The 57,671-nt window shown below is 68.0% G+C and carries 47 protein-coding genes, 1 tRNA gene and 1 pseudogene (1 of these 49 only partly in view); 23 read left to right on the top strand and 26 right to left on the bottom strand.

Annotated elements, in window-relative coordinates:
• Both DVK44_RS18845 and DVK44_RS18850 read left to right on the top strand, forming a co-directional pair.
• Positions 1 to 29: transfer RNA gene (locus DVK44_RS18845), tRNA-Thr, on the top strand (it extends 45 nt beyond the left edge of the window).
• Between the two features lie 254 nt (positions 30 to 283).
• Complete coding sequence (locus DVK44_RS18850; protein ID WP_114660701.1) at positions 284 to 922, top strand: hypothetical protein; 639 nt, start codon at positions 284 to 286, stop codon at positions 920 to 922.
• 167 nt (positions 923 to 1,089) lie between these two features.
• Here DVK44_RS18850 and DVK44_RS18855 read toward each other — a convergent pair whose 3' ends face one another.
• Positions 1,090 to 2,730, bottom strand: a complete 1,641-nt coding sequence (locus DVK44_RS18855; protein ID WP_114660702.1) for a site-specific integrase — start codon at positions 2,728 to 2,730, stop codon at positions 1,090 to 1,092.
• Positions 2,727 to 3,371: a helix-turn-helix transcriptional regulator gene (locus DVK44_RS18860; RefSeq protein ID WP_114660703.1), complete on the bottom strand. Its 645-nt coding sequence runs from the start codon at positions 3,369 to 3,371 to the stop codon at positions 2,727 to 2,729. Before DVK44_RS18860 ends, DVK44_RS18855 begins: the two co-directional genes overlap by 4 nt.
• 90 nt (positions 3,372 to 3,461) lie before the next feature.
• Here DVK44_RS18860 and DVK44_RS18865 point away from each other — a divergent pair, with 90 nt between their 5' ends.
• Complete coding sequence (locus DVK44_RS18865) at positions 3,462 to 3,722, top strand: integrase (protein WP_114665265.1); 261 nt, start codon at positions 3,462 to 3,464, stop codon at positions 3,720 to 3,722.
• A gap of 192 nt (positions 3,723 to 3,914) precedes the next feature.
• Here the strand turns inward: DVK44_RS18865 and DVK44_RS18870 are convergent, their stop codons facing one another.
• From DVK44_RS18870 to DVK44_RS18885, 4 genes are all read right to left on the bottom strand, one after another.
• A complete protein-coding gene (locus DVK44_RS18870) occupies positions 3,915 to 4,793 on the bottom strand; it encodes an aminoglycoside phosphotransferase family protein (protein ID WP_114660704.1) in 879 nt (292 codons plus the stop codon).
• Entirely contained in the window at positions 4,790 to 6,043 is a 1,254-nt protein-coding gene (locus DVK44_RS18875; RefSeq protein WP_228447247.1) for a helix-turn-helix domain-containing protein, read from the bottom strand. Before DVK44_RS18875 ends, DVK44_RS18870 begins: the two co-directional genes overlap by 4 nt.
• A 399-nt stretch (positions 6,044 to 6,442) precedes the next feature.
• Positions 6,443 to 7,639, bottom strand: coding sequence for a helix-turn-helix domain-containing protein (locus tag DVK44_RS18880; RefSeq protein ID WP_228447248.1), 1,197 nt, complete (start codon positions 7,637 to 7,639; stop codon positions 6,443 to 6,445).
• Between the two features lie 6 nt (positions 7,640 to 7,645).
• Positions 7,646 to 8,083 (bottom strand): NUDIX hydrolase, encoded by a 438-nt coding sequence (locus DVK44_RS18885; protein WP_114660706.1) that lies wholly within the window; start codon positions 8,081 to 8,083, stop codon positions 7,646 to 7,648.
• 168 nt (positions 8,084 to 8,251) lie between these two features.
• On the opposite strand from DVK44_RS18885, the gene DVK44_RS18890 reads away from it, so the two are divergent.
• The 10 genes from DVK44_RS18890 to DVK44_RS18930 all read left to right on the top strand — a co-directional run bounded on the left by DVK44_RS18890 (position 8,252) and on the right by DVK44_RS18930 (position 16,867).
• A complete protein-coding gene (locus DVK44_RS18890; RefSeq protein WP_114660707.1) occupies positions 8,252 to 9,061 on the top strand; it encodes a TauD/TfdA family dioxygenase in 810 nt (269 codons plus the stop codon).
• Positions 9,061 to 9,507, top strand: a complete 447-nt coding sequence (locus DVK44_RS37185) for an ATP-binding protein (protein WP_114660708.1) — start codon at positions 9,061 to 9,063, stop codon at positions 9,505 to 9,507. The genes DVK44_RS18890 and DVK44_RS37185 overlap by 1 nt, the downstream gene beginning before the upstream one ends.
• 13 nt (positions 9,508 to 9,520) lie before the next feature.
• On the top strand, positions 9,521 to 10,030 hold the full coding sequence (locus tag DVK44_RS36455) for a helix-turn-helix transcriptional regulator (protein ID WP_228447249.1): 510 nt from the start codon (positions 9,521 to 9,523) through the stop codon (positions 10,028 to 10,030).
• A gap of 5 nt (positions 10,031 to 10,035) precedes the next feature.
• Positions 10,036 to 10,707 (top strand): HAD family hydrolase, encoded by a 672-nt coding sequence (locus DVK44_RS18905; RefSeq protein WP_114665267.1) that lies wholly within the window; start codon positions 10,036 to 10,038, stop codon positions 10,705 to 10,707.
• Positions 10,704 to 12,578: a glycosyltransferase family protein gene (locus tag DVK44_RS18910; RefSeq protein ID WP_114660709.1), complete on the top strand. Its 1,875-nt coding sequence runs from the start codon at positions 10,704 to 10,706 to the stop codon at positions 12,576 to 12,578. The genes DVK44_RS18905 and DVK44_RS18910 overlap by 4 nt, the downstream gene beginning before the upstream one ends.
• A complete protein-coding gene (locus DVK44_RS18915) occupies positions 12,575 to 13,546 on the top strand; it encodes a thymidylate synthase (RefSeq protein ID WP_114660710.1) in 972 nt (323 codons plus the stop codon). The genes DVK44_RS18910 and DVK44_RS18915 overlap by 4 nt, the downstream gene beginning before the upstream one ends.
• 8 nt (positions 13,547 to 13,554) lie before the next feature.
• The gene (locus DVK44_RS37190; protein ID WP_228447250.1) at positions 13,555 to 13,890 is read left to right on the top strand and encodes a carbamoyltransferase N-terminal domain-containing protein; all 336 of its coding nucleotides are present in this window, start codon (positions 13,555 to 13,557) and stop codon (positions 13,888 to 13,890) included.
• Positions 13,887 to 15,197 (top strand): carbamoyltransferase family protein, encoded by a 1,311-nt coding sequence (locus tag DVK44_RS18920; RefSeq protein WP_231717291.1) that lies wholly within the window; start codon positions 13,887 to 13,889, stop codon positions 15,195 to 15,197. The genes DVK44_RS37190 and DVK44_RS18920 overlap by 4 nt, the downstream gene beginning before the upstream one ends.
• Positions 15,194 to 16,258 (top strand): glycosyltransferase family protein, encoded by a 1,065-nt coding sequence (locus tag DVK44_RS18925; RefSeq protein WP_181957487.1) that lies wholly within the window; start codon positions 15,194 to 15,196, stop codon positions 16,256 to 16,258. Before DVK44_RS18920 ends, DVK44_RS18925 begins: the two co-directional genes overlap by 4 nt.
• Positions 16,259 to 16,354: 96 nt before the next feature.
• Positions 16,355 to 16,867 (top strand): P-loop NTPase family protein, encoded by a 513-nt coding sequence (locus DVK44_RS18930; RefSeq protein ID WP_114660712.1) that lies wholly within the window; start codon positions 16,355 to 16,357, stop codon positions 16,865 to 16,867.
• A 109-nt stretch (positions 16,868 to 16,976) separates the two neighbouring features.
• Here the strand turns inward: DVK44_RS18930 and DVK44_RS37195 are convergent, their stop codons facing one another.
• Positions 16,977 to 17,417 carry a hypothetical protein gene (locus DVK44_RS37195; protein WP_228447252.1) on the bottom strand — a complete coding sequence of 147 codons (441 nt, stop codon included), beginning with the start codon at positions 17,415 to 17,417 and terminating at the stop codon, positions 16,977 to 16,979.
• A gap of 864 nt (positions 17,418 to 18,281) precedes the next feature.
• On the opposite strand from DVK44_RS37195, the gene dcm reads away from it, so the two are divergent.
• Positions 18,282 to 20,264: a DNA (cytosine-5-)-methyltransferase gene (gene dcm / locus DVK44_RS18940; RefSeq protein ID WP_114665268.1), complete on the top strand. Its 1,983-nt coding sequence runs from the start codon at positions 18,282 to 18,284 to the stop codon at positions 20,262 to 20,264.
• Here dcm and DVK44_RS18945 read toward each other — a convergent pair.
• Positions 20,179 to 20,673: a very short patch repair endonuclease gene (locus tag DVK44_RS18945; protein WP_114665269.1), complete on the bottom strand. Its 495-nt coding sequence runs from the start codon at positions 20,671 to 20,673 to the stop codon at positions 20,179 to 20,181. The genes dcm and DVK44_RS18945 overlap by 86 nt on opposite strands.
• Before the next feature lie 54 nt (positions 20,674 to 20,727).
• On the opposite strand from DVK44_RS18945, the gene DVK44_RS18950 reads away from it, so the two are divergent.
• Positions 20,728 to 20,916: a hypothetical protein gene (locus DVK44_RS18950; RefSeq protein ID WP_114660713.1), complete on the top strand. Its 189-nt coding sequence runs from the start codon at positions 20,728 to 20,730 to the stop codon at positions 20,914 to 20,916.
• A gap of 20 nt (positions 20,917 to 20,936) precedes the next feature.
• Here DVK44_RS18950 and DVK44_RS18955 read toward each other — a convergent pair whose 3' ends face one another.
• From DVK44_RS18955 to DVK44_RS18985, 7 genes are all read right to left on the bottom strand, one after another.
• Positions 20,937 to 22,946, bottom strand: a complete 2,010-nt coding sequence (locus DVK44_RS18955; protein WP_114660714.1) for an AIPR family protein — start codon at positions 22,944 to 22,946, stop codon at positions 20,937 to 20,939.
• Entirely contained in the window at positions 22,939 to 23,949 is a 1,011-nt protein-coding gene (locus tag DVK44_RS18960) for a PD-(D/E)XK motif protein (protein ID WP_114660715.1), read from the bottom strand. The genes DVK44_RS18955 and DVK44_RS18960 overlap by 8 nt, the downstream gene beginning before the upstream one ends.
• The gene (locus DVK44_RS18965; RefSeq protein ID WP_114660716.1) at positions 23,946 to 26,729 is read right to left on the bottom strand and encodes a Z1 domain-containing protein; all 2,784 of its coding nucleotides are present in this window, start codon (positions 26,727 to 26,729) and stop codon (positions 23,946 to 23,948) included. The genes DVK44_RS18960 and DVK44_RS18965 overlap by 4 nt, the downstream gene beginning before the upstream one ends.
• Positions 26,730 to 26,792: 63 nt before the next feature.
• Positions 26,793 to 28,268, bottom strand: coding sequence for an ATP-binding protein (locus DVK44_RS18970; protein WP_114660717.1), 1,476 nt, complete (start codon positions 28,266 to 28,268; stop codon positions 26,793 to 26,795).
• Between the two features lie 186 nt (positions 28,269 to 28,454).
• Positions 28,455 to 29,999 (bottom strand): hypothetical protein, encoded by a 1,545-nt coding sequence (locus DVK44_RS18975; protein WP_114660718.1) that lies wholly within the window; start codon positions 29,997 to 29,999, stop codon positions 28,455 to 28,457.
• Positions 30,000 to 30,098: 99 nt separating this feature from the next.
• On the bottom strand, positions 30,099 to 31,997 hold the full coding sequence (locus tag DVK44_RS18980; protein WP_114660719.1) for a hypothetical protein: 1,899 nt from the start codon (positions 31,995 to 31,997) through the stop codon (positions 30,099 to 30,101).
• Complete coding sequence (locus tag DVK44_RS18985) at positions 31,997 to 35,452, bottom strand: helicase-related protein (protein WP_114660720.1); 3,456 nt, start codon at positions 35,450 to 35,452, stop codon at positions 31,997 to 31,999. The genes DVK44_RS18980 and DVK44_RS18985 overlap by 1 nt, the downstream gene beginning before the upstream one ends.
• A 1,160-nt stretch (positions 35,453 to 36,612) precedes the next feature.
• Between DVK44_RS18985 and ltrA the strand changes: the two genes are divergently transcribed.
• The 3 genes from ltrA (at position 36,613) to DVK44_RS37645 (ending at position 38,637) form a co-directional block, all read left to right on the top strand.
• On the top strand, positions 36,613 to 37,875 hold the full coding sequence (ltrA, locus tag DVK44_RS18990) for a group II intron reverse transcriptase/maturase (protein WP_114660721.1): 1,263 nt from the start codon (positions 36,613 to 36,615) through the stop codon (positions 37,873 to 37,875).
• Between the two features lie 145 nt (positions 37,876 to 38,020).
• A complete protein-coding gene (locus DVK44_RS18995) occupies positions 38,021 to 38,332 on the top strand; it encodes a transposase (protein ID WP_162793952.1) in 312 nt (103 codons plus the stop codon).
• Between the two features lie 131 nt (positions 38,333 to 38,463).
• Positions 38,464 to 38,637, top strand: a complete 174-nt coding sequence (locus tag DVK44_RS37645; RefSeq protein ID WP_269439643.1) for an IS3 family transposase — start codon at positions 38,464 to 38,466, stop codon at positions 38,635 to 38,637.
• Between the two features lie 28 nt (positions 38,638 to 38,665).
• Here DVK44_RS37645 and DVK44_RS19005 read toward each other — a convergent pair whose 3' ends face one another.
• From DVK44_RS19005 to DVK44_RS19015, 3 genes are read right to left on the bottom strand one after another with little or no spacing between them, the layout of a single operon-like run.
• Positions 38,666 to 42,262 (bottom strand): CHAT domain-containing tetratricopeptide repeat protein, encoded by a 3,597-nt coding sequence (locus DVK44_RS19005; RefSeq protein ID WP_114660723.1) that lies wholly within the window; start codon positions 42,260 to 42,262, stop codon positions 38,666 to 38,668.
• Entirely contained in the window at positions 42,234 to 42,989 is a 756-nt protein-coding gene (locus DVK44_RS19010) for a hypothetical protein (RefSeq protein WP_114660724.1), read from the bottom strand. The genes DVK44_RS19005 and DVK44_RS19010 overlap by 29 nt, the downstream gene beginning before the upstream one ends.
• Positions 42,986 to 43,171 carry a hypothetical protein gene (locus DVK44_RS19015; RefSeq protein WP_114660725.1) on the bottom strand — a complete coding sequence of 62 codons (186 nt, stop codon included), beginning with the start codon at positions 43,169 to 43,171 and terminating at the stop codon, positions 42,986 to 42,988. The genes DVK44_RS19010 and DVK44_RS19015 overlap by 4 nt, the downstream gene beginning before the upstream one ends.
• Positions 43,172 to 43,286: 115 nt before the next feature.
• On the opposite strand from DVK44_RS19015, the gene DVK44_RS19020 reads away from it, so the two are divergent.
• Positions 43,287 to 43,721: a hypothetical protein gene (locus tag DVK44_RS19020; RefSeq protein WP_114660726.1), complete on the top strand. Its 435-nt coding sequence runs from the start codon at positions 43,287 to 43,289 to the stop codon at positions 43,719 to 43,721.
• Positions 43,722 to 44,241: 520 nt separating this feature from the next.
• Positions 44,242 to 44,649, top strand: a complete 408-nt coding sequence (locus DVK44_RS19025) for a pyridoxamine 5'-phosphate oxidase family protein (protein WP_114660727.1) — start codon at positions 44,242 to 44,244, stop codon at positions 44,647 to 44,649.
• A 406-nt stretch (positions 44,650 to 45,055) separates the two neighbouring features.
• Here DVK44_RS19025 and DVK44_RS19030 read toward each other — a convergent pair whose 3' ends face one another.
• The 6 genes and pseudogenes from DVK44_RS19030 to DVK44_RS19055 all read right to left on the bottom strand — a co-directional run.
• Positions 45,056 to 46,522, bottom strand: coding sequence for a non-reducing end alpha-L-arabinofuranosidase family hydrolase (locus tag DVK44_RS19030; protein ID WP_114660728.1), 1,467 nt, complete (start codon positions 46,520 to 46,522; stop codon positions 45,056 to 45,058).
• Between the two features lie 404 nt (positions 46,523 to 46,926).
• On the bottom strand, positions 46,927 to 47,538 hold the full coding sequence (locus tag DVK44_RS19035) for a hypothetical protein (RefSeq protein ID WP_114660729.1): 612 nt from the start codon (positions 47,536 to 47,538) through the stop codon (positions 46,927 to 46,929).
• 137 nt (positions 47,539 to 47,675) lie between these two features.
• Positions 47,676 to 49,349, bottom strand: coding sequence for an ABC transporter permease (locus tag DVK44_RS19040; protein ID WP_181957488.1), 1,674 nt, complete (start codon positions 49,347 to 49,349; stop codon positions 47,676 to 47,678).
• The gene (locus DVK44_RS19045; RefSeq protein ID WP_114660730.1) at positions 49,346 to 50,221 is read right to left on the bottom strand and encodes an ABC transporter ATP-binding protein; all 876 of its coding nucleotides are present in this window, start codon (positions 50,219 to 50,221) and stop codon (positions 49,346 to 49,348) included. Before DVK44_RS19045 ends, DVK44_RS19040 begins: the two co-directional genes overlap by 4 nt.
• Complete coding sequence (locus tag DVK44_RS19050) at positions 50,218 to 51,105, bottom strand: zf-HC2 domain-containing protein (protein ID WP_114660731.1); 888 nt, start codon at positions 51,103 to 51,105, stop codon at positions 50,218 to 50,220. Before DVK44_RS19050 ends, DVK44_RS19045 begins: the two co-directional genes overlap by 4 nt.
• A 77-nt stretch (positions 51,106 to 51,182) precedes the next feature.
• A pseudogene (locus DVK44_RS19055) lies at positions 51,183 to 51,728 on the bottom strand (RNA polymerase sigma factor); the annotation flags it as partial.
• Between the two features lie 552 nt (positions 51,729 to 52,280).
• Here DVK44_RS19055 and DVK44_RS19060 point away from each other — a divergent pair.
• Both DVK44_RS19060 and aroQ read left to right on the top strand, forming a co-directional pair.
• Positions 52,281 to 52,589, top strand: a complete 309-nt coding sequence (locus DVK44_RS19060; protein ID WP_162793956.1) for a hypothetical protein — start codon at positions 52,281 to 52,283, stop codon at positions 52,587 to 52,589.
• 454 nt (positions 52,590 to 53,043) lie between these two features.
• The gene (aroQ, locus tag DVK44_RS19065; protein ID WP_114660733.1) at positions 53,044 to 53,562 is read left to right on the top strand and encodes a type II 3-dehydroquinate dehydratase; all 519 of its coding nucleotides are present in this window, start codon (positions 53,044 to 53,046) and stop codon (positions 53,560 to 53,562) included.
• A 38-nt stretch (positions 53,563 to 53,600) separates the two neighbouring features.
• Here aroQ and DVK44_RS19070 read toward each other — a convergent pair whose 3' ends face one another.
• Positions 53,601 to 54,233, bottom strand: a complete 633-nt coding sequence (locus tag DVK44_RS19070) for a rhomboid-like protein (RefSeq protein ID WP_114660734.1) — start codon at positions 54,231 to 54,233, stop codon at positions 53,601 to 53,603.
• Positions 54,234 to 54,372: 139 nt separating this feature from the next.
• Here DVK44_RS19070 and DVK44_RS19075 point away from each other — a divergent pair, with 139 nt between their 5' ends.
• Positions 54,373 to 54,849, top strand: coding sequence for a GNAT family N-acetyltransferase (locus DVK44_RS19075; RefSeq protein WP_114665273.1), 477 nt, complete (start codon positions 54,373 to 54,375; stop codon positions 54,847 to 54,849).
• A 984-nt stretch (positions 54,850 to 55,833) separates the two neighbouring features.
• On the opposite strand, the gene DVK44_RS19080 is transcribed toward DVK44_RS19075, so the two are convergent.
• Positions 55,834 to 56,925, bottom strand: coding sequence for a LuxR family transcriptional regulator (locus DVK44_RS19080; protein WP_228447254.1), 1,092 nt, complete (start codon positions 56,923 to 56,925; stop codon positions 55,834 to 55,836).
• Positions 56,926 to 57,671 lie beyond the last annotated feature (746 nt).

Here is a 57,671-nt window from a genome sequence, read left to right on the forward strand (position 1 = left end):
GGTCGTCGGTTCGAATCCGACAGGGGGCTCTGGTGGAAGCCAGGTCAGGTGCCCTCTGACCTGGCTTTTCTCGTACTGCGGGGCGATGTCGGGGGCGGTGTCGACGCCCTGGGTCGTGCCGTCCCGTCCAGGGGGTGCGCGAGGGGAGCGCATCAGCGCAGGGCGGGTGCACGGGGGTGCGCGTGGGCGGGCGCGAGAGATCGCGGTGCGGAGAAAGGCTGTTTCCTTGTGGAAAAGTCGATTTTGTGGAAACGCTCCAACGCCGCCTCGTAGGCTGAGCGCTGTGGCAAAGCTGATGGACACCGTCCCGTTCAAGACACTGGTGACGCAGGCGGGTGCCGTCCTGCTGACCCACGGCAAAGAGGTGGCGCCGACGGCGGTGCGAGGCGTGGCCGCCCACTTGGTTGAGGGCGTGGCCCGGCGAGTCAATATGGACGAAGAGGAAGCCGTTCACCTGGTGACCCCGGAGGCCGTCGCCGAGATCATCATGAGGGCGGCCACCGATGATGACCAGGGAGCCGCCGGCCCCCACGCGGTGCGCCCGGTGCGGGTGGATGATCGAGTGATCGCCGCGCCCGTCGAGTCGCTGGGCCACTTGGTGACGGCGGCAGCGCAGGCCGGCAAGTACGCCTGCGTCAATAACGACGGCGCGGCAACGGCGCACCTCCTCGACCTCGCCACCGAGATTGGCGCCGCCCTTGTGAAGCGCTACGCGCATGGGGCAGCGGAGATCCCGGTGGGAGTGCTTGACGAGCTGGCCGGGGTGGTGGACGCGGTGGCCGACCGAGTCGACAGCGACGGGTGGAGCATCTGCCCCTGCGGCGAGGACCACGGCCAGGCCGAGGTGGACGTCGGCATCGTGAGGGTCATGCGCTACCACGCTGCGCTGGCCCGGGGGCTCCGTGAACAACCTGCCGGATAGCCGCACTGAACCGGGTGGGCGGTTGAGTCTGTTTCCCGGACTGGATCGACATCTCCCTCAGCCGGGCAGGGCGGGTGCGGCGAGCATCGGGCCAGCTGGGACGGGGCGCCGGTGGCTCTGCCCGCCTTGGCGGAAAGAGCCACCGGAGAAGGTTTTGATCGGCTCCGTTATGCCGTGTGTACTTCCTGCTGGGTGGCGCCGCAGGTGCATTCGCAGCTGCATCGGGGTGAGTTGCCGACCGGAGTGGCGGACCGTGTGGCGCGCTGTTCGATCAATGAGCGGATCGCGCTGGGAGCGCGAGGCACGAGTTTGACCACGGCCTCTGCTGCCGCGCGGGCGAGGTCGTCGAGGACGGACTGATAGATGTCACGGGTGATGCGGGTGTCGCTGTGCCCGAGGGTTTCGGAGACGACCTTGATGTCGATATCGGCGGCCAGCATGAGGGTTGCGGCGCCGTGGCGGAGGTCATGCAGGCGGATGGGCGGGAGACCTGCCTCGGTAACTAGGCGCTGGAAAAGGTCGGAGATCTTTCCGGGGTGGAGCAGGGAGCCGTCCTCCTCGGTGAAGATGCGGCCGGTGTTCTTCCACGCCGCACCCCATTTGAGCTTCTCTCGCTGCTGGACGAGCCGGTGTGCTTCGGTGAGTTCGATCGTTTCGGCGTCGAGAGCGATGGTCCGGATGCCGCTGCTGGTCTTCGGGAGTCCTTCGAGGATCTCCCAGCCGTCCTGGACGAGCTGGGTGGCGATCTCCAGTGAACGGGTCTTCTTGGAGTAGTCAGTCCAGCGCGGACCGCAGCCTTCACCCCGGCGCAGGCCACGGAAGGCGATCAGGCGCCACATCACCTCCAGCCGGTGCCCGACGATGTGGTCCAGGAACGTACCGGTCTGTTCCGGTGTCCAGACCATGACAGGGGAAGGCTTCTCGCCGGTCGCGCGCCAGCGGGCCACCCGCTCGTCGGTCCAGACGCATGCTTTGGGTTTGGTGCCGGGCAGCAACTCGACGTGTTCGGCCGCGTTGTAGTTCGGGATGATGCGCTGAGCGATTGCGACGTTGAGCGCCGCCCGCAGGGTCGCCCTGATGTGGTGCTGGGTGTTGACGCTGGTGGTGCGGCGGAAGGCCGGCATCTCGGCGATCGCGGCCTTGAGCCACTTACGACGGGCGCGGTTTTCGAGGCCCTTCCAGGGGATGGTGTTCAGTTCCTCGATCGCGGAACGGCGTTGGGTGTTCTGCTCCTGTATCTCGATGTTCGCCTCGTTGATGGCGTCGAACATGCGGTTCAGGTGCGGCACGTTGAGTTTGTCGAGACGTATCTCGCCCAGATGGGGCTTGAGGTGCACGCGTATGTCGCATTCGTAGCGCCTGTAGTCGCTTACGCGCAGACGCTTCTTGCCGCTCAGCCAGAGGTCGAGCCACTCGGCCAGCGTCATCTTGGGGTTGAGGGCCTGGCCTGCCGCGAGGCGCCGACGTGTCTCGTCGTAGTCCGGCAGGGGCTCCTTGTTCTTGGTGCAGGTCTCCAACATGTCGCTGATCGCGAGATGGCCTGCGGGATCGTCCTCCTCGGGGATCGCGAGAAGTGCCCGTACTTTGTTGAGCTCCTTGCTCGCCTCAGCCGACGATTCGAAGCCGCTGCGGCGGAACTCCCGGCGAGTGCCGTCGGGCCGGTTCGTCAGCTCGTGACGTACGGACCAGGTGCCATGGCGCCGGTTGGAGAGCTTCGGGCACGACCTGCCGTAGTTCTTGCCCGTCGCCGGGTTACGGCAGGAGCAGCGCCGTGTAGTCGTGCCGCCGGTCGTGGTGGTGCTCGTCACGCGTCGTCCTCGGGGTCGGGCTCGTCGATGAAGGCAAGGTCCTGGGGGAGTGCCGGCGGGACGAGACCGCGTTGCCGCATCGCCGTACGGAACTCCCCCAGCTCTCTGCAGTCGTCGAAGGCGAGCTGCTCGTAGGACGCCGCTGCATCCAGTAGGGACTGCCGACGGCCGACGTCGAGCGTGATGGTCGCCTTTCGACGGCGTTCCTTCGCAGCCCGGGTTGATGCGAGGGCGGCGGCCACCGCGTCGCTGTGGGACCTGAAGGTATCCAGCGTGTGCCGGGCGGATCCTTCCGGTGCGGACTTCGCCAGTGGAGACTCGCCGGTGAACCAGGCCACGGCCTCCCAAGTAGAAGCTTCCCTGTTCGGCAGCACTGCGACGGATGGGCTGGTTCCCAGCGGGAACAGCAGGCTGATTGGTGGGACGCCGAACACCTCCGCCAGGACCAGGAACTCGGCGAGATCGAGCGAGGTGCGCCGTCCGGTCTCCAGGTTGGTGATCGTCGTTCGAGGCACCGGCAGGCCCAGGGAGGCGCACGCGTCTGCGGCTTCCGCGACCGTGAGGCCGGCAGCCTTACGTGCTGTGCGCATCTGATCCGCCACGCGGGCAGTGAGCTGTGCCGACCAGTCAGCGTTTGTCATGAAGACAATTTACAACGATAAAAACGGTTGCCGCAACAATCGTGATAGGTGTTCTGCTGTCAAAGTAACTAGTGCAGAGTGGAGGCCATCATGGCTACGCATGATGTGGGCAGTAAGCGGTCCGGCATGGCTCGCGACGAGCTGATGGGGCTTCCCGCCGCGATCGATCTCGATACGGCCAACCGCGCTCTCGCCATCGGCCGCAGTACTGGCTATGCGTTGGCCAGGCGGGGCGAGTACCCCGTAAAGGTGCTGCGGCTCGGCAACGCGTACCGCGTCGTGACGGCGGACCTTCACCGCGTGCTTGGCGTTGCCCCGGGAGGTTCTGGCGAACAGGAACTATGCGCGTAGCTCGGCATCGGCGCGAACTGAGCTACAGAGGGTTGAGGGCGCAGCGGCGGTGGGGTGCAGTCCTCGGCGGCCAGTTCCAGCACGGTCTCGCGGGTGGTCTCCAGCCGTTCCAAGGGGTGCTCAGTGGCGAGTTGCCTGGTGTGGACGAGAACTCTCGCAGAACGCCCTCTGAGGGCCGGCGGAATCGAGCCCTCAGTGGGTGGCCCAGCTTGCCGTGTGGTCGTCGCGTTTCAGGGTGCTCAGCCGGAAGGTGAGCTGGGTGGCGGCCTCGGTGTCGCCGTTTTCGGTGCGGCGGATGAAGGTGCCGAGGGTGTGGAGGTCGCGGAGGCCGGTGAGTACCGGGAGGCCCGGCCAGTTGGTGAGGTCGTGGCCGTATGCGATGGAGAAGGCGCGGAGCTGGGCGGGGGTGCGGCCGAAGCGGGTGCCTTGGAAGGTGTTGGCTAGGTCGACCTCGCGGGGGCCGATGGCTGCTTCGTCCCAGTCGCTGAGTCGGGCGGCGGTGCCGTCCCAGAGGGTGTTGCCGGGGTAGGCGTCGCCGTGGATGAGGCCGTGACCGAGGGGGGAATCGAGGTGGGCGTACGCGTCGAGGAGTTCGTCGGATCGGCCGAGGATCCAGTCGCGGTCGGCGGGTGTGAGGGCGGTGGTGGAGTAGACGACCGCGCGCAGGGAGACGTGGGGCTCGTATGCGGGCAGGTCGATGGGTGGCGTGGGGAGGGCATGGAGCTGTTTGAGGAGCCGGCCGAGGTGTTCGGGGCCGGGTGGCGGGCCGTCCGGCTGGGGGTAGTGCTGCCACAGGGTGATGGCGAAGCCGTCGATGTCCAGGGGCTGCGGCACGTCGAGCGGTTCGGTGACGGCGAGGCCCTGTTTGGCCAGCAGGCGGGTGAGATCGACGGCGCGTTGTATCTCCGTGCTCTGGTCGGCTCTGCTGACCCTGACCACGGCGTCCGTGTGGGGGAGAAGGTAGACGGAGGTCGCGTGGGCGCGAAGCGGGGTCAGGTCGCGTGTGTGGAGTCCCCAGATCGCGCAGGCGCGCAGGGCCGCGTTCTGAGGTGTGAGAGAGGTGGCGGTCATCGCTGTGACCGTATCGCGGCTGTTGAGTCGATGACCCGGTAGTCCCGGATCAAGGCCATGAGCTGGGTGATCGTCCTGTTTCCCTTGAGTTCGGGGCGGCTGGTGAGGCTGTCCAGGCGGTTCAGGGCGTTGCCGAGCTGGCGGATACGCTTTTGTGGAGGCAGATCGAGGACATGGCCCAGGGCCGTCGCTGCCTCGTCGAAGTCTCCGCGTAGGAGTCCGATCGTGATGAGGTCCATCTGGCCGAGGATCTCGTCCCCGTATGAGCGCTCCTCGCTTGGACCGCTTCGGTAGGCGGTGATAGCGGCGGTGGCGTGGTGGTGCGCCTCGTCGTAGTCGCCGAGGAGGGTGAGGGCTCCGCCGATGTAGTAGTTCTGTTTGGCGGTGGGGAAGGTCAGGAGACCTCCGAACTGTTCGACCTCGTCGTGTACAGGAGTCTCTTCCCGGGCGCGCTTCATTCGGTCCAGCGCGGCGAGCGACAGTCGGCGGTCCCCGATACGGGCCGCCGTGCGCGCTTCGATGGCAGCGATACGGATACGGGCCTCGCCGGCCGGAGCCAGGCGGGCCGCGTGTTCTGTGAGCTTCAGGGCCATCCGGTTCTGCGGTGACCACTCGGTGATCAGCGCGGCCGTGCCGGCGGCCCAGGCGCGCAGGCCGGTGTGGTCGGCCTGTTCGGCGCACATGCGGGCGGTACGGATCTGCGCCATCGCGGACGTCGATTCGCCCAGGTTCTGCGAGGCGTGTGCGAGCAGCAGGCATGCCGTACCGGCCAGCATGAACAGCTCGCGCGTTTGCTGCGGACGCTGACGTCCCTGGAGCAGAACGAACAACTCGTCCCGTACTGAAATGAGTTCGGTGAAGAGCGGGAACAACGGCGCGTGTACGTAATCGGTCGCTATCCGCGCGAGCGAGAAATGGAACCGTTCCAGCACCTCCGCGCTGACGTTGCTCGGCGAAATCAGCTCGACGAAGTCGTGCGATGTCTGAGCGGCAGCGCTGGCGAGTACGCGCAGGTCCGGTTCGTGTTCTGCGGTCCCGGCCTCGGCGAGAGGTTGGATGACAGGCCATAGGCCGGCCGGGACTCCCAAGGCGTCCAAGAACTTCTGCGTCTTGTCGAGCCGGGTCAGGTGGCGCGCACCTGATTCAAGCTGTGACAGGTAGCCCTGGCTGAGACCCGCGCGACGTGCCAGATCATCCTGCCGCATTCCGGTGCGTTGGCGCAGAAGGCGGCAGAGCAGGCCGAAGTCCATACCCCGCAGGGCCCCTTGGATCTCGGCGTCCGACCAGAGGGCGGCAGGCAGGGACGGCGGCTCGGGCGCCGTCGGAACTGGCGCTCGGCGTGCGCACGGCCCGCAGAGATCTCGGTCGTCAGGGTTGTAGCGGCTGAGCCGGCAGCCGCACGTAAGGCAGCGTCGTTCACTGCTCACATCCCCTCCTCACCTCGTCCGGTCGCATCGTCCTCATGCTGACATTGCCGCCGCGATATCGCAGCCCAAGTTCCCATTGCGCACGCGATATGCGTGTTCCGCTCGTCGATGGCAGCGTGTCCCGTCCGCTGTTGTCGAGGGCTTTCGGCTCTCGGCGGGAACTGAGGAGGCGTACTCATGGCGGCACGGCGGATTCCTCTGCTTCGCATCTCCGACGGGGTATCAGGCGGCCATTTCCTCGCGGAGCCGTTCCAGGGCATCGCATGCCGTACCACGTATGTGGGGAAGTCGGTCGCCGGCAGTTCTGATGATGCGCTGGAGCTGGTGAGGGAGGCGCTGCCGTACCGCTTCTCTGGTCGCCGTATCGAGCGACTCGGCGGCGCCGTGCCGGTCGCCGGCGAGGAGCCGTACATGGGCTACCGTCACGCGTTCGATGACATGCCACTGAGGCGCGACCGCCGTCGTAGGACCGGGCGCGGCCTCGGCCAGCCGTACGGCGACCTCGGCTCTTCCGGTGGCGACCAGGCCGCGCAGCCGTACCTCGTGGAGGGCGAACGGGTTGAACAGGCTTGTGTGTTCAACGGAGTGGAGAAGCTCGTCGCTTTCGCGCATGGCCCGGTCGAAGAGGTCGGCGTTGCCGAGTGCACCGGTGGCGCGGGCGAGCAGGGGCAGAACCGCCGCGCGGGCGTCGGGATCCGGGGCCAGCGCCGTCGCGCGTTGCAGACGGTTGACAGCTGCTCCGCGCAGCCGGGCCTTGCGCAGCTCGTTTCCGTGCATCCGCAGGGCGTACGAGAGAAAGGCGCGGTCGTCGAAGTGCTCGGCGATGGGGAGGCTCTTGGCGGTCCAGTGTGCGGCGGTGCTCAGCCGTTCCTCCGGCAGGACGTTGCCCAGCGCCACCCCCAGTCCGACCCGGGCACGGGCGAGGAGACGCAGGACGTCCTGTTCCGTGTGACCGTCTTCCACGCGGGCTTCCAGCCGGGCGACGAGGGGCCACAGCTCCTCCACCGCCGCGGTTGCGTGTCCGGACTGGCGGGCGATTTCGGCGAGACGGATGGTGGACTCGCCGAACTGGAGCATCGCGCGGTGGTCGCTGTCGGCGGGATCGGTGACGCCGAGGATGTGCGGAGGAAGCCGCAGCCGCTCGCAGACCCGGCGGCGCGACCCCACATCGTCGAGCCCGCGTCTGCCCACCTCGAAGGCGGAGATGTACGTCTTGTCGTAGCCGAGGAGCGCGCCGAGCTGGGTCTGGTTGAGACCGTGGACCGCGCGGTAGAAGCGCAGGATCGGTCCCAAATCCCCTGCAGCGAGGAGGAGCGGGGCCTGCGGTGTGGCCCAGTGCCACAGCGCGTGCTGGGCGGAGGGACGGTGCACGGCGGTGCTGGTCGGGTTGGTCCGGTCGTGCATTGTGCCCCCGCTCATACCGCGCTACGTCTCTGCGTACCAGGCCGCGATCGACCGCTTGTATCCGGCCGGCATGTTCAGCCCGGGGACCTCGTCGGCGGTGAAGAGGCCGATCTGCTTGTGCTCGTGGCTGAGCACCGGTGTCCGCTCCGGCGTCAGGACAGTGCATCCGTACGTGACGATCAGGACGCGGCGTCCGGGGATCGGCTCGTAGATCCAGGTGCCGCCGTCGATGAGCGGACCGGCCTTGACCTCCCAGCCCGTCTCCTCGGCCACTTCACGCTCGACGGCCCGCTCGGGGCTCACATCCGGCAACTGGCCACCGGACTCGTTGCCGGTCTCCAGCCGCCCGCCGGGCGGCTCCCACTCCTGCCGTTCGTTCCTGAGCAGCAGCACCCGGCCCCGGGCGTCAAGGGCGACGCCCTTGACGGATACGGGCCAGAGGGGCGGCTTGTACGGCATGAGAGTCCTCGCCCTGCGATCTGCGAACCGGTCCTTCGGAACGTAGCACGCAGCACACAAGAGGCGGCCGGACGTGGCGTTTTGTCCGAGTCGACAATCTGTCGCTTTACCGCGGTGACCCCCGCTCCCGAGAGTGGAACCGCCCACCAGCAACGAAGGAGCCAGAGCATGCGCGGAGCCATAACCCACCCCCCGGACCTGCTTGCCGCCCACAGTGTCGGCACTGCCACCGCCTCCGCGCCGGACGACGCGATCGTCGCCGCGCGGCTTCGGGAGACCGGGCTCGTCATTGTGGACGGCCTCTTCGGGCGAAGCGCGGTTCTGGCGTTCGCCGCGCGCTTCATGACCGTCGTACCACACAGGGACAGCGACCCGGACCGTCTCACGACCATCCGCCACATCAGTCGGCACGGCGACCGTCCCGGATTCGCGGGCTTCGGAAGCGGTGAACTCGCGGCGCACACTGAGGGTTCCGCGGTTCCGGTGCCGCCCCGGCTGATGCTGCTGGGCTGCGAACGAGACGCGGACCTCGGCGGGGAGTGCCTCCTGACCGATGGCCGGGCCGTCCACGCCGATCTTCAGACGCGGTGCCCCGACGCGGTCGCCATGCTGTCCGGGCCGCGCACCGTCTACTTCGGCGCGGGCAACGGCCATCTCTCGCAGGTGTTCACGGCATACCCCGGGGGCCGGGTGAGTGTGCGTCTGCGGCAGGACGGACTGGCGCGGTGGAGCCCGCTGGTCAGCCCGTACGTTCCGTACCTGCGCGAGGCCGTCGCGCGCCACCAGCACACGGTCAGGCTCTCTCCCGGCCAGGCGTATCTGCTGGACAACCGGCGCTGGCTCCACGCCCGTACCGAGTTCCGGGGCGAACGGCGGTTCCTGCGCGCCCTCGGCGAGCCGCGCTTCTCCCTCGCCGAGGGATTCACCGTCGCTCCGGAGACCGGCGGCGTCTTGCCCACGTCGAAGGAGGCCGCCTGATGAGCCACATCGGGTCCTCCGGACGCCGGGCTGCTGTGACCCTGACCCTGAACTCCGACGACCTGGCCCCACGTGCCGCCCGCTCCTTCACCAGGAAGGTCCTCACGGACTGGGGCTTCGACGAACTCGCCGACAGGGCGCTGCTCATCGTCAGCGAACTCACCACGAACGCCCGCCACCACGGCCGCACCAAGCCCGAATCCGAAGCCGAACTCATCACGCTGACGCTCGCCGTTGCGCAGGACGGTGTGGTGGACATCGAACTGGCGGACAACTCACCTGAACCGCCTACGCCCCGCATCAGCGGCCCCGGCGCCGTCGACGGCCGGGGGCTCCTGCTCATCTCGGCTGAGGCGGACGCGTGGACCGTACGTCTCAACGAAGACGGAAGTGGCAAGACCGTGCGGGCCGTTTTGGCCCGTCGACCGGTTGCCGCCGCGCTCTGAACATCACCTAGCAGTGCCGAATTCCTGCCGTCCCACCGCTCGAACGTGGAGGTTTGTTTGCCATGCCTGTTCAGTTGCCGCCGGTCGTTCCGCCCTTGACGCCCAGGAGACGGAAGTACTGGCGTTGCTCGCGCAGGGAGCGAGCAACGGAGAGATCGCCAAGGCCGCCACGCTGTCCGAGGACACGGTCAAGTGCTACCTCCGCAGCATCCGGGCCAAGTTCGGTACGAGCAGCCGAGCCTGCCTCGTAGCCCTCGCCTACCGCAACGGCGTCGTCACACCGTCGGTCCCGGCGGAGGCCACCGCGCCCGTCCTCTCCGATGCGGAGAGGACGGTGCTCGGCCTTCTCAGCGAGGGTGCGACCACCCGCGAAGTGGCACGCCGGCAGCTCATGTCGCATCACAACGCCAAGGAATACGTCCGGCGGCTACTCGACAGGATGGGGGCCGCCGACGCGGCCCATGGAGTGAGCCTCGCCTACCGCTGGCAGATCCTCGCCGATGACAGGGAGGAGGGGAGGTGATCGCCATGACGGGAGCCCCGCCGCAACGGGCGCTGGTCCTCGACCTTGACGGCGTCCTGCTCGATACACGACCCGTCATGCGAGAAGCATGGCAAGCCGTCCGAGCACAGCACGGTGTCGAGGTGCCGTTCGAGGCGTACGAGCAGCACCTCGGCCGCCCCTTCGACGACATCATGGAACGCCTCGGGCTGACCGAACCCGACCGGATCCACGAGACGTACACCGCCACCTCGAAGTCCTCCGCCGTACTGGCCGAACCGTTCGACGGCGTGCAGGACGTACTTCGCGCGTTCGTCGCCGCCGGCTGGCTTCTCGCCGTGGTGACATCCAAACCGCTCGACCGCGCCGCACCGCTGCTCGCCCGGCTCGGCTGCCCCTTCGCCTCCGTACGGGCACCATCCCGGGACGGACAGGGCCGCTGCAAACCGGCGCCGGATCCGCTGCTGCTCGCCCTCGTGGACCTCTCGGTCGATCCGCGGTCAGCCGTGTACGTGGGTGACATGGCGGTCGACCACGAGTGTGCCCGGCGTGCGGGGGTGCCGTACGTCCACGCGGCCTGGGGCTACGGCGCCCCCGGGAGTCCGGCTCCCCGGATCGCCAATGCGCCGAAGGACCTCCTCGAAGTCCTCGCTGAGGACCGGTGGCCTGCGCCTTTCATCGACGGGAGCTTGCTGTGACCGCGTCGAAGAGAAGCGCTCTCGGCCTGATCCGGACCTCCGTCGGAGGCCAGACCGTCTGGGCTCTCGTCGGAGAAGCCTCGCTGCGGAATACGCGGTCCACCCGGATCACCACGCGGGAACTCGAAGCCCTGCCCATCGACCGACGCGAGGCGGATCAGCACGTCGCGAACGTCATGGCGGCGCTGGAGAACCACGGCTCCCACCGCGCGGCAACACCCGGCGGTGCCTCGTGGCTGTACGTGCAGCACGTCCCCGTGCGCCGTCTGATCGCGCAGCTCGTACGGAAGCTGCTGGCGTTGAGCGCCTGGGAACCCTTCGCCGAGTCGCCCGGCCCCATGACCCTCGCTCCGTACGAGGGGCTGCTCAGCCTGCGCGAGACCAGCTCCCGCGAGTACCGCCGCTACACCGTCACCTGGTCCGGCGTCGCCTACGTTCTCGGAGCGCCGGCACCACACAACCCGGTACGGGCCGCGCGATTGCGGAAGGCGGCGGCTCCCCGGCTCGACGCTTCGCCCGGACCAACCCCCTCGGCTTCGGGGTTGCCCACGGCCGAGGTGGTCGCGCTGTCCTGGTCGTCCCGGCACGCTGCCACGCTGATGCCCGTACTGGAGGAACTTGACCGCCACGGGCACCCCAGTCTTCTCCTCGACCTCGCCACGGACCCGGCGGAGCGCTGCCCGGCGCCCGGCGCCGGACTGATCAGGTTGTGCCCGGTGGCGCCTGAGGTTCTGGCCGTATCGGGGACCGTCTCCGGGCTGCGGCTCGATACTGAGGAGCCCACCGGGACCGACGGCGGCGTTATGGTTGGCCGACACCTCGTTCGACTGGACAGGCTGGAACGCCTCGCAGCCGCCCTCATCGAGACGACGGCCGGATGCACTCAGCTGTCCTGGCGCGCGGTGATACGTACGGAGACGTGGCTGGACGAAGTCCTCACCGTCGTCCGCCCCCACACGGTTCTGCTGAGCAACGACACCAGCCCTCTCGGCGCCCTCGCCGTCCACACTGCCGAACGGCACGGAGTCAACACCGTGCACGTCCAGCACGGAGCGTGGACGCCGGAGGCGGTGGCCTGGCCGGCCCTCCACAGTCGTCACCTCGTTGTCATGGGCGAACGCGATGTCGCCTCGGCGAAAGCCTGGGTACGACACCCGGAAGCCGAGATCCACGTCCTTGGGCAGCCACGCTTCGACGTGCTCGCCGGACTCGACCGGGAAGCCCAGCGCCGTAACCTCCGGACGCTCCTTGCCACCAGCAGCGGACAAGGACCGGACCGGATCGCGGTCTGGGCCTGCCAGCCGTTCGCCCCGGACCGCCTCCGCGCGCAGGCGGACATCATCTGCGACGGCCTCCAGGCGGCGCAGGAGCGCTGGGGCCTGGTGATCGCACCGCATCCCGCCCAGGACAGCCACGCCTTCGAGTACGTCCTCCAGCGGGAGGGGAGGCTGCCGGTCGCTGTGGCCGATCCGAAAGTCGGCGCGCGAGGCTGCCTCGCCGGCGCGGACGCGGTCGTCAGCGTCTACTCCACCTGCGGCATCGAGGCCGTACTCCTCGACGTCCCCGTACTGGAACTGGACCTGCCCGGCGAACGCACACTCGGTCTGGCGGATCACTCCCTCGCCCACCGCTGCGTTTCCTCCTCCGACATCGCGAGCGCGCTCGCCACACCGAGCGAGCCGTACCTCAGAGGCGTAAGGGAGGCACGCGACGCGGTGTGCCTCTGGCAAGGCAACAGCGCCCGCGACATCGCCCAACTCATCATCGACCGGGCTCGCCCGGATCACGCGCACACCGACCTCGCCCACCACGATGCCTCCGTCGCCGGTTCTTCTGGCGTGCCGAGACATGAGGGAGCCTCCGTCCGATGACACACCTGACCGGCGACAGCGTCGCCGAACTCTTCACCGGAGCGGTTCTGTTGGCCAAGGCTGGCGAGGAGGTTGCCCCTCGCGGAATGGCCACACGCGAGGTCCTCAACGTGACCATGACGCTGGCGCAGCCCCGGGCCAGGCTGTTGTACGCGCCGCCCACCCGGATCCTGAATCCCGCCTTCGCCGTGGCCGAGACCGTCTGGCACCTGTCCGGCTCCGACGAGCCGTGGATCTACGACTACAACGCGCGCCTTCGGCAGTTCACCGACGACGGCATCTTGCGTGGTGCGTACGGGCCCCGGATGCGGAACTGGGCAGGGACGGTCGACCAGCTCCGCCGTGTCGTCGAGATCCTCAAGGAGGACCGCGATTCGCGGCGGGCGCTCATCCAGCTCTACGACCCGGCGCGCGACGCGGCCGGTCACAAGGACGTGCCCTGCACCCTCGGTTTCCGCTTCCACCTCCGTGCGGGCCGTCTGCACATGACGACCAGCATGCGCGGCCAGGACGTGTGGATCGGGATGCCGTACGACCTCTTCTTCTTCACCACGCTCCACGAACTGGTCGCCGGATGGCTGGACGCCGACCTGGGCGAGTACCACCACCAGGTCGGATCGCTGCACATCTACGAGCGTGACATGGAGAGGGCCGACACGCTGACGGACGTGACCGCGAGCACGGTCATGCCCGAACTGGCCACGCCCTGGGAGGGGTTCGACAAGCTGCTCGCCAAGGTGGGAGCGCGCGAGGAGACGGGGCATCCGGGCTGGGCCGCCATGGCCGACACGATGTGCAGCTACCGGCTGTGGAAGGACGGGCTGCGCGAACAGGCGTGGCGTGTCGCCGACACGATTGATACGCCACTCGGGGAGGCGCTGATCGCCTGGTACGGCGAACTCGTACGCCGCACCGGTACGTCGACCGCCCGGACCATCCCGACCTCAGCGGGAACGGGGACGATGTGAGGCGCCGCATGGACCACGCCCCCTCCGTCATCCTCGGCCTCTGCTCCTTCACCCATGACTCCGCCGCCGCGCTCCTGGTCGACGGCGAGTTGCTGGGCTTCGTCGAGGAAGAGCGCCTGTCCGGGAAGAAGCACACCCGCGAGTACCCCCACCGCGCCATCGATTGGCTCCTGGACGACGCGGGCCTCACACCGGGCGACATAGACGCTGTCGCGTACAACTTTCAGCCGGCCCGCTACCTCGCTGAGACCCCCGCCGCACTCAGAGGCGGGTGGAGTCTCTTGGACGACGTTTCCCCGGGGCCCGCGTCACGCCCGTACTGCACCACCGCGCTCACCAGTTGACGGCTTTCGCGGCCTCGGGCTGGAGCGAGTCCGCGGTGCTGGTCGTCGACAGCCTCGGTGAGCGGCAAACCACCACCATTGCCCGGGGGCGTGACGACGGCGGTCGCCCCGTCACACGCACCATGGAAGCCATGTACGACCCGGCCTCCCTCGGCTATGTCTATGGAGCGGTCACGGATCACCTTGGCTGGCGGCGAGGCGACGAAGAAGGAACCGTCATGGCGCTCGCCGCGCTCGGCGACCCGGCCCGGTTCCGGCACCTGTTCGCCCGCGCCATCCGTACGACCAGCACGGGCTTCGTTGTGGACCCGGTCTGCTTCCCCCCACGCGTCCTCACCTCCGGGTATCCGCGAACATCCCCTTGCTTCATCGCTGAGGTGGGGGCTCCCCGGCATCCGGACGAGCCGGTCGGCCAAGTCCACCAGGACCTTGCCGCAGTCCTCCAAGAGCGCACTGAGCACGTCATGCTCCACCTCGCCCGACGCGCGCGGCTGCTCACCGGCTCACGCCGTCTCTGCGTGGGCGGCGGAGTGGCCACCAACTGCGTCGCCATCGGAAGGATTGTCGAGGCCGAGATCTTTGACGAGGTGTTTGTTCCGCCTGCCCCCGGCGACGCGGGTACCGCGATCGGAGCAGCCGTTGCCGTACATGCCGACGGCGGCGGCAGAGAACCCCTCGCCGGGATCGCGCGTGCCTGCTACCTCGGCCCGTCCTACCCCGAGCCGAAGCTCGACCTCACCCCGTGGCCGGGGTTGAAGCTGAAGGTCCTCGGCCCGGAGATCGCGGAATTCCTTGCGGACCAGCTGGCCCACGGAATGATCGTGGGGCTCTTCCAGGGCCGGGTGGAAGCCGGCCCGCGCGCACTGGGGAACCGGTCGATTCTCGCCTCGCCCCTGGAAGCCGGCGTGGTCGAGCGGCTGAACGCCACGGTGAAGTTCCGCGAGCCCTTCCGGCCGTTCGCTCCGGTGGTCACCGCCGCCCGCGCCGGTGAATTCTTCACCCTGGGCCAGGGCTCCCCGTACATGTCCATGGCCTCCCGGGTGACCGACGGGGCCCGCGAGCGTATCCCCGCGATCGTCCACGCCAACGGTACGGCCCGCCTCCAGACCGTATCCGCCGACCAGAACCCGTTCATGCACCAGGTCCTGGAGGCATTCGGTCGCCGCACGGGAGTACCCGTACTGATCAACACCTCCCTCAACGTCAAGGGTCGGCCCATCTGCGGAACCCCCGACATGGCCTTGGACTGCCTCGCCCACTCCGGACTTGACGCGCTGCTGCTCGAAGGACGGTGGATCACCAAGTGAAGATCGGATACAGCTTCTGGGGCTTCCTCGGTAACGGGGTCACCGACACCCCCGACGGAGGGCGCAGCCACCGCCGCCCGCTGATCGACGCGCTCCTCGATCGCGGCCACGACATCGTCTTCCTCCAGGCCGACCGAGACCGCTTCGAAGCCGGCGACGACCTTGGGGGTAGGCACACCTTCGACTCCGGCATCCCGGAGATCGACGTGCTGTTCCTCGAATGGCGCTGGCCGATCGAAGGACGTAACACCACCGAGTGCGATGCCGAAGGTCACACCTGTGACCTGCACCGCCAGGCCGAACTCATCAGGCGCTACACCGCGCAGCGCCGCACCCCGACGGTGATCTGGGACAAGGACCGGCAGCTCCGTACGGACAGCCTCTGGCGCCGGACTCCCCATGTCACCGTCTGCGAAGCCGCGCTCGCCCCGACACGTGGGGCCCACAGCCTGCTGTTCCCGGTGGCCGGCTCACTGATCGACGGAGCCGATCCGGACGCGCTGGCCGCACAGCCGCGCGAGATACCGCTCGGGTACGTCGGCAATCAGTACGACCGGGACAGCGAGTTCGACCGCTTCTTCGCCCCGGCAGCCACCCGCTTCGACCACCGAGTAGCGGGCAAGTGGACGAACACCGGCCGCTGGCCACACGTCACCTTCGTCGGCCGTATTCCCTTCGCTGACGTGTCCCGCTTCTACGGCTCCACTCTGGCGACGGTCCTGCTCCTGCCCGATCGATACGCCTCGGCCGGCCAGATGACCCAGCGGCTTTTCGAAGCGGTGCTGGCCGGGTGCCTTCCGCTGGCACCGGCCGACATCCGGCACGTCGAGAGATTCGTGCCGGAGACGCTGGTGGTCGGGACCGGGAGCGAGGTCATCCGGCGGATCGCCTATCTCCAGTCCATCGCCGGTACCCGGAAGCACGCCGAACTGATCGCCCAGTGCATCGGCCGTCTGGAGCTCTTCCGCCTCAGCCAACAGATCGACGCCCTCGAAGCGGTGCTGAGGTCCGTCACCACCACCGTCACTGCCGTCTCCACAGCGAAGCAGGGAGTTGTCTGATGCACGGCACTCGTCGCGCCGTCCTGCTCGCTTCATCCGTACGCGTACCGGTCGCCGAGTCGGCCGTACACCTCCACACCTCTAGGGTTGAGCGCTATGAAGAAGGTCGCCATCGTCGGCTGCGGAGGCAGCGGCAAATCCCACCTGGCCCGCGAACTGGGCAAGATTCTGGACGCCCCGGTGACGCACCTGGACGCCGCGTTCTACGACGACGAGTGGAACGCGCTGCCCATGGAGGAGTTCGCCGAGGTACAGCGGGGCCTCATTTCGCGGCCGAAGTGGGTCATCGACGGCAACTACAACTCCACACTCCAGATCCGGCTCGAAGCCTGCGACACCGTGGTGCTGATGGACGTCTCGACTCCGGCCGCGCTGTGGGGAGTCCTCTCCCGACAGATTCGGCACGGTGCCGGGCACAAGGGCAACGGGGTCCACAACCGCATTCACTGGGGCGTGATCAAGTACGTGGCCACGTACCGGCGGGCGATGCGACCGCGTGTCCTGGCCAAGATCGAGGAATTCGCCGCAGGCCACGCGGACGTGGTGCTGCTCACCAGCCGACGGCACACGCGCCGTTGGCTCCAGCGAGTCGCCGCTCAGCGCAGCTGACGACCGGGCCACGTCCTGAGCGGGGGTGCGGCAAGTGAATGCCAACCCCTTCCTGGACCCGGACCGGCAGGCAGAGCTGTACGGGCGCGCATCCCGGCTGGCCCAACGCTCAGGCGCTCTTGGGCACGCAGCCCAGGATCCCGCCCTCCAGCAGCACGCCTTCGATGGCATAACCGGCACCCCTGGCCACGCGGACGCGAAAAGTGCAGGTCAGGACGCATTCGCCGAGGGCTCCCCGAACCTTCCCCGAAGTCTCGGGGAGGGCTCGGCGCCTGGATCTAGGATCCTCGACCTCGCCCCACGCCGTGAGCGCGTCGTCCACCTCCGCGTACAGGTCCCGCAGGCACTTCGGTACGAGGCTGGCATCCGCCGGCGAAGGAGCCACCGGGGCCGCCGCCGCGACGTCGACCGCCGCCTCCCGCTCCCGATTTCGCCGGGACGAAGCGGCGGTCGGGAAGCCGGGCGAGGAGTCGACGAGCAGCAAGCTCAGCAGGCCGCCCTCGAAGATCCGGTAGCGCACCAGGTCGATCCGCTCGGGCAGCCGCTGCACGGCCACACGGTCGTGATGGGAGAAGCCAGCCGCAATACAGACCATCCGAGGTCGACGCCAGTCGATCGACCCGGCAGCCCTCCGCGCCCAGCACCTTCCGCACGAGCGCCTCGAACTCGTGGTGCGCCGACTCCAGCCAGGACAGGTAGGAGACGGCCTGGGACAGCGCCCCGCTGGCGGAGCTTTTTTTAAACTCGATCACCACGGGGGTGTTGTTCTCGTCGAGCCCGAGCGTGTCGATCCGACCTCGGTGCCACGGCCCGGTCGGGTACTCCGAAGCCAGGAAGCGGATGCCGAGCATCGACTCCGTTCCAGCCTCGACGCGACGCTGCAGTTCCACCTCCAGCGCCACCGTCGAGCCTTGAAGCTCGACATCAAGGCCCTCGGCATCCTGCCGGAACAGCATCAAGTCAGCCATCAGCGTCCCCCTCCCGCGATCAGTACAGGAGGATCAATCGATACCGGTACTGCACTATTCCGGCCGGAAGAATGCTGGAGATTGTACAGACGCAAGGACGACGGAGCGGTCAGGCGGCCACGCACCGTTCAGGGGACGGCCCGCCGGTGTCAGGGTTGATCCGAGCCGGGGCAGAATTTCCTCCCACAGGGACACCTGAATACAGGGCATCAGCGTGTATCCACTTCGGTGATCTTGTCAGTGCATATCCGTATGATTGGTCATCTCTGGGAGTGGCCAGGGGACTGCTTTCGCCTGCAGGAGTGAGGGGGGACGTAATATCCTTGCTGCGCCTGTGGCGTCCCGAGCGGTTCTTGATCTCCGAGGTAGACGCCGGATTCTTGATCTTGCCAGAGGATGTGTGATCTCCTGGTGCTCGTTCTTCTCGTCCAATGGAGGTTCGCACTGTGCGCAGGCAGCACTACGGGGTGCCCCTAGAGCGGAGCGACAGCCTTGAGCTCAAGCGTCACAGGAACAGCTGCAAGCCCGAGAACTTCAGCAAGTGGCTCGGTGGCTTCGGCGTCGGAAAGCGCTTGGCCGTCGACCTTTTCTCCGGAGCGGGCGGACTGAGTCTCGGACTGGAACGGGCGGGCTGGACGGTGGCGGCCGCGGTCGACTTCGACGAGCGGGCTCTTCGGACGCACGCCGCGAACTTCCCGGGTATGAGTCTTCAGATGGACCTGGGCAAACCCGATGAGCGGGATAGGCTCGTGGACATGCTGGCACCGGCCAAGATCGACCTGGTGGCCGGTGGTCCTCCCTGCCAGCCGTTCAGCAGGGCAGGCCGGAGCAAGATCCGCAGTCTCGTGGAACATCACGGGCGCGATCCTCACGATCGCCGCAAGGAACTGTGGAGCGCCTACCTCGATGTCGTGAAGCGTCTCCGGCCGCGCGCGGTCCTCATGGAGAACGTGCCGGACATGGGGCTTGGCGACGACTTCTTCGTGGTACGCACCATTGAAGAGCAGCTGGAGGAGCTCGGGTACGCGACGCAGGTGCGTCTTGTCGACGCATGGCGTTACGGCGTTCCGCAGCACAGGAAGCGTCTGATCCTGCTGGCGAGGAACGACGTGGAGCACTTCGGCTGGCGGGAGGAGCTGGAGCACGATCAGCGGACCACGCTGCGGGACGCTATCGGTGACCTGCCGGTTCTGCCCGTCACGCCCACGGAACGCATCGGACAGCGCGAACTGCCGTACGACAAGCCGGACAAGCTCTCCAGGTTCGCGCTTGACATGCGCAAGTGGGCGCCCAAGGAACGGGTCTGGGACCATATGACCCGACGGGTCCGGGTGGACGATGCGGAGATCTTCTCCAGTATGGACTCCAAGACCCTGTACTCGCAGATCTCCCCGGAACTGCAGCGCTACAAGGCTGACCACTTCACGGACAAGTACAAGAAGCTCGACTGGTCGGATCTCAGCAGGTCGATCACCGCCCACATCGCCAAGGACGGCTACTGGTACATCCATCCGGACCAGGAGCAGCCGCGCACCCTCACCGTGCGGGAGGCGGCGCGGGTGCAGACCTTCCCGGACAGGTTCCGCTTCGCCGGAACGCGCAGTGACGCCTTTCGCCAGATCGGCAACGCGGTGCCGCCCCTCCTGGGTGAGGCTGCGGCCGAAGCATTGCTGCCCGTAAGCGACGTGCAGCCGGCCGAAGGCGGAGTTCAGCCGCACTGGCGGAGGGTGCGAAGGGACCTGACCGCCTGGGCCGAAGGGCGGCGTGAGTCGGAGGACTGGTACCAGCTTCCGGGCGAACATATGTCCGGGTTGCAGGCTGCTGTGGTGGCCATACTGTCCGGGACCAGGATGCAACCCGCCCAGCTGGCGGCGGTGGTCGAGGTCGTGCGCGGACGAACGTCACTCAGTAAGGCCGCCCTCGAGGCACTCATCGCGGCGGCGCCCTCCGAGGCCGCGAAGGCGCGAGTCGACCGGCTCGCTGTGATGGTCGGCAAGAAGAGTGCTTGGGGCGAAGAGGAAGGGGTACGCGAGTACCTGAAACTGAAGCCGGCTGAGGCCACGGTCTACCGGTTGCTGGTCGGTGAGGACCTTCTGTGGGTGGGGCAGGGGGCGTTGCGTGTCGCCGCCCGTCTGCACGGCAGCGATTCGGACCGCACGAACAGGCTCAGCGACGGTCGAGTGGACTTGGTGAAGCTCGTCGGAGCCGGCAAGGACGCGCCTCTGCGTATGGCGGCGCTCCGGCTCATCGGAAGCAGCTCCTGCCGGGCCAAGGAGCCGCTCTGCGAGGTGTGTCCTCTGAGTAAGTACTGCGTTGGCAGGGAGAGGTTCTCGGGTGACCTGTTCACGGACGCGTTGACCGGAACCCACGGACGGGAGACGGTGCCGACTCAGGCTCGCGAGCCTGGTCGCACTGCCGGGCGACGCTGAGCGCAGCGCGCTCGACGTCCGCCCGGATCTCGCACTCCCAGACGCGGACGACGGTCCAGCCGACGGCCTCGGCTGCTGAGGTGTTCCGGCGGTCGCGCTCCTTGTTGGTCTCGATCTTCGCTTCCCACAGGGAGGCGTTCGGGCCGCGGAACGTATTCGGGCCGTGCACAGGACATCCGTGCCAGAAGCATCCGTCTACGAACACCGCCACGTTGTACCTGGGCAGGACGAAGTCCGCCGTGCAACGGGCAGCCACCTTGCGCTGTAGACGGAACCGGAGGCCGAGCCGGTGTACGGGTCGTCGGAGGGCCACCTCCGGTTTCGTGTCGCGGGCGCGCCGACCGCGCAGATGGCCGCTCAGCTCCGTGCTGACCCACTCCGTGCCTGTGGTGTCCTCACGTGCTGTCATCCTCAGCCCCAGCCTGTCGTCGGCCCACGAGCGTGAGGGTGCCACACTCGTCTCATGCTTCGTGAACCTGCGGAACTCCGTGTCGACGATCACGGCTGGGTCGAACTCCCCGTTGGCCTGCTCGCGGAGGCGGGCATCATACCCGGGACGGACCTCTTGGCCTTCAGCGACGGTGACGGGCGGATCGTGCTCCGTCGCGCCGAGGACGCCATGAGGGATCTGCTCGAGCGCGGAGAGCTCTGAGGGCTGACGAGGATCCGGACCTACCGACCGGGGACGAACCCGAGGGACAGCGCCTCGTTGCGCGCGTGCAGGGCCTGTATCGCCTGTGGCTCGGGGATCTCCTGGTCGAGCTCGATTCGCCTGCCGACGTACTGCGCCAGCTGGCGCTGCGAGGGATCCAGGTTGTGCGTCTCCTTCGCCCATCGCTTGACGGCGTACCACTCGTCCGCCGGGATCGACGCCACCTCGTCGCGCGCCCGCTGGCCGCCTTCCGCACCCCCTGCGATGGCCTCCTCGTCCAGCGGGTGATCGAGGAGTTCCGCCTCCAGGCCACCAGGCACGGACCAGGACACGCGGGAGACGGCGTCCCAGCAGACGGCTTTCTTCGCCCACTCACCCACGTGGTTGCCCTCGCGCGGCCTGGTCACCGCCCGCATCACCCTGGGACAGAGATCGTCGATCGCCGCCTCGACGGCAGCGGAGACCTGCTGCTCTCGCCAGATCCTGTCGAGGTCGATGCGCTGCTCCGTCGCAAGCGACAGGCGAGCCATGGTGTACGTCGTGATCATGCTCTTGTAACTGCCTGCCTCGTGGTTCGCCGCGATGCGATCGACCGCCTTGAAGAGGATGGCCATGGCGATCACGCGTTGGCAGTACTGGACGTCGACACGTGGGTGCGCCTCGCCGATGCGGTCCATGAACACGGCGAAGTTCTTCTGTGCACCACGGCTGACCTGGAACGGAAGGTGGTTCCAGGAGTTGGCGTACTTCGCGAGGTCCGCCTTGGTGAACTTCTGCTTCGTCGGGTTGAGCTTCTTGAACGTGCGCTGTTTCGCGGGCGTCCGGGCCTTGGCCACCTCGTCTGTGTACTGGCCGCGCGCCCGTTCGTAGAACCAGTGGGTCTCCTGACCACTGCCGTCCGTCGCCGGCGCCCACAGGGAGCGGGTGATGCGCTGTACGGCCACGTGGTACTCGTGGTTCGAGCTGAAGTCGACCAACGTCACGCGGTTCTGGGTGTTGGAGTACTCGGAGATCATCGGGACGATCTCCGAGAGCCGCTCCGGGGAGACCTCCGTCAGCTTCATCTGCACGGCCACGTGTGACAGGTCCGCCTTGTCGCGGCTGGAGGCGTAGTGCAGAGAGGCTGTCGTCTGACCGCCGTTCACGACTTGGAGCCCGTGCACGCGGGAGATTCCCGTGGGCCTGCCTTCCGGGTCGTGGGCGAAGTCGACCTGCGAAGCGGTCGCCGTGATGCCGTTGTTGTACGCCAGGAACCTGCCGGGGGAGTTCAGCAGGGTCTCCCGGATGCCACGGTTGACCGACCCGCGGGCCTGCAGGAAGGAGCGGACGTTCAGCTCGAGGAGCCTCGTCCCGTACTCCCCGTAGAGTTCTGCGAGCCTCTGCCCGGGGATCACGGTCATGGTCACCGAGTGGTCGGGCTCACTGCTGGGCGCCGCGACGCAGGGCAGCGGAGGGTCGAACGAGACGACGATGGGTTCGCTGATGCTGCCGGAGGTAGCGTGGCGGTGCAGCCGTGCCAGGTCCCACACCTCGTGGGTCACGGTAAGGCCGTCGAAGTCGGTGGGCGGGACTGCGGTGCTGGTGCCGACGCGGTTGCTCAGGAGGAAGAGCCGTATCCTGCGCACTTCGGTGAGCGCCTTCTCCACCGCCGCGCACATGTCGTAGACGTCGAAGGACTCGTCGATGTGCCGGCGCAAGCCGTCCTGGCACCGACGGGCGAAGGTGAGCAGTCGTTTGAAGGCGGTCTCGGTCTGCCCCTTCGTGAGCTTGGATGCCAGCGGCTCCAAGTGGAAGTCCGTGACGAAGAGGTCGAGGCACTCTCCGGAGTCCCCGATGGCGTAGCCGTGAACCAGGTGACCGTGTGCACCGTGAAACGCCGTGAACGTGTTGGACGCGATGCCAGCCTGCTCCAGGTCCTCGAACACACGCCGCGTGAACGTCTCCGGAGTGGTGGTTCTCTCGGCGTCGGCTGTCGCCTGGACGTCAGCGACGAGGTCACGGGCGTACTGGGACAGGTCGAGCTCAGGCATGGGTTCCCCCGATCAATGCGGTCACCTCGTCCGTCGTGGCGCGGTGCCGGTCCAACCCCGAGATGCTCAAGCTGTACGTGCAGTCGCCCACACCCTCGGGGAGATCTGACTCGACGATTCTCGGAAAACCCTCCCGTACGTGCCAGAAACGCAGGTCACGGAGGGTGTACCGAGGCTCTTCGTACAGGTCCCGGTGCCCGGGAAGATACCCGGCTTGAACGAGTCGGCCGTCGAAGGAGGCGCGTACGAAGGGGCTGGTGAGCTGCTCGCGTATCCGGTCCACCAAGCGGTTCAGGCTCTCGCCCGAACCTCCTCGACGTTCGTCGAGCATGGTCAGGGACAACAGGAGCGCGGGCGTTCCCGTGTCGTCCAGCTGGCGTTCGCTGGCGATCCGGATGCCGCGGGGACGCTTGGCGGTGCTGGCCTTCGTCTCGACGGCGACTCCGGGTAGCTGGAAGTCCTGGTTGGCTCCGCTCGGCCCGGCCCAGGAGTCGACGGCCTCGGCTGGCCCGACGACCGGCAGGATGTGGTCGCGCAGCAGCAGGAGCTCGCCGACGAGCCCGCGACGAGCCTCGGGGCCCAGACCGTCTCTGCCCACGGCGCGCAGGAGGTCCTGCCACCGTTCGAACCGCTCCACGGCTGCGGTCAGAGCGGCTGCGGCTCCGGGGGCTTCCCTCACCGTGTCGGCGACGTCGGTGACGAGAGGGTTGAACACCTCACGGAGCTCGTCCGCGGTGAGCACCACCTGGAGCTCGTACTCGAGACGCGACACCGCGCTGAGGTTCATCTCCAGGCCGGCCGCGCTGGGCAACCGGGTCACGGTCCGCACGATGTGGTCCGCTGAGCGGGCGTCGGTCCTGAGCACGAGCATGCGCCGCTGTGTCGGGTGGGAGACGGACAGGAAGACGTCCAACGGGGCGTCAGGATGCAGGCGGATGCGTGACCGGCCGGGGGCGCCCTGGGGTGCCTCCAGGCCGTGCCACTCGTCCTCGGTGACGGTCATTCCCCATCCTCCTCGTCGTAGAAGGCGTCAAGGCCCTCCTTCTGCCAGATGCTGTTGACGACGTACTCGGTGTCGGACTGGTGCTCGGAGCGCGGGAAGCTCAATTTGAAGCCCACCAGCGGGGGCTGAGCCGGACCGTCCTCGGTCGCCGGCCGTTCGACGAGATAGACGAGCAGCAGCGCCTGGTCGGGTCGACGTTGCCAGCGGACGTGCTCACCCGAAGGGGACTGGGGTACCTTCTCCCGCTTCTTGATGGCTGCGGCCTTCTGCGTCGCGTCGACGGCGGCGCGCACCTGGGCGGCCTCAAGGTCGAATCGGTACTCGTCCGGAGGGCTGAGCAGGCGGCGAATCGTGAACCGGCCTTCGCTGTCGGTGTCGTTGAGAGGTGTGCGTTCCACAGGCCCGATGCTGAAACCGGCGATCTCCTGCCGGTCCTCGGCCGCCACCTTGCCCACAAGGACCACTGTCCACTGCGGAAGCTCACCCACGGCCACGCACTGTTCGATGTACTTCGCGATGAAGCGGGGACGGACCCTCTGCGCCATCCGGTCGGTCTCGTAACGACCGAGGAAGTCCACGATGGCGCCGGAAGGTACCTGTTTCCAAGTGACGTTGGCGCCCGCCGACTTCTGGTCGCCAGTTGCCGCACCGTCGAGTCTCCGGACGAAATCCGTAAGGACCTTGAGGTTGTGTTCAGGTACCCCGTCGGAGAGGTTGAAGATCACCGTCTCCGGGCCCTCCCCGGAGTAGCTGAGCATGACCTTCGTTCCTTGGCGCATCTTGTTGGCAGCCGTGACCGCGAGGCCGAGCGAGGAAGCACGGACCTTCAGCCCGAAGTGCCTCGGGCTGAGATCCAACGCTGCCATCTCCTCGACCTCACGACGCAGTTCGTCGGTCGCAGCGGTCACCTCGATGTACTTCGCCTGCAGGCCGGGCGTCGTGTACAGGCGGCAGAGGTCCTCGTGCCCTGGCCGGTATCCGAACCAGCGACCCATCTGGAGCAGAGTGTCGTACGTGCTGGACGTACGCAGGTAGTAGCTGACGGTCAGCCCCTCCAGGGTGAGCCCCCGGGAGAGCTTCTGGCCCCCGATCGCGATGACGGAGAGACCAGTCCTGCGGTGCTCGTAGTAGTCGAGCGCGTCGCGGGAGGCGCCGTTCACCGTCCTGACCACGATCTTCCGCAGAGCGGGCATCAGCTGGCTCGACACGTCTTCCCAGGTGACGCGCCGGGCTTCGTCTGCGGGGAAGTGCCCCGTGGTGGGTACGAAGTCCCGTTCCCACAGGGCGCGGAGCTCCGTCGTGCGCTGCGCTGCCTGCCCGTACCGATCGCGGAGGGAGTCCACGAGGAGGCGCAGGTAGTCGTCCACCTGATCGCGGACGATCCCCTGGACCGTCGTGAAGCGGGTGACGTGCACCAGCATGGAGTTGTGGACCTTCGTCTGGCCCCGCACCCTTCGTGCAGCGCTGGCGAGGACGAACGAGTCGATCGCTTCGCGGAGGGACCGAGGAAGGTCGTCGGGAGGGACGGAGGAGGACTTGTGCTTGCTCGGGATCCAGCTCTCGGAGTCGGCAACGGGCCGTACGAGGGGCAGTGGGGGAACGTCCTCCTCGTCGTCGGTGTCGGTCCGAAGCCCGAACACCCGCTCCGGACCCAGGTAGTTGGTTGGGGACGGCAGGGTGCGGATGAAGCTGTCGGGGAAGAGGTCGGCGCCGAGTTCTGCGTGGTCGACGTCGGGATCGATGTAGATGTTGGCGAACGGGGTGGCGGTGTACCCGACGTATGCCGACTTCTCGAAGCTCTTCATGAGCTCGCGGATCGCGCCGTTGGTCTTGGTCGGATCCGCTTCGGGGTCGCGCTTGGTGTTGATGGAGGCGTTGTCCGCCTCGTCGTCGATGACGAACAGCGGGATGTCGCGTACGACCTTGCTTCCCGTCTCGTCTTCCGTGCCCTGGACCTCGGTCACCCACGTTCGCAGGTACTCGAGGATCTTCCAGTGCTTCTTGACGACGAGAACCACTGGGAAGCGGCCCAGCGGGAAGTTGACGGCGTTGGCCGCCTGTCGACCGAAGTCGCCCTTCTCCGAGCTGTTGGTGGGGGAGGCGATGTCGAGCTTCTTGACGCCCGGCATCCGGCCGGCACCCATGAGCCGGGACTTCCCGTTCTGGTTGGACCGCTGCTGGTGCTGGGTGTCGAACCCCAGGAGCCCCTCGTCCACACGCAGCTGGGTCTGGCTGCGGAGGTCGTTGTGGATGCCGGCGAGGATCACCACGAACTGGTATCCCGCGTCCACGGCCTTCGCGGCGAGACCGATGTACTGGCCGGTCTTGCCCGACTGGACCTGCCCGATCACGAGGCCTGTCCGCCGCCAAGAGCCGGCACGGTGCGGGTCCTCGAGCTGACTCAGGACCTCGTCCGTGCTCTGGTCCAGCCGACGTACGACGAGCGGGGGGAGGTTGCGGACGTCCTCCAGATACCGCCGGTAGCGTTCCCAGAAGTCCCATGCCCGGTCGTTCTTCGCTTCCGGCAGCCACGGCTCGTGTCCGCTGTCGCTCTCCAGGCCGGAGGAGCCTTCCTGGAAGACCGCTGTCAGGACCTCGATCTCCTTGGCCAGCTGGTCACGGTCGAGAACCTCGCCTTGGCCGGCCAGCATCCCGAAGATGACGGTGACCGCGCTCTGTACTTCGTCCGGCGTAGGCTGACGGTCCTGCGACAGCAGTGCGAGAACCAGACGGCGGGCCTTGGCAAGGGACTCCGAAGAGTCCTCGGGGGTGGAACTCACAGCAGACCTCCGGCTGGGCGGGAACGGCATGGGGCAGGCTATGCGGGGCCACTGACAACGGGATCACCCGTTCCAGAAGCCCTGCATCTGGTCGAAGGGGGGCATCGTTCGCAGGCGTTCGCGAGCAGCCGCAGGCGAGCGGCTGTCCGAGACCAGTGCCTCGTAGATCCGCTGTGCGACCTCCGTGGCCCCGGCGTCGGCGGGGCCGGGACCCCCGAAAGGCTCGGGATCGTCGCTGGTGTCAGTCTCGTGCATCACGCGGAGGGCGGTGACCGGCACGGTCTCCTCAAGCAGACGGATCAGGGCACGCACGTCGTCCGAGCTTGCAGCGCCAGGACGCAGAGCTGCCTTCACCAGGGGGTGCCCCCGGTTGACCTTGCAGGTGACCCGGTCGTCGACACGACGGACGTTCCAGGCGTAGAGGAGCGGATCCCCATGCGTGCGCGCCGCGATCTGCCCGCGGTACCGCAGTACGTCGGCGGCCCTCCTCCTGGCCTGCAGGGCGATGCGACGGAGGTGGGAACGCAAGGCTACGGGCGGGACGACGCTGGACTTCCGGACATCGACACTCCACTCGACGTCTGTCTCGGCGGGGATGTCCACGGCGATCCGCGCCAGGTTGTACTTCTCCTCGCGACGTAGTCCGCGCTGTCCGAGCCAGTCGCCCGCCAGGATCAGACGGTCCCGGCGGTACACGTAGAACCCCTGCTGGTCGAGCCAGCCACGCGGACCGCCGGCCTTCTCGTACTCGGCCGGGGCGAGCCTCTGCGCGCTGGGGAGGACGAACGCCTCCACCCGGACAGAACCCGATCCCAGGGGCAGGCGCTCGACGGGAAGCGGTTGTACGGACGGGTGGCGGGACAGGAAAGGGTCCCAGGGCTCGACGGGAGAACCGGACACCCGGAGGTTGCGGCGTCGGCCTCCGACGAGGAAGCGCGCGAAGACCATTCCCAGATGGGACTCCGTGCGGGCGGCCTCCGCGTAGAACTGCTTCTGGGTCCGCTCGTCTTCCACCGTCACCGCGTCGACGTGGTAGCCGTTGAGGCGACGCCACAACACGACTGTGCCGTGGCCTGCCGTCCCCCGGATCCTTTCCAGCAGCTCGGTGGTCGCCTCGTCCGCGCCGCGAAGCAGCCGCCACTCGCCAGACGACTCGACGACGTCGAGGTCCCACGTGCGCACGTGCCACTCGTCGGAGGTGGCGGTGGCGACCGTGAGCTGCCGGGCCTGTGAGAAGGACGCCGACTTGAGTCCGACGCCGAAGCGCCCCAGGTCCGTCGAGCTGCGTGGCGTCGCAGGGCCGCGCGCGGCCACAGTCATGGCGGTCACGAGCTCGCTGGCGGTCATCCCGGCACCATCGTCTGCAACGGCGATCCACGAGTCCTGTCCGGCCCAGGTGAACTCGACGTCGATGGTTGACGCCCCAGCGGAGACGCTGTTGTCGACGAGATCCGCGATGGCGGCAGGCAACGAGTACCCGAGCGAACTGAGCGAGGCGACCATGCCCGCCGGCTCCGGAGCCGCTATGTCGTACATCATGCCGAGTTTCCAGCCTGCTTCCGGTTTCTGATACTGGTCGGGATTATCCACCCACGCCGTTCGGCCGGGGGCGGGTGGTCGAGCGGGATGTCCTGCCGACGCGAGGCGATGGGCGCCATCCGTACGCCTCGTCGCCCCCCTGGTCCGGGTCTGCCCTTCGTGAGAAGCAGACCGATGGTGCTCTGACTATCCCAAGCGTGGGCGCCAATCGGTGGTGCGTACCCGGATTGCATCCAGATGTACTTGGCGCCGACCCACAGGAAACGATCTTCTCCGTACGTCGAAATGCACCCCGTCAACGGGGAGGTCCGGCCTGGTCAGGGCTGTCACCAAGGCATCGAGGTCGGGTGGGGTCCCCAGCGCCTGTAGGTACCGAAGAGATGTGGCGTGCATGTCCGGCACGGGAAGAGGCTGCGTACTGAGTTGCTGAGGGGTGCCGACACACCAGGTCCAGTCAACGGAACCGAACGCAGGCCACTCGGACGGCATCTGGGTGGTGGCGGTGCCTGCCAGGAGTTCCTTCCTCAGGCGGCCCAGCTGCTGGGCTGCGGACGTGATCCAGTTCTCGACCTTCATGACCTCGTGCAGAGAAAGAGCTTCGATCGGCCACTTGATCTCGAGGCACAGGCCCTGGCGCTTGACCGGATCCACGATGATCACGTCCAGATCACCAGCAGGGTTGCCGTCGTTTCTGGCCGCCGGAACTCGTTCCGCGACCAGGGTGCCTGGGATGGTACGCATCCAGGTGGCCCATGCTGTCGCGCGCTCACCCTGCGCCCTTCCTGTCGGGCCGAACCGCCTGTAGTCACGAGCAGCCGAACGCAGCATGATCGGATCCACGGCTCTCGGGGTCACGAGGGGCGGGCAGATGATCACGACGTCCCCATGCCGGATCAACGGCGAGGTCCTGCAAGAGCGACCGGGCCGGTAGGTGAGTCTCTCCACCACCAACGCCTGGTGTACCTCCGAGGTGTTCCGGCACATCTTCGCGATGACGGCCATCAACCTGGAGGCTGGCATGTGGACGAGGGTTGCCTCCAACCGGGACAGCCTGTGCGCCGTGTGCTCGCTCAGGGAGGCAATTCCCATGATCACGGCCAAGACGCTGATCATGTCGCCGGCGGTCATTCCGTCGCCCAAGGGGAAGTCGTCGGGTACCTGCCCCTCGGGCACCGACCGGCGGTACACATCGATCGTCTCGGTGGCACGTCGGACGGACGCACGAAGAACCTCCGATGGTGGGCCGCTCCGGGAACCGGCGGGCCGGGTGGCGATCCACTGAAGTTCCACCGCCGACAACTTCGGTACCCGTGTGGGTCGCGCGTCGTGTTCGAGGAGCATGTCGGCCACTTCCGTCGACACGTCCCAGCTGTGACGCACTCGGAAGTCGCCTCCCGTCATGCGGACTCGGTAGGCGCCATTCCGCACGCCTGTCTCCAGAAGGTCCAACCGATGGGCCGCCGCAGCGGCAAGGACGATATCGGCTGCTTCCTCTTCCGTGCACGTACCCGTGCCGACGGGATAGTCGTGGTGCCATACGACAAGTTGGGCGAGGACGCTTTCCCAGGGCAGTTCGCTCGTCACTCCTGCGCTGATCTCCATCGCGCGCACTTTCGTCGCGGTCCGGAGCAGCTCGTAGATCCGATCCGGACCCGAGTCCCAGCCCGGCAGCATGCGGACCTGGTCGCGAGCGCTGGCGATGGTGTCCAGCAGATCCAGTTCGGGTTTCACGCATGCTCCACTCGTGCACGGTCAGCGGTCAACGGGCCCTGCGACGTTGGGCAGGGGGTGGTGGGGAAGGACCGAGAACGGGCCCTCCCCACCGGGCGCTCACAGAGTCGGGTCCCAGTACCCGACTCTCGAACCATCCGGAGAACCGAACAGGTGCCAGCGGGAGAGGTTCCTGTTCCAGGACTGACAGGCGGTCTCGGGCAGTTGGAGGCAGCCGTGGTCGGCGCCTTCGTTCGTGATCATGCAGTTGGGGTCGTAGAGACAGGAGTCGTTGTCGACGGCCCGGCTCACGACCGCGTCGAGGTTCTGCTCGAGTACGGTCCGCATGGCACCGAGGCTGAACTCGCTGCCACCGTTGGGATAGATGGCGAAGGCCAGGTCGTACGGGAACAGGTACTCGGAGAGGCTGGTCTCGCTGTACCCGCTGTCGACCGCCAGCGCGCGCAGGAGCTGATGCGACAGGGAATGGATCAGGCCGAACAGTTCGTGAACGGGGAGGTCGGGATGTCCCGGTGCCGGGCGTGTCTCATGGGAGAGGGCCTTGCCGTCGCTCGGGCCGAGCTGGTGCACCAGCCACTGGGCGACGCCCCCGGCATCGTCGAGAGCACGTTGGCTGATGAGCTCGTTGCGGACCATCCACCGGCTCACCCGATCCCGGTCCACCGGGAAGAGCAGTGCTTCCGCCTGTGTGGGGTGTGCGTAGAGCAGGGTCTTCTCGGGGGCACCCCGTGAGGCGCGCCCCCGGTAGGGCACGAGATCCGCCTCTTCGGGGCTGAAACCGGTCCGGCTGTAGCCGATCGCGAGGTAGGTGATGGGGAGATCGCTCACCAGGCAGGTGTCCCGGCTGAGGCCGGCAGCCGCGAGGACGCCGGGGTAGCGTTCGTACAGGGCGCGTCGCTCGGCGTTGCGTGCTTCTCGTTGCAGACGAGGGACGGCGAGGCGTTCCAGGTTGAGGACGCGACGGTAGGTGTGGAGCTCGGCTGCGAGCCCGCGGGCGTCGTCGCTCTCGGTGTCGAGTCCGAGAGCTTTGCCCACCCGGTCCCGCAGATGGTCCATCTCGACCGGCATGAAGCGTGCCTGCAGGGCACGTGCTTGGTCGTGCAGGCCGGCGTCCTCCATCACACGGATGCTCTGGACGACCTCGTTCGGGACGTCAACCGTGTGCCCGTCCGTGACCCGTCGGAACTCGTCCTCAGTGATCTCTCCGAGCCACCAGCCGAGTACGGCCGCAGTGTAGAGGGGGTTGCTCTGACGGGTCGCTTCCTCGGTCGTGGTCACGTTGACGAGGGTCAGGCCCTGGCCGACATGCGCGGTCCCTGCGGTGTGAAGGAGAGGGTTCATGAACTTGTCCGGGTAACTGCATGAGGAGTTGCTGCAGCTCCACTGCACGCCCAGGGGGAAACCGCAGGTCATGCACTCCCAGCGGAAGTCACGGAACCGACTGGCGCGGTCGTCGAGCCTGAACCGGGTGTGGCCTCTGGGGCACTTGCTCGGCGGGTACATGGGCGACGTCTCGCCGCACTTGTGCGCGAAGACGAACTGGAGCTGCCGATTGCCGACGACACTGCCGCAGGCGGGGCAGGCCGGCGGCCAGTCGTCGGTTCCGGGCCGCGGGTCACTGGCCGTCCAGACGTGCCCACATGCTCCACTGGAACAGCGCACCACCCGAGGCCAGATTCGACAGAAGACCTTGCCCGGGACCACGACCTCGTAGTGGCGATCGGCGAGTCGGTCCTCGTCCCCGGGAAATTCCGGCGCCCGGTCGGATCCGGTGACGAAGGCACGGCCGGCGGCCCGCCATCTGCGAACGAACCGCATGGCTTCCTGGATCAGGTGCTGACGATCGAGTGAGGGTCCGTCGAACTCCTCGTCACGCCCGATCTGCACCACCTGAGCGGTGTAGCCGCCGCGGTGGTCGAAGGTCTGGCCTGGGCGGTACCGGTAGAGGACCTGGCCCCGGCCGCGGGCCATCTCGTCGTTCTTCGGGTTGAACGCCATCACGACCTCCGGCCGTCGGACACGATGTGGAACGGGATGCCCTCGGAGACGTCGCGGAGACTCGTCATGGGTCGGCACTCGAGGCCCAGGTAGTCTCCCGTCGCGCGGTATCCCCGGTTGTTCCCGCCAGCGAGAGCGGCAGAGGCACCTGCGGAGCGGAGACTGGCCAGGGCGTGCTCCACCATCTCCTCGAGATCGCTGCGGAGCTCCTGTCCTTCCGGGCGATCCGACTGGAAGACCGAGTGAAGTGCCTCCAGCAGTTCGGTGAGCTGGACACCTTCCAGGCCCCCGCGAGAGGGATCATGGAGAGCTGCCTGCATCTTCGAGAGGTCGTGCAGGTGCCCCGGTGCGTTACCTGCACGCCACCAGTCGCGGTTGGCGATCTGGAGGAGATGGCCCATCAGTATCCCGGGGAGGGTCCTGCGTACCGCGAACCGGCTCCAGCGGTTGATCGCCACTGGTTCGACCATGCGGTCCAGGTACTCGTGGAACTTGCCGTGGTACCGGTAGTGCGAGCGGTCCCGCTCCCTCACCGGGTTGAAGAGCATGAACACCAGGCCGTGGTAGGCGCGGCCCACTCGCGAGGACGCCTGGATGTACTCCGCCATGGACCTGGGCATGCCGTTGAACAGCATGAGGTTCAACCGGTCCACGTCGACCCCGTGGCTCACCATGCTCGTCGCCACGACCATGCCCGTGTTGCCGTTGGGGCTGCTCAGGTCGTCCAGGACGCTACGTACCTCGTCCAAGCGCGTCTCGCCTTTCAGCTCGGCCACGCGGAGATCCGGAAAGCCCTCTCTGCGGAGCGCCTCGTTGACCTGGGTGTCCAGCGAACGGCGGATACGGCCGAAGTCGACGAGCGTGGTGGCGTACGTGAGGCTCGTGCGGTAAAGGTCGACGACCGTACGGAGCTCCTCCTCCGGCCATGTCTCGAGAGCGGGTGGAAGGCCACGGCGCTGGTCGAGTTTCCAGAGGGCCCGGTGGGCGGACGTCAGGATCCTGACCAGAGTCATCTCGGCCGTCCCCCGGGTAGGCATGACCCCGACGAAGCGACGGAGAGGGAGGCTTCGGTCGAGGCGCCAGTAGAAGCTCTCGTCGAGGTTGGGCCCGGGGAGAGGCACCACGACCGACCTCAGGCCGAAGAGGTGCTCGCTCTGGCGGTCCTCGCCACGGATGGTCGCGGTCGTCGCGACCACCTTCATACGGACGCCTCGCCCGTCGGGACGGTGTCTGGACGTCAGGGTGCGCTGGACTTCAGCCAGGAGCCCCTCGTAGTGTCCCGAGAACGCTCCGAGCTCCTCGTTCACCATGTGGAGTTCGTCGATGATCTCCAAGGAGGGGGAGGGGTCGTAGAGGGGGGTGTCCAGGGCTCTCGGTGACGACTTCGGGTGGCCTGGCGCGTGGCGCTCGTGGCACTTCCCACCGCGACCGAAGCCGTGCGGAGGGCACCAGCAGTCGACGTCGCCGATGAGCGCACCGAACCGGTCCGAGAGTCCGATGTTGGCCAGCTTGTCCAGAGTGCCGACCACGACCGTGGGGAGGTAGCGATAGATCTCGGTGTCCACCACGACGATCGGAAGGACCTTGCCGCACTGCTTGTTGCCGCAGACGTGCTCGAGCCTGAGTCGCTGAGGGTCGGGGGGCGGGATGTGCACCGACCGTTCACCGCAGTAGGGGCAGTCGTGTACGAGTCGGTACGCGTGCCGCTCTGCCTCGCTCGACCGAAGGCGGTCGAGCATGCGGTCGGACGTGAGCGAGTTGGGGGTGTTGCCACCGCCGGCGTAGAAACCGATGAAGAAGGGCCACCCAGGATCGCCGCCGACTTGCCTGATGCGGTCGGCGTTTCGGTCTCGGACGGTTTCAGCGGCAGCGATGACGTCGAGTTGCCGCTGCGTCTGCTGGAGGGTCAGAAGCCTGAGGGGGAAGCGGCACCAGGCCGAGACCCCGACCTTCTTCCCTCGGGTTCGGTCGTAGAACATGCACACGAGTACCAGCCCCAGATAGGCCTCGGTCTTACCGCCTCCGGTCGGGTACCAGACGACCGTCGCAGCCTCTGTGGGGTCCACGTCTTCGTCGTCACCCCAGAGTCCCGGCGTGAAGAGGTGCTGGGGGTGCTCCCGCCAGGCCAGCGCGCCGAGTTGGCTGACGATGGCCACGAGCTGGAAGAGGCGCCATCCTCCGTTCTTCCGCTTCTTGCGCGTGTTGAGTTCTGTCATGGACTCGTTCGCTAGCTGAAACGCCACCAGGAGACGACTGTCCCGCCGCAACCACGCAATGCCGTCGCGGAAACGCGCGACCTCCAGCGCGGCGGCCCTTCGGTCGGATTCCTTGCGGAGGGCCAACTCGGGCCTGTCCTGGAGATCTGCCGTGTTCCAGACGGGAGCGTCGAGATACGCCTCCATCTCGTCTGCGAGGTCGTCGAGAACCGGAAGCGGGTCCGTCGCGAGCGCCGCGTAACCCCAGCGTTCGTCGGTCCGGGCCACCGCGCGGTGGGTGTCATGCTGAGGTACGGGCACACTGCGTACGGAGACGAGGCGGCCGTCGTGCCACCGTGGCTCGATACCGCAGTTGTTCGCGTACGCTCCGAGCTCCCCGGAGTAGCGGTAGGCGTCAGCACCGAGGTCCATCACGATGGGGAGGAGGCGGTCTCCCACGACCTCCAGTCCGGCGCGGAACAGGGCGTTGTCCCTCGCCTCGTCGCGACGGCTGCGGCCGGCGTTACTGCCTCGGCCCTGGACGGTCACGACTGGGTCTGTGGCGAGGTTTTGCAGGGTCGCGGTCACCCGGAGCCGTCCGGAGGCCACCGGCCTCGACGTGACGACGACGTGCGCGGCGGGGGACGGCACCACGGGGTCTCCGCCAACCTCCCGCGCCAGCCACTGTTCGAAGGACTTGTCGTCCTCCATCGCAGCAGGAGGAACCAGTCGCTCTCGGCGGTCGCTCCCCACGCGGCGATCGATCCGCGGATCGCGGAGGGCCAGCTCGACGGCCTCTGTGAAGGCGTGCCGGAACTCACCCTCCAGGGTCTGACGCAGGCCGGCCTCGTGCCCCAGGACGATCTCCACCGGGCCGACCGTCACACCGAGTCGTCTGAACAACGGTGCCAACCTGTAAGGCTCCTCACGGTCGCCAGCCCACTCCAGCTGCTGGGCTCGGGTCGGCAGGGCCGAGTAGTAGAACGAAGCCTGTGCCTTTACCGTGACGGAGCTGGCGTTCTCGGCCTCGAACTCGAACCCGAGGCTGTCCGGAGTGGTGCGTCCGTACCTCGGAGCCGTGCCCCCAGGTTCGACGGTGTGGGGGCCGAGGCTCTCCATGAAGTACCGGGCGCTGGGAGGCTCGCCCAGGCACATGTCGCCTTGGGCTTCTCCGGTCGCGTCGCTGACCACAGCGCTCACGAGGTGCTCGACGAGAGCTGTCTGCTGGTCGACGCTCGGCTCGAAGGGGGGAGTGGTCACGTCGTCTCCCCATGCGGACCGCGGTATGCCGCAGGCAAGGGGGAGGGGCTGCAAGAGGACCTGGCGAGGCAGGTGCCGTCGCCGACGATCTGCCGACGGGGGAGCCGATTCGGCTCCGATGCGCGTGCCGGGGTTGGCGAACATGCCCAACCGGCCCGCAGGACAGGGGTGTCCACGGGAACTCCAAGGTCCGCGAGTCAGAAGCCGCCATGGCACGACGCCATGGCCGGACACCTTCCGCTTCTCCGAACCTGAGCAGAGCATGGGCTCCGGCGCAGCGAAGTCGCAAGCCGCTAACCCAAGTGGATCTAATCTGTCCAAAATGATTCGATTTATTGCCTAAATTGATCGAACTCGCCCAGGAGCTCCTGCTCGGAGTGATCGCTACCCCCACCCCCTTCGGCCGTGAACGGGCCGCCGACCTCTGCCGTGAGGGCAGGTTACGAGCGGTCCCGCCCTCGCCTGACCGGCACGAATTCTCGGTGCTGGTCGTCGCGTGTCGTCAGTCCGGGTTTCCGCTCCGTGCCTCAGCTGTCTGTCCCGGGCGTGTGTCAGTGAGTTGAACTGAGGTTCCCCGTGTGTCCTGAACGTGAAGGAGAGTTCGATGTAGGAAGAACGATCTGGAGCGATGCTGCACGGATGATGAAGGTTTTGGCCCTTCGGAGTCGCCCTGCGGAGGGAGGCTTCAAACCGCCTCATGCTGCGTTGGCTGAAGACCGTCGTGGTGAGCGATGAGGAAAAGGCGCTGGTCAAGGCGTCAGGTGGGGGCCGGGAAGACGAACGCGAGTGAACCACTGCTGACGTGTCGTTACTCATGAGGTGACATCGAAACCGGGGCGTGGGGAAAGTTCCGGGATGAGCCTGGCGGGAGTCCGCTGACTGGCCAGGTGGTGTCCGGCATGGAGGTGGCGTGAGCCCGGTCTGCGGCGTCCGTGTGGAACAGGAGAAGGCACGTCCGGATGCTGCCCGTCAACGTGGACGGGCGAGAGGGAGTGCCCCGAATCGGTGAAGACCGTGAGGGGTCGAGTACCGATGCCGGGTGTGCCGGCGGACCGGTTCGTAGTAGTGGTGATGTCCCTGGAACGGGGGCGGAGCGAAAGAGCCGGGTCGTTCGTGGCTGTGTTCGTTCGATCAACCGGAAGTTCTCCGGGAGGAGTCGTGTGGATCAGCAGAAAGCGCCGGACAAGCCGTTCGTAATTTCGAAGCGGGCAGTCTGGGAGGCGTGGGAGAAGGTCAGAGCGAACAAAGGTGCGCCCGGAGCTGACGGGGTGTCGCTTGAGGCGTTCGAGTCCGATCTGAAGAACAACCTCTTCAAGATCTGGAACCGGATGTCCTCGGGTAGCTACTTCCCGCCGCCGGTGCGCGCGGTCGAGATCCCGAAGGCGCACGGCCGGGGCATCAGAGTGCTTGGTGTGCCGGGTGTGGCTGATCGGGTAGCGCAGACGGTGGTGGCCAGGGTGCTGGAGGAGCGGGCCGAGCCTGTCTTTCATCCGGACTCCTATGGCTATCGTCCGCAGCGTTCCGCGCTCGATGCGGTGGCCGCCTGCCGGGAACGCTGCTGGAAGACGAACTGGGTGATCGATCTCGACATCCGGGCGTTTTTCGACAGCGTCCCCTGGGCTCTGGTGGTCAAGGCGGTCGAGGCGGTCTGCGATCTGCCGTGGGTATTGCTGTATGTGAAGCGGTGGTTGGCCGCGCCACTGGCGATGCCCGACGGCACGCTGGTGCAGCGGGACCGGGGAACCCCACAGGGCTCAGCGGTCTCACCCGTACTCGCGAATCTGTTCATGCATTACGCGTTCGATGCCTGGTTGGCCCGGGAGTTCCCGGCTGTCCGGTTCGAGCGGTATGCGGACGATGCGGTTGTGCACTGCGTCACCGAGCGCCAGGCCCGTGAGGTCCTGGCGGCGCTCGGGAAACGGATGCGTGAGGTCGGACTGGAGCTGCACCCGGACAAGACCCGGGTCGTGTACTGCAAGGACAATAAGCGCCAAGGCCCTCACCGGGACACGGCGTTCACGTTCTTGGGGTTCACCTTCCGGGCTCGCGGGGCGCGGGACAAGCAGGGGCGGATGTTCAGCTCCTTCATGCCCGCGATCAGCAAGGACGCTCTGAAGGCGATCGGTGCGCAGGTGCGGTCCTGGCGGCTGCACCAGCACACAGGTCTTTCCGAAGCGGACCTCGCGCAGTGGATCAATCCCATCGTGCGAGGCTGGATGAACTACTACGGCGCGTTCTACCGGTCCGCGCTGTATCCCCTCCTGGGACGCATCAACGCCTACCTGGTGCGATGGATGCGGAAGAAGTACAAGCGGCTGCAGGGGCACAAGAAGGCCCGCGACTCGTGGGAGAGGGCGATCCGGCTGCGGCCGGGCTTCTTCGCCCACTGGCGATGGGTCACATGGGCTCCCGCCGTCTGGTGACCAGAGCGACAAGAGCCGTGTAACGAGAGATCGTTACGCACGGTTCTGTGAGGGCCGGAGGGTGCGATTCCCTCCGGCTACTCGACCCGAGATGCGGAGGATGCTGGCAGAGGGTCAGATGGGACTTATGAGAGGAACATCGACGATGCCTGCACCGAGAAAATATCCGCTGGAGTTGCGTGAGCGTGCGGTGTGGATGGGCTGCACCACCGAGCCGAAGCCGGTGATCAAGCGGATGGCCGACGAGCTGGGTGTGTATCCCGAGGCTCTGCGGGGCTGGATCCGTCAGGCCGAGGCAGACCACGGCGAGCTCGACGACCGGCCGACCACCGCCGAACGCGAGGCACTCGCGGTCCTGCGCAAGGAGAACGCCCAGCTCAAGCGGTCGAACGAGATCCTCAAAGCCGGCTCGGTTTTTTTCGCCCAAGAGCTTGACGCGACCCGGCGAAGGTACTGACGTTCCTCAAGGAACGCGGTGACCTCGGTGTCGAGCCCGTCCTGCGGGAACGGCACATCCCCTCCTCCACCTACTACCGCTGGTGCCGAAGCGAGAATGACCCCTGCGAACACAGCCGCCGGGACGCGGAACTGACCGAGAAGATCAGACAGATCCACGCGGACTCCGGCGTCGTCTACGGCTCCCCACGTGTCCCCGCCGTCCTGCGGCGCGAGGGCGCCGCGACCGGCCGCAAACGGGTCGAGCGCCTGATGTGCGAGGCCGGCCTGCACGGAATCAGCCCACGCCGTAGTGAAAGAGGCTGAGAGGGATGCTGTCACTGACTTCTTTCTGCTATCCCTCCGCTTTCCGCTTACTGTTGGCGTCCATCTCCGCCAGGGCTGCACGCGCGCGTTCGACCGTGCGGGTGTTTCTGGCGTCGCGGAGGCCGAGCGTGTAGAAGCGCCGGGCCTCCGTTAGCCGTCCGAGGTCACGCAGGCAGTCACCGACGGTGAGGTAGGTGTCGGGGCGGCCCGTGGTCTCGTCGGTACGGCCGAGAAGGACAAGCGCCCGCCGGGCGCACGAGAGCCCGTCCGCCGGTCTGCCACGGAGCCGGGCCAAGCCGGCGAGGTTCTTGAGGCACTGGGCCTGTCCCACGACACGCTCCAGGTCCCGGTTCAATTCGAGCGCTGTGCGGGTGTGTTCCTCCGCGATGTCCAGGGCACCCATACGTTCCGCGCAGACGCCCAGATGCTGGTGGGAACGGGCCATCTCCTCGGGTGCGTCACGGGCGATGGCCGAGCGTAGGGCGGCGTCGAACTCAGCGTGCGCCGCCTCGTAATTCTCGGTGAGCACGTACAGGGTGCCGATCTGGTTGCGCAGTTCCTCCGCCTGGGCCACGTCACCTGTGCTCTCGCAGAGACCGAGCGCCGACCGGCAATGTGCCATGGCAGTGTCCATATCCCCGTCGTCCTCCGCCAGGTAGGCCAGGCTTCGGTGACAGGAGCTGACCGCGCCGAGATCCTCGAACCGCGTGAAGACCTCCTGGGCCTCCTCGAAGCCGGCTCTGGCCTCTACCAGGCGTCCGTCGTCGGCGTTCAGCATGGACAGCTGATATAGAGCGGCGGCGGCGTCCCGTTCCAAGCCCAACTCGCGGAGGGCCGTGTGGGCCCGGCTGTATCGGGCCCCGGCGATGCGGTGATCGCCCTGTTCGTGCTCGATGGATCCGAGCTGGTGCTCGGCGTATGCGATGCTCTGCCGGTCGTTGGCGGCCGTGCCGACGGCCAGCGCCCGTTCCAGGTGTTCGCGTGCTTCCTTCATGTCGCCCCGGTCCCGGGCGATGAGACCGAGCTGGCGATGGACGATGGCCTCCGACTCCGTGCCCGGTTCACTCCACTCCAGCATCCGCTGGCACAGTGCCCGCTCGGTCGTCCAACGGCCCATCGCGTGCAGCACGCGGCAGAGGCGGCGGCCCAGCGCTCCCGCCTCTTGGTGCAGCCGGACGGCGCCGAGATGGTGCAAGGACTCGAACGCCGCGTCGACGCGCACCGGTTCAGGCAAGCCGGTGTCGGAGAAGATTTCCTCTGTGTACGCGGCCGCACGGCGATGGGCGTGGTGTGCGGCCTTCGGGCTGAGACGGTCCAGTTCGGCCGCGGTCCATCGGTGGACGCTCCACAACGGCGCACCGGCCAGGTCCCTGCCGTCCTCGGCCAGCAGCCCGGAGGCGGTCAGCTCGTCGAGGCGTTCGCGCGTACCCTCCGCACCCTCCGGGCCGGTGAAAGCCGATGCCGGGACGGGCGCGCGGTGCACCGCCGCGACGTGCAGCAGGGCGCGGTTCGTCGGGTCCAGGGTGGACAGCAGGTCGTTGAGCAGCGTGTCGGCGGCCGTAAGGCTCAGTGCCTCCTGCACGGCGGGGCGCACCTGCCCCCGTACACGGGCGCGCGCGGCGTCGAGGCCACCGCCGAGCCGGCCGACACGGGCCACCAGGTCGTCCGTCGGCCGGCCGGTGCCTAGGAGCGCCTCCAGATAGGCGTACGTACGAGGATGGCCGCCGACGACTTGGCGAATCTCCCGCCACTTCGTCCAAGGGAGCTTGCGCGATAGGGGCAGCCGCAGTCGCATCAGATCGGTCTCGTCCGGGGTGAGCGGAGGAAGCGGAAGCTGACGAAAGCGCCGGGAGGCGGGCCCGGCCACCGCTGGAAGGGGATGACGGGAAACGATCACCAGGGTCGAGTTCGTCAGCAGGGTGGTCCACGCGGTGAGAAAGTCCAACAGTTCGGGGTCGGTGAAATGGGTTCGGCCCGCCAGGTCACGGGTCAAGTTGACCTCGAAGTCGTCCAGCACTATGGTCAGCGGCCGGGTGGGCCCGTCCGCTGTGGAGCGAGCCTCATCCCCTGCCCCTGCGTGCGCGTCGGTGGCGGCGGTGAGGCTTGCGAGGACGGCCAGGCGCTTGGACCAGGGCAGCTCCGCGTCCACCAGTTCGAGCATCCGCGGATCGTCGGTTTCCCCAGCGAGCGCGTCCGCCGCGCTGCGGAGGATCTCGTCGGGACCGACCGGGCCTTTGAGTAGCAGGGGTGGAGAGAAGGAGGCCCGGAGACGCAGCAACTCGCCGACGAAGGCGGTCTTCCCGACCCCACCCACTCCGTGCACGATGAGTCCGGTGCCGTCGTCGGCCAGGGCGTTCAGAGCGAGGCGCAGCTGTACTCGGCGTCCCACGAACGAGCCGAGCGGCAGTGCGAGGGGCACCTCGGGTGAGGCAGCCCCCGTTGTGGCATCCCCGCAGTCGGGCTTCACCGCCTGGGAACGGGACCCGGCGAAGAGAAGGGGCACGTGCCATTCCGGCAGCCAGTCGTTGCCGACGCGTCTGAGGCGCTCCTGCTCGGTGCGGGCGTCGTGCAGGGCTTCCCACCAGGGCCGGCCAGCGGCCAGCCCGGCGTACATGTCGGCCATCAGCGCGCCGGCGTACGTGTCCCGGACCGGTGCCGACATGGCGACGATCGCCGGCACACCGGACTCCGTGAGGCTCTGGGCCAACCCGGGCAGAAACCTGCCGTGGTGCGCCGGTTCCGGCACGGCGGAGCGGCTAACCGACGATGCCGTCGAGCAGCCGGCCAGGACCACCGCCGGGACACCGTGGGCGCCGCGTACAGCCCGCCACAGGGCGTCGGCGGTCACCGGATCGCGGTCACCGGCCTCGTCCTCCAGCAGGAGCTCACCGGGCCTTGCGTGGCAGACGATGTGCACGACATCGGCGGGTTTCTCCGCCAGGGCGGCGCTGAGAGCAGTGAGGCTGCCGGAACTGAGCACCCGCAGTTCCGCCCGGCCCGGGACCCGGGACACGGCAGCCGCCAGCCGGGCCGTCTCCGCGTCCAGGTCGAGCAGGGGCTCGCGGCGGCCGGGGGCCTTGCGTGGCCCGGCGAGCAGGACTATCAGCCGCAACGACCGGTCTGGTCCGTCGACGGGTGCGGGCGCGTGGCTGTCGCCGAAGCTACGGTACGGCCGGATGGTTGGATGGAGCGCCAAGGGCGCCGACTGGCCAGGCAGGGTCAGTGCTTCCCATGGCAGGCGGTCGAGCTGGCCCCGCTCCGCCTCAATGACGAGAGGCAGGCCGTGCTTTTCCGCTGCCTCGCTCCGCGAAGCCGTGGTGAGAGCGCGGATGGCTTGGGCGCCCACCGCCTCAGCGAGCAGACCTCCCAGACGGCGCATCAGGACGGGTGTTGGGACGCCGGTCCTGCGCCGGCGGGTGCCCTGGCCGACAGCCTCGTATGCCCGGTGCAGTGCCTGCACGGTCTCCGCCAAAGAGAAGGACACGTCCGCACCGGGACCTTCGGTGACGGTCCGTGTGCCAGCGCTGAGGGTCACGGCGGCGTGCTGGATCCGCAGCCGCCAGTGCGGCGGGCAGGGGTGTGTCGCTGGCGCCGGTTCATCGGGCACAGGGGTCCTCCTGCACATGCAAGCCTTTCGGGGGCGCGGTGGCGCCCGTCCCGCAGACGTACACGACGGTCGGCTTCTCCTTCGCGTCGAGCGGCGCCGTGACGCACAGGACGGCGCCGGTGAGGATCAGCAGGGAGGCCAGCAGGGTGTCCCGCCGGGCCCGTACTAAGGACTGTCGTACCTGCCAAGCGTGGATCCAGGCGAGCAGACGCTGCTGCAGGCGCTGGATCAGCTGTGCGTTCCGCCGGGCGACGGCTGCCTCGTGGGTCAGAACCCGCACCCGCGCCGGATCGCTCTCACGGGCCAGCAGGGATTCGAGACGAGCCGCCACAGCCAGCCGCAGACGGCGCTCCCGCCGTAGCTCGGCCGGGCCAGTGGCGTGCGGGCCGTAGAAGTCGGCGGGTGACCGGTCGATCAACTTCCGCAACCCGTTCAGTTCCGGCGAGCCGAGATCGTCGAGCGTGGCCGTCCGGGGGCTGAGCACCTCGCTGGCACGCCACACCACCCAGACGACACCCACGACGGCCAGAAGCATGCCGCCGACCGCCGCGACCACGTCTCCGGCGTCGTCCAAGTCCTTGACGACGACGAGTGGCCCGCCCGCCAGCACCAGAGCGCCGACGCCCGCTGCCGCCGCGGTAATCCAGCGCGCCGTGGCGCGCATGTCGGCGACGGAGGCCCGCAGGTCGGCGAGAACGGTATCGGGGCCCTGGTCGCCTACTTGCGGCTCGGCTGGGGTGTTCATCCCGGGAAGGGCGGGTGGTCGTCCGGCCCGGCGAAGTCCCCTTCGTGGCCGCGCAGGTCAGGTGGTGCCTGGTCTTCGGGGAGTTCTTCGTGCTGCACCCATCCGGTGCCGTCGAAGTACTCCACGGTTGTGCCGTTGAACCGGATGTCGCCCTCTTCGGGCTGCGGCAGTGGTGAACCCATGACCGGATTATCCATAGAATTGGGGCCAGTTGGTACCGGATGTGCTCAACTGGTGCTGCGTCGACGCTCCCTCCCCAGCGTCGAATCCCGTCCCCATCAACGAAGGGCTCTTGCTGTGTACGACCTAATGCTCAGTCCGCATGCCCGGGGTACCACGGTCGAGCAACTGCACGGTCTGGTCGGGGCTTCCGGTCTCGTCACCACGGTGCAGACGTCGGTCGGTCTGGATGACACGATCGGAGTGATCATCGAGGCGGCTCCGCGTCTCGCGGAGGACCACGACGTTATGTCCAACGGGCTGATCGTTAGCCGCGTCGGGATGTACCGCATCGTCTGGGGCGTCGTTAGCCACCCTAACGGAAGCCTGGCGGTCCTCACCCCGCTGCCAGCCTACGAGAATCAGCCCTCCGACTGGATCCGCCACTACATGAGTGAGGTACTCGATCCCATCTTGGCTCTCTCCGGCCGCGGCCACCGCACCGGAGGAGGCAGCAACGGCTCGGTGACGGACTCGGAGTTTGCACGGGCGTTCGAGGAGGCCTATGTCTGACTTGGATCCGGCGAGGCACGACAACCCCGGCAGGAGTGGTCTCCATCAATATAGCAGGCGACTGTGGTCAGACTGCCTTAGTCAGAAGGTGCTTGGGATTGGGAACCCGGGCCAATATCAATCTCCACCTTCCGCTTCACAGTCTTCCCTTCCGCGCAGACCGGCCCGGGGGTGAGGGCGTGGCCAGCGAGGAGCGATGTGAGACGGCGTAGTTCCAGCTCCACGCCTGTGGTCATCGAGAGCCATGGAGGGAGCCTGCCGCCAATCCGCTCGTCAGAAGGATGCAGAGGTCAAACTGAAGGGCGGGAGTGCCAGCGCTTCAGGCTGAACACAACGGGGGCCGGGACGGGGGCGGGAGCAACGGAACGCAGTCGCAGGGGTTTCCGCTCGCACCAATACTGGGTGCTGAATAGGGCAGTACAACGAAGAGAATCGGGACCGTTACCGTGCACTCGGTGGAGTCCTCAAGAGGCATGATTCTGAGGCGATACCGAGCCCCGAACCTTGAAGGCAGCGAGTCATGAAAGCACCTCATCTCCGTTCTGACCCGGAGTTCTTGGCCTTCTGGGGCGAGCGGCATGTTGGGTTTCTATCCACGACGCGGCCCGATGGTACGCACCACCTCGTGCCTGTCGGCGTGACGTACGACAGTGAGGCCGGCATCGCGCGCGTCATTACCAGCAGTACGAGCAGGAAGGCGCGCAACGTCGTCGGCAGCGGTCCTGGCGCGCGTGTCGCAATCAGCCAGGCCGACGGGGCCAGGTGGGCAACGCTGGAGGGAACCGCCGTCGTCAACGACGACCCTGCGGCGGTCGCTGATGCCGTCGAGCGGTATACGAGGCGCTACCACCCGCCGCGACTCAACCCGCGACGCGTCGTTATCGAGATCACGGTCACCAGGGTCATGGGTACGGTGAAGCCGCGGTGACCCGCAGGTGTCGACCTTGTGCGATGTCTACAAGGGGCTTTCGGGCGAGAAGGGCGGGGCTGCTGTCGGACGCGACGCCATCGAAGAGCGGCAGGGGAGCGCGAGGGGAGCGCGGACGCCTTTGGACGGGGTGGCACGGGGCATCAGTGGCGGGATTGCGACACATACGCTGAACAGGTGAAACGGGATCTGACGTCATTGGGTGGCACACCCCGGCATGATCCCTAGCGGTCTTGTAATGCGTAGGTCGTCGGTTCGAATCCGACAGGGGGCTCTGGTGAAGCCCAGGTCGGATCTTGTCTGACCTGGGCTTTTTGTTGTTCTGCGACCGGTCGGCCAGGGGCGGCCGACCGGTCGCCCAGGACAGTTGCCTGCTGTTCTTCACCGCCCGGTCGGCTTCGTGCGGTTAGCGTTGCAGTGTCAGGAGGCCCGGACGGTAGGGCAGGAGGCCGTAGTCGCCGCCGGAGTTGGGGCTGCGTCCCTGGTAGAGCAGCTGGAGATTGCAGGGGTCGACGGTCATGGTCTGGTCAGGGGTGGTGCGGATCAGTTCGCCATGGCTGATGTCGTTGGTCCAGGTGGCGCCGCTGTTGGCCTTGCCGGCGAAGGAATTGCTTTCGGTCGCGGCTTGGGGTGTCCATGAGCCGTTGAGGCTGGTGGCCGTGAACGAGCGGAAGTAGCGGCCCTGCGCGCCGATCGCCTCGACGATCATGAGGTAGCGGTTCTGGCCCTGTAGCTTGTAGACCTGCGGGGCTTCGAACAGGTTGTTCGTCGTATCGCTCATGATCACTGTCGAGGTCGCGCCGAAACTGCCCGGGAAGTTTCCGATCGGCATACTGGCCCGGTAGATCTTCCCGTTGTCACCGGCGAAGAACAGGTACATGTTCGTCCCGTCACCGATGAGTGTCTGGTCGATGGGTCCCGTTCCGGAGTCGGCGATGCTTCCCGAGAAGAGCACCTGCTGGGATGACCAGCCATTCGCGTTGGTGGGGTCGCTCGACGTCCGGTAGGAGAAGGCGGTTCCGCCCCACTGGTAGGCGAGCACCCAGATGTTCTTCGGCGCGAAGTAGAAGAGTGTGGGTGCGACGGTGGGAGTCGACATCGTGTTCTGACTGGCCGAGGCCATCTCCGACCAGTTGGTGAACAGGCCGAAGTTCATCGAACCCCAGCTCGTCCCGGTGTCGTGCGTGGTCGCATAGACGAGTTGTCTGCCGTTGTAGGGGACGACGGTGAAGTCCTTGAGCGAGACCCATCCCTGCTTGGGCTGTGCCAGCACGCCCGTTGATGTCCAGCGGTATGTCGACGGAAGATCACACGGGCCGGAGGTGTCGCCGCCGGCCTTGACGAGCTGCCACTGCTGGTTGGTGCCGCCCCAGTCGTCGTACTGGACGATGTTCGCGTTGTCGGCGGTAGAGGCGCCCTGCACTTCGAGGGCCTTGTTGCTGTGGCGCGAGACGAGCCTCACATAGCCGTCCGAGCTGTCGGCCAGCCTCCACTGCTGGTTGGCGGCGTTCAGGTCGGTCCACTGGACGATCGCGCCGCCGTTCGCGGTGGACCAGTTGTGGACGTCCAGTACCTTGCCCGAGTGGCGGGACTTGATGCGGTAGTAGCCGTCCCCGGAATCGACGAACTGCCACTGCTGCTGGTTCTGGTCGTTCCTGGTCCACTGGGTGATGCGGGCGCCGTCGTTGGTCGCCAAGTTGTAGACATCCAGGGCCTTGCCGCTGTTGCGGTTGACCAGCACGTACGAGGCGTTGGGGTCTACGGTCGCCGCGCCGGCGGGCTGGGCGCCGAGGAAGGTAGCCACAAGGAGCAAGGGCGCGAGGACGGCGAACAAGCGTTTTGGGCGAACCGGGGACCGGTGGCGTAACCACATCAGAGGGCCTCCTTCGGGGCGGGGGCGAGGTGACCGGATGAACCGCGGCGCGGGCCGTGCCGGGAGCGGGGGGACCATCTCGAAAGATTTTCGAAGAGTTCCCGGATTCCTTGACGCCACAAGCTAGGAAAGCAGGGCCCTCCGGTCAATGCCTCTCGCTGAACTGTCTACAAACAGCACCCCCTTGAGGCTCGACAAGCTATGCGCTGAACCGAACGGCGCCCTGCACGCTTGGCCTTGGGGGATCATCGCCCGTGTCGCCAGGGTTTCAGAAATTTTCGATCGTTGAACCGAAACTTCTGGCCGCCGCCACCGCCCGCCGTACGTCACCGCCCGCCCGTCTGTCTCCGAGTGGGAGCGGACGACGTATTCCCCGGGCTTTCTGAGGGGTGGGGGAAGGGCTGTTATCTGCGGGGTGTGGGTTGGCGGGGGAGGAGGGTGAGGGTGGCCAGTAGGGCTGTCAGGGACAGTGCTCGCCAGCGCAGTGCCGCGTTGTGCCAGCGGGTCGGGTCGGTGGGGGCGGTGAAGAACTCCAGGCTCTGGGGCAGGAGGATGAACGTCAGTGTGACGACGACCAGGCCGGACGCCGCCACCTGGCTGCCGTAGCCGCCCCGGGTCAGCCGCAGGCCCAGCAGGGCCAGTGCTACGACGAGGAGCGCGAGCGCCAGTGCCTCTACCGCCAGGTCTCCGCGGGGCAGTGCGGGGCGGGTGTCCGGGGGGAGTGCGTGGTGTACGAGGGCGGTGTTGAGGATCCAGGCCGGGGTCAGCGCGAGCAGGCCGGTGGTGATCCGCAGGGAGCGGCGCAGCCACCACGGTGAGGGGCACATGGCGGTCGTGGCCGTGGCCGGATCGTCCAGCAGGAAGGCCAGCCCGAGGCCGCCCAGAACTGCGGTCAGATGCAGCAGTACGGCGGCGGCCCCCAGGTCGAGCCGGAGCGAGAAGACGACCGGCACGGCGCAGACGGTCACCCCCAGCGCCACGCCGCACAGCAGCGGCAGGGTGCGGGCGGCGTGCACCTCGTGGCGTAGGAGTGGGATCAGGATCTGGTGGAACTGGTGGAGCTGGTGGAACTGGTGGATTGGGTTGGTTGGGGAGTTGGTGGGGTGGTGTGGATTCGCTGTGCCATCGGTGGGTCCCGGCCTGTTCCGCGACCTCAGTTCCCCGCGCACAGCGCGTCCTCCCCGGCTCCCTGCTCCGGCGCGGGTGCGCTGATGCCCAGCAGTTGGGCCGCCTGCTGCGATGTGGTGGCCGGATCGGTGAGTTCGTTCCACGAACGCTTGATCCGCGCGCCCGTCTCCTCCGTGGGCCGCTCCAGCAGCCGCAGCACCGCCTCGGCGTCACCGCGTTCCGCGTCCACCGTGGTCAGCGTGCCGAAGCCGACGGCTCCGCCGAAGCTCCGGGACATTCTGGAGCGCAGGGCCGAAGCGGTCTCGGGTGTTGCCTGGGCGGCCAGCCAGAGGGTGACCAGGCTCTGGCCGCCGCAGACTCGGGTGCTGGTGCCAGTGGTGTTGGGCGCCCGGCCGGCGGCCGTGACGTGCTGGGCGAAGGCGGCGGCGAAGCCGATCGTGGCGTCGTTCGCGTAGTCGCCGTCGTTGCCCCACGCGGACCCCGCCACCACGGCGCCCTCCGTACCCGCGCGGCGGTCGTCCGCCGCCCAGTTGTCGACGGGGATGGTGATCTGCGCGAGGCCGCCGGACTTGACGAGGGACACGATGTGCTGCCGTACGGTGTAGCGCCGCTCCTTCGCTTCGTCCGGGACCCAGCGCAGGATGCCGTCCACCACCTCGGACCACTGCCGGTGCCGGTCCAGGTACTCGGGGAAGGCGCAGTACGTCACCGACTCCCGGCGTACGCAACGCTGTTCCCCGGAAGGCGAGTTCACCGCCCGCTCACCCGCCGCCGTGACGGCCCCGGGCTCGGGGCGCGACTGCGCGGCGCCTGCCGTCAGCGCGCCGGCGAGGGCCAGTGCCACAACAGCCGTTACGGTCCGGCCGCGCAGCCCGGAGCGCAGCAGAGCCGCCGCGCCGAGCCCGACGGCCAGCAGAACGAGATAGAGGACATGGAGTCCGGCCGGACGGTGTGCGAGCCCCGAGGGGAGCAGGTCGCGCATCTCGTCCTCGATGGCGATGAGCCCCCACCACCGGCGGCCGGAGAAAGGGAAGAGCGCTCCCACGACGGTGGCGATGCCCAGGATTCCGAGGGTGATCGGGCCGGCCGCCACCGATCTGATCAATGTGGCGACCAGCACCGCGAGCACCCCGGCGAGCAGTACGGCCGCCGGGCCGGTCGCCAGTTCCGCCGCCGCCGGGGCGCTCACCGCGCCGGGCAGCAGGGCGAGCCAGGTGATCCGGGCCCCGGCCAGTACGGCGACCGCGCCCGCCACCGGGAGTACGGCCAGCAGATGCGCGGCGACGCGCTGCCACGGTTCGAGCACCAGCGCCTCGAACCAGGCGTCCGTGCCGTCCCGCGCGGGCCGGAGTACGGCGAGATGGACGGCGAGGAAGGTGCCGGCGGCCGGTAGCAGCAGCTGGACCTGGAGGAAGCGCGCCTCGTCGTGCAGCACCGGGTACGCGGCCGGGCCGAACACCGTGTCGTACACCCACAGCCCCACGCACAGGACCAGGGAGGCCAGCAGCGCGGGGTGGAGCAGGAGACGGCGCGCCTCGGTACGGGCCAGGGTGAGGACACCGGCGGTGGGGCTGGAGGGGCTGGCAGGGCTGGAGGGGTTTGTTGGTGGGGTTCCTGTGGTGGGTGTCAGCGGTTCCGGTTTCGTTTCCGCTTCCGGTCCGTGCTGTGCGGCGGTGCCGCTCGTACCGTCCTGCCTCATACCGTCGCCCCTTCCTGCGTGGCGTTGAGCAGCAGATAGCCGTCCTCCAGCGTCGGTTCCGCCAGCTCCGCGTCCTCGGGCGGGACGCCGATGTTGCGGTGGACTCCCGTTCCCGTGCGCCAGCCCGCGACCGAACCCAGGGCCCTGTCCCGGCTGAACCAGACCCGGCCGCGCGCGAGTTCGCTGAGGCCCTGGGGCGTCGCGTCGTGGCGCAGCCGCCCGCCGCCGAGCACGACCACACGACCGCACAGGGCCGCCACGTCCTCGGTCTGGTGCGTGGAGAGGAGTACGGTCCTGCCCTCGCCCAGGTCCGCGATCAACTCGCGGAATCTGAGCCGCTGTTCGGGGTCGAGGCCGACCGTCGGCTCGTCCAGGATCAGCAGTTCCGGGTCGCCGATCAGGGTGGCGGCCAGGGCCACCCGCTGGCGCATACCGCCCGAGAGCGCCTTCAGCTTCTTGCTCCGCTCGGCGCTCAGGCCGACCGCGTCCAGCACGCGCCGTACTTCCGCGTGGCGGGCGGACCGTACGGTGTGCTCCTTGAGGATGGCGACGTAGTCGACGAACTCGAAAGCGGTGAAGTGCCGGTGGAAACCGGGGGATTGGGGGAGATAGCCCATCCTCCGCCGCACCTCCTGGCGCTCCCGGGGCGTGCGCGGGTCCCGGCCCAGCACCTGGATGTCACCGGCGGTGGGCACGAGCGCCGTGGCGAGAACCCGCAACAGGGTGGTCTTTCCGGCGCCGTTGGGTCCCAGCAGTCCCGTGATGCCGGTCGTGAGCGTCAGCGACACGTTGTCGAGGGCGGTCGCCCTGCCGTAACGGACCGTCAGGTCTGTGATGCAAGTTCGGTCCGTGGTCGATGGGTTGGGCTTCATACGCGGAATCCCTTCTGGATGTCGAAGTCGGTGCGCGTCAGCAGCAGCAGAGCCACGGCGGCGAGCAGCATCGCCGCCAGGGCCGACTGCCCGGCGACGGAGAACAGCACGTCCGAGTGGCGGGTGAGCGCCACCGCGCCGACCCAGGCGGCGCCACCGGCGACCGCCGCAGGCACCGGGCCGGTTCTGGGCAGCAGGATCAGGCTCAGTACGGTCACCAGCCCCGAGGGCACCACCCAGCCGAAGGCGATCGGGGACGGGTGGGGGAGGGTCAGGGCGGCGGCGGCCGTCAGCACCTCGGTGGTGGCCAGCACCGCCGCCGTACGCAGCAGCACCAGCCGGAAGGCGCTGGGCGCGGCGACCTGCCCCAGTTCGTACGCCGGGTCCCAGCGCCTGCCGAGGGAACCGGCCACCCCGGCGGCCGGCAGCAGCGGGGCGATGGCGAGGAAGAACAGCGGGGAGCCGCCGTCCGGATCGGCCAGCCGGGTGGCGAGCGCGGCGAAGAGCAGGGTGACGAGGGTGCCGAGCAGCCAGGAGGTACGCAGCGCCGGGGTGGCGACCAGGAGGCGCGCCACATGGTCGGGGACGCGGAGCGCGAGCAGTGCCCGCTCCCAGCGGCCGGGTACGGGGAGGTCGATGGCGTCGTCGAGGCGCTGCCACACGCGGTCCAGCGAGGCGGCGGACGCGCGGTCGGTGAGGTCGCCCAGCCGCGCGCGGCAGTGCGGGCAGAGGTCGAGGTGCGGCTCGACGCGGTGGCGGGTTCCGGTCGGGAGGGTGCCGAGCGCGTAGTGCCGCAGGACTTCGCCGGGGGGGTGTGGTGCGTACGAGGGCCGTGGTGTGCCCGGGGGGCGCGGTGTGCCTGGGGGGTGCGGGTGTTCGCTCATCGCTGTTCTCTCTCCTTCCGCTGCCCATCACCGGTGTGCGCGGGCGCGTCCTCTGGGGCCTCGTCGTACTCCGCGCGGGCCAGTTCTTCGCGCAGCCGCTTGCGTGCGCGCATGGCGCGCGTCTTGACCGTTCCGGTCGGCAGTCGCAGCCGCTGCGCCGTCTGCCGGGTGGTCAGCCCGTCCAGCACCGTCGCCTGTACGACGTCCCGCAGCTCGGGGGTGAGCCGCCCGAGCGCCGTGTCCAGCGCGCCGAACCTGCCCGATTCCATGGCGAGTTGCTCGGCCGAGGGGGCGGTGCCGCCCCGCAGCGCGCTCAGCGCGCGCTGAAGTCGGCTCTGTGCGCCGTGGGTTCGGGCCGCGTCCACCAGCCGTCGGCTGGCGATCCGCCACAACCACCCCCCGAAGTCCTGTATTTCGGGCTGCTGCCCCTCGGCACAACGCCGCCACACCGCGAGGAACGACTCCTGGACGATGTCGTCGAGCTGTCCGGGATCGGCGCACCGGTAGCGCAGCCGAGCGGCCAGCCAGGGCGCGTAGCGGCGGAACAGCGCCTCGAAGGCGGACCGGTCGCGCTCGCGCAGCGCGGCGAGCAGCTCCGCGTCCGACGGCTCGACGGGCGGCAGCTCGGCGGTCGACGGTTCGACGGCCGACGGTTCGACGATGGCCGGCAGCTCCGCGCTCGGCGGCCCCGCGTCCGGCGGCCTTGCGCTCGCGCTCGGCGGCCCCGCGCCTGGTAGCCGCGCGTCCGACGGATCTCTCTCCGTGGTTGGTTCCTTCCCCGTGGTCACACTCACACATGCTCGTCGGAGGAGGTCGGCTCGGCGGTTCGCAGCAGAAATGTGACGTGCGTCACTGTCTGCTTCTGGGGCGGGCGGGGCGCACGCGCTCCGTTTTCCGCCGGTGCGGCCGGCTTCCGGGCGGGCGTGCGGAGGGGGCGCGCATGTCAGCCGCGAAGCGGGGCGCGGTGCTCCACTCGCCTGCCGCGTCAGGCCCCTTCCAAATGTAAACGGATCATTAAAGGGATCGTTAAATTCCGATTATTTCTTCCTTGCTCGATGTGCTGATCGGGTCCTAGCTTGGTCGTCGTTGGCCGGTAATGGGGGCGGAAACAACGGACCCGAGACCTGGACCGGCGAATGGAAGAAGACATCGAGTGGGGGAGAAAAATGAATTCCTTGAAGCGCGGGTTAGCGGTCGCGGGTGCCGTGGCGATGATCGGCGTCGGCTCCATGGGCACCGCCTCCGCCGCCGGCACGGCGGCATCGGGCAACGTCGGCGCGCTGGCCAGCCCGCCGAGCTGCGTCAGCTCGTGGACCACGACCAACTACGCCTACGCGAAGAGCGCGTGCAGCGGTTCCTACACCATCAAGTTCGTGTGGTCGTTCGGCCGGGACAGCGACTGCTTCACGATTCACCCCGGCGCGCAGTGGAGCCACAAGCGGCCCAGCTCCATATCCGGATTCGACGGCCTGCGGCTTTGCTGATCGTTTCGATCGGCGGCCTGATCCGCTGAATTCGATCCGATCGGCGGCGGCTTTGAGTCCGCGAGCCCGTAAGCCCGTGAAATAAGCGTGTGGCTTCCCGAACTCGACCTTCGGGAAGCCACACGTTCGCATTTTACGGCCCTCCGCCCGGCCGTTCAGCAGGCACACGGACCACGGGAGGTACACGGGGGCGCGGGCGCGTAAAGGCGAGACGCCCGGGCCCCGGCGCGCCGTACGGGGCACGGGCCCGTGGGGGAGGCGCCGCCGGGTGGCTGAGCGGTACTACTGGACCCGTACAGCCGAAGCCGTAAGGCCGAAGCCGTACTACCGAGCCCGTACAACCGAGCCCGTACCACCGAGCCCGTACCACCGAGCCCGTACAGCCATCGGCCTTACAGCCGTCAGACCCACAGCCGCCGTCCACCGCCAAGCCGCCGCCCCTGAGAGGCCCGTCATGCCGCAGCAGCCCAGCGCCAGCCCCAGCCCCAACCCCAGCGCCACCCCCAGCACCAACAGCCACACCCGCGTTCTCGTGCTCAACGGCCCGAACCTCAACCTCCTCGGCCGCCGCCAGCCCGAGATTTACGGCACCGACACGCTCGCCGACGTCGAGAAGCTCTGCGCCGAAACCGCCGCGTCCCACGGACTGGAGACCGACTTCCGCCAGTCCAACCACGAGGGGCAGCTCGTCGACTGGATCCAGGAGGCCCGCGAGCACCACGCCGCGATCGTCATCAACCCGGCCGCGTACACCCACACCTCGGTCGCGATCCGCGACGCGCTCGCGGCCTGCGACGAGCTGCCGATCATCGAGGTGCACATCTCCAACATCCACCGGCGCGAGGAGTTCCGGCACCACTCCTACGTTTCCGCGATCGCCGACGGGGTGATCGCCGGGTGCGGGATCCAGGGGTACGCGCTCGCCGTGCAGCGCGTGGCGCGGCTGCTGGAGCAGCGCGAGGGGAGGCCGTAGTACCACCCACCCCGTAACCCTCACAGCCCTCACGTCCCTCACCGACGCGGCGTCGCCGTAGCCCGTCGTCCCCGGGTCAGCGGGTAGCAGGCCAGCCCGATGAGCACGGCGGTGAAGTGGCCGACGTCGGTGAAGGTGCGGTGGGTGAACAGGGGCGTGCCGAAGAGGATGAGCATCACCGCGAGATACGGCAGATGCCACGGTCTGGGCACCCGGTAGGTCAGTACGCCGATCACCCCGGCCAGCGCGTAACTGACCCCGATGTCCAGGGTGGTGACCGCCGACTGCGGGGCGCGGCCGTCGTGGATGGCCAGGCTCAGCACGCCCTCGCTGATCAGGGTGGCGCCGACATGCGCGAGCGCGGCGACGGCCAGCCAGCGCAGGGTGCCGAGCCAGTGTTCGGCGGGGGCGTGGAAGACGGTGAACAGCACGGCGTACGGCAGCCACGTACCGCCGTCGAGCCAGAAGGCGCTGGAGACCAGCACGCGTACGGGGTCGGTCGACAGCTCGTGGATGTTGGTGGAGCGCTGCCGCAGGAAGTGCTCCTCGAAGTGAGGTGACATCCCGTGCAGGGCGACGGTGGTGACGAAGAGGGCCGCCAGCCAGAGGTACGTGCCGGGGGCGCTCGTGATCCAGACGCGGACCTTGTGGAGGAAGCGGCGCATGCGCATGGGCCGATTCACCCATGCGCCCGGGACGGGACGCGTGAGTGACATTCCGGCGTGAGCGAATTCCCGGGGAGCGGACGCGCCGAGGGACCACCCGATGCCCGCGGTAGCCGGGGGAGGGGGAAGGCTGGACCCCATGACCATGATTCGCACCGCGACACCCGCCGATGTTCCCGTGATCCACGCGATGGTCCGGGAGCTGGCGGAGTACGAGAAGGCCCTCCACGAGGCACGCGCGACCGAGGCCCAGCTCCACGAGGCACTCTTCGGCGACCGCCCCGCCGCGTACGCGCACATCGCCGAGACGGACGACGGCGAACCGGCCGGCTTCGCGCTCTGGTTCCTCAACTTCTCGACCTGGCGCGGGGTCCACGGCATCTACCTGGAGGACCTGTACGTACGCCCCGACCGCCGTGGCGGCGGCCACGGCAAGGCGCTGCTGGCCGAACTCGCCCGGATCTGCGTGGAGCGCGGCTACGAGCGCCTGGAGTGGTCCGTACTCGACTGGAACGAACCGTCGATCGCCTTCTACCGCGCCTTGGGCGCGCTACCGCAGGACGAGTGGACGGTCTTCCGCCTGACGGACGAGGCGCTGGTCAGGCTGGGTGGGGCGGGGTGAGGGTGGCGCGGTCCCTGCGGGTCAGTACCAAGAGGTAACGGGGGTGGGCCGGTGGTGAGGTGCTGGGTGCTTGGTGTGGGGTGGGCCGCCCCTCCTCCTGCCAGTGTCGCGCCTCCAGGGGAGGAGTAAAGGGCGCTCCTCCGTCGCGTCGGCTGCGCCGACTCCGCTGCGCTCCGCCCTTGACACCTCCCCTTCCGGCGCGTGTACGGGAGAGGGGGGCGGCCGGGGGGAGGGGGCCCGGGGGGTCTGCTGTTCTGCCACTCGGTTCAGGGGCTGGCGGGCGGGTGGGCCCTGCGGGGCGCGCGGTAGAGGAATGGGGTGACTCGGCACCGGCTCAGCGGCCGACCGTCCGCTGTTTGCTGAGACGCAAGCCCCGCTGGTCACCGATGCGCTGTGGTGCCCGGAAGGCGGACGGGTTCTGCGGCCCGGCCGGGTCTGCGGGCCGTATAGCCCATCCATATATCCCATACGGGACGGTTTGGCGGGCTCCTGGGGGCCACCTCGGGCGGCACGTGTGTCCTCAGGTGCGTTAGCGGCACTCCACGACGCATAGACGGCCTTCAAGGGCCCACTTGCCGCCACCCACGTCCCAGCAACCCCACCACCCACACCACGGTGACCAGCGGGGCATGTGTCCGAGGAACAGACGGTCGTCAGCCGCTGAGACCAGCCGGACAGCCCCATTCCTCTGCCGCGTGCCCCGCAGGGTCCACCGGGCCGCCGGACCCTGAGCCGAGTGGCAGTAGGGCGGACCCTTCGGGCCCCCTCCCCCCCGGCCGCCCCCCCTCATCCGCACTTGCGACTCCGGGGGAGGTGTCAAGGGCGGAGCGCAGCGGAGTCGGCGTAGCCGACGCGACGTAGGAGCGCCCTTTACTCCTCCCCCGGAGGCGCGACACTGAAGGGAGGAGGGGCGGCCCAGCGCCAAGCACCTCGCCCCCGGCCCGCCCCGGTTACCTCTTGGTACTGACCCGCATTGGGCGTCCTTTACGCGCCCCCTTCTTCGTGGCCGATGCCGGGACCGGCATCAGGGCCTCGGCCAGGGCCGAGGCGCTGCGTGTCCTGGGCTCGTAGGCCCAGGAGGTAGCCCGCCTGGAAGCGGCTGTCCGCGCCCAGTTCCTCCATCAGTTCCGCGATGTGCCGGCGGCAGGTCCGCAGGGACATGCCCAGCTTCCGGGCGATCACCTCGTCCTTCGCCCCCTCGACCAGCTGCCCGGCGATCGCGTCCCGCAACTGCGTTGTCGTCGCCGCCGTATAGGACGCGGAGAAAGGTTCCGCCAGCCCCCACGCGGTGGCGAACACCGAACGGAGGAACGCGACCGCCGACGGTTCCCGCAGCACCACGGCGGCGTCCGGGTTGTCCCAGACCGGCAGAAAGGCGGTTGACCGGTCGAACACCAGCATCTTGCCGAAGAGTTCGCTGAGTGTCCGCACCTCGCCCCCGGCCGCGCTCACTTCGCGTACGTACTCCTGCGTGCCGGGGCTGTAGCGGGCGGTGTGCTGGTAGAGGGTGCGCAGCCGTACCCCACGGCCCAGCATCTCCAGGTCCCTGGGCAGTGCCCGTTCCAGATGGCCGGCCGGGCGCGCGCCGCCCGGCTGGACGGTCAGGGCCTCCTCGGTGCACCGCGCCGCCGCGTCCTGGATCAGCAGCATCACCCGGCCACGGGTCTTGACCACCTCGACCGCGCCGGAGTCGGCGCTGCGCCGGTGTATTTCCTCGTAGAGGGGGATCAGTGTGCTCAGCCGCGACCGGGTGCGTTCGAAGCTCTCCAGGCGGCGGCGCAGTACGTACTCCTCCGGGCCGACGAGTTCGGCCACTGCCGAGTACGGACTCACCGCCCGCCAGCGCACCCGGCCCGGGCCGGGGTCGGGGCCGCCCTCGTGGTCCTCAACCACCAAGCAGTGACGGATGAGTTCGGCGGCGAACCGCTTCGCCTCGCCCTCCGTCACACCCAGCTTCGCCGCGAGACCGTCCGTCGGCGCCGGGCCGTTCTCCAGCAGATGGGTGTAGAGCTGCAATGCCTCGGGATCCAGGTCGCCGAAGTCGTCGGGTTCGGCTTCCGGAGACTGCCGCAACACTTCCTTCGGTCCTCCGGCCGCCACTCTCCGCTTACCTGTCATGGTCACAACATTTCCCCTCCTTTCCCCCGGCCCGGTAGAGCGATTTTCGTGCGCAGGGGTTCCGGAAAACGGCGATCCTGACACGGACGTTTCCCGGCCCCCCTCGAAGGCGTGCGCGGGCGCTGTCGCGATCCCGCCCCCAGGAACTTGGCGTGTTCATGGCGTATTTGGGTGGCGTCTCCTGGACGTTCCGCAGCGGACCGTACAGGCCGGCGGCCTCATTCCGGATCCCATCCGTCCCCCTTCTCGCCACGATGCCCGTTAACCTCCCCCTCCACTTCCTGCACGCATGATGCTGAGGGCATCCATTGCTGGACCGGAAGTTGTCCTTTGTAGATTCTTGACCCACAGGAAAGACCTCGGCGGATGTGTCACTCAGCAGCTCATATTCCATCCTTGGAGTACGTCATGAAGCTCATCCTGGACACCGAGTGGTAGTGGTGGGGACGGCATCGCGAAAATCGCCGTCGTTGCCGTTGTCCTTGGTAACTCTCCTCGGTAACTTCCCTCGGTAACTCTCCTCGGTATCTCCGTACAGCGCCTCCCTCCGGCGTGTCCCCGCGCCGCTTTTACGGCTTGTGCGCCACATGTCGAAAGAACACGTCCGCAACGCGTTCGCAACACGTCCGCAGGGCGTGCTCGAAGCCGTGCGTGAAGTTCCGCTCAAAGACGCGCGAAGCCGTGCTCGAAGTCGCATCCGAAAT

It is taken from the genome of Streptomyces paludis (assembly GCF_003344965.1).
Lineage (GTDB): Bacteria > Actinomycetota > Actinomycetes > Streptomycetales > Streptomycetaceae > Streptomyces > Streptomyces paludis.

Bases quoted from the DNA above. Each gene is read 5' to 3' on its own strand.
- DVK44_RS18955 (WP_114660714.1), bottom strand. From the start codon at position 22,946: ATGCCTGAGCTCGACCTGTCCCAGTACGCCCGTGACCTCGTCGCTGAC.
- DVK44_RS18980 (WP_114660719.1), bottom strand. From the start codon at position 31,997: ATGGCGTTCAACCCGAAGAACGACGAGATGGCCCGCGGCCGGGGCCAG.
- DVK44_RS18885 (WP_114660706.1), bottom strand. From the start codon at position 8,083: ATGCCGTACAAGCCGCCCCTCTGGCCCGTATCCGTCAAGGGCGTCGCC.
- DVK44_RS18860 (WP_114660703.1), bottom strand. From the start codon at position 3,371: ATGACAAACGCTGACTGGTCGGCACAGCTCACTGCCCGCGTGGCGGAT.
- DVK44_RS18880 (WP_228447248.1), bottom strand. From the start codon at position 7,639: ATGAGCGGGGGCACAATGCACGACCGGACCAACCCGACCAGCACCGCC.
- DVK44_RS19050 (WP_114660731.1), bottom strand. From the start codon at position 51,105: ATGAGCGAACACCCGCACCCCCCAGGCACACCGCGCCCCCCGGGCACA.
- DVK44_RS18865 (WP_114665265.1), top strand. From the start codon at position 3,462: ATGGCTACGCATGATGTGGGCAGTAAGCGGTCCGGCATGGCTCGCGAC.
- DVK44_RS19005 (WP_114660723.1), bottom strand. From the start codon at position 42,262: ATGTGCAGGAGGACCCCTGTGCCCGATGAACCGGCGCCAGCGACACAC.
- DVK44_RS18890 (WP_114660707.1), top strand. From the start codon at position 8,252: ATGCGCGGAGCCATAACCCACCCCCCGGACCTGCTTGCCGCCCACAGT.
- DVK44_RS19025 (WP_114660727.1), top strand. From the start codon at position 44,242: ATGAAAGCACCTCATCTCCGTTCTGACCCGGAGTTCTTGGCCTTCTGG.
- DVK44_RS18945 (WP_114665269.1), bottom strand. From the start codon at position 20,673: ATGACAGCACGTGAGGACACCACAGGCACGGAGTGGGTCAGCACGGAG.
- DVK44_RS19030 (WP_114660728.1), bottom strand. From the start codon at position 46,522: ATGTGGTTACGCCACCGGTCCCCGGTTCGCCCAAAACGCTTGTTCGCC.
- DVK44_RS18905 (WP_114665267.1), top strand. From the start codon at position 10,036: ATGACGGGAGCCCCGCCGCAACGGGCGCTGGTCCTCGACCTTGACGGC.
- DVK44_RS37185 (WP_114660708.1), top strand. From the start codon at position 9,061: ATGAGCCACATCGGGTCCTCCGGACGCCGGGCTGCTGTGACCCTGACC.
- DVK44_RS19040 (WP_181957488.1), bottom strand. From the start codon at position 49,349: ATGAGGCAGGACGGTACGAGCGGCACCGCCGCACAGCACGGACCGGAA.
- DVK44_RS18875 (WP_228447247.1), bottom strand. From the start codon at position 6,043: ATGGACTTCGGCCTGCTCTGCCGCCTTCTGCGCCAACGCACCGGAATG.
- DVK44_RS19010 (WP_114660724.1), bottom strand. From the start codon at position 42,989: ATGAACACCCCAGCCGAGCCGCAAGTAGGCGACCAGGGCCCCGATACC.
- aroQ (WP_114660733.1), top strand. From the start codon at position 53,044: ATGCCGCAGCAGCCCAGCGCCAGCCCCAGCCCCAACCCCAGCGCCACC.
- DVK44_RS18870 (WP_114660704.1), bottom strand. From the start codon at position 4,793: ATGACCGCCACCTCTCTCACACCTCAGAACGCGGCCCTGCGCGCCTGC.
- DVK44_RS18970 (WP_114660717.1), bottom strand. From the start codon at position 28,268: ATGATGTACGACATAGCGGCTCCGGAGCCGGCGGGCATGGTCGCCTCG.
- DVK44_RS18995 (WP_162793952.1), top strand. From the start codon at position 38,021: ATGCCTGCACCGAGAAAATATCCGCTGGAGTTGCGTGAGCGTGCGGTG.
- DVK44_RS19015 (WP_114660725.1), bottom strand. From the start codon at position 43,171: ATGGGTTCACCACTGCCGCAGCCCGAAGAGGGCGACATCCGGTTCAAC.
- DVK44_RS18950 (WP_114660713.1), top strand. From the start codon at position 20,728: ATGCTTCGTGAACCTGCGGAACTCCGTGTCGACGATCACGGCTGGGTC.
- DVK44_RS19075 (WP_114665273.1), top strand. From the start codon at position 54,373: ATGATTCGCACCGCGACACCCGCCGATGTTCCCGTGATCCACGCGATG.
- DVK44_RS18930 (WP_114660712.1), top strand. From the start codon at position 16,355: ATGAAGAAGGTCGCCATCGTCGGCTGCGGAGGCAGCGGCAAATCCCAC.
- DVK44_RS37190 (WP_228447250.1), top strand. From the start codon at position 13,555: ATGGACCACGCCCCCTCCGTCATCCTCGGCCTCTGCTCCTTCACCCAT.
- DVK44_RS19070 (WP_114660734.1), bottom strand. From the start codon at position 54,233: ATGCGCATGCGCCGCTTCCTCCACAAGGTCCGCGTCTGGATCACGAGC.
- DVK44_RS18960 (WP_114660715.1), bottom strand. From the start codon at position 23,949: ATGACCGTCACCGAGGACGAGTGGCACGGCCTGGAGGCACCCCAGGGC.
- DVK44_RS18915 (WP_114660710.1), top strand. From the start codon at position 12,575: ATGACACACCTGACCGGCGACAGCGTCGCCGAACTCTTCACCGGAGCG.
- DVK44_RS19045 (WP_114660730.1), bottom strand. From the start codon at position 50,221: ATGAAGCCCAACCCATCGACCACGGACCGAACTTGCATCACAGACCTG.